Genomic DNA, 57,423 nt, shown 5'->3' on the forward strand with positions numbered 1-57,423 from the left:
AGCGCGGCCCGCGCTGTCGTGAGTCGATGGTGGCCCCGCGCGGCGGGCGGGGCATGAGCGCGGGTACTCAGTCGGGTAGCGGGGACGTGGGTACGCGGCCCCGGCGAGGGCGAACTCCCTCAGGGGCGTCGGGACATCAGGGTCGTGGCGGCCGGATGCGCGACGAGGTCGAGAGCGGGGACGGACGGCGAGCACTCCCGTGTCCCGGTCGCCGGTGCCCGGCTCGGTGCGACCGGTCGGTTCCAGGCACCCGATCGGTGTGCCGGACGGAGTTGCCCGGTCAGGTCCGCGCGCCACGGCCCCTGTGCGCGTGACGGGCTCCCGCAGCGCCTGCGCGGCGACCCCGCTCGCCCCGACCGCGGCGCGATTGTTAGCCTCGATCATGGCCCGTTTCCCCCTGCTCCGTCATGGACCGCGATGAGTACGCTCGCCGCCGCCTCCTCCTTCCCGCTCGGCGCCGGGACCACGCTCGCCGAACTCGCCGACGACCCGCATCCGCGCCTGGCGCGGCTCCGCGAGAGCGAACCCGTGTCCTGGCTGCCCGAGTTGGACGGCTGGCTGGTGACCCGGCGCGATCTCGCGCTCGACGTGATGCGGGACGCGACCACGTTCACGGTGGACGACCCCCGCTTCTCCACCGCCCAGGTCGTCGGCCCGAGCATGCTCTCCCTCGACGGGGAGCGGCACACCCGCCACCGCGAACCCTTCAACGCGCCCTTCCGTCCACGCGAAGTACGGGACGGCTTCGCCTCGTTCATCGAGCGGGAGACCGACCGGCTCGTCACCGGGCTGCGACCGGCCGGCGCCGGCGAACTGCGCCGCGCCTTCGCCGGCCCGCTGGCGGTCGCCGTCGTGACCCACGCACTCGGACTGACCGGCACCACCCCGACCACCGTGCTCTCCTGGTACGACGCCATCGTGCAGTCGGTCTCGGACATCACCGCGGGACACGCGGCGGGCGCCGCCGGCACGGCCGCCTACGCGGAGCTGCGCGCTGCCGTCGAGGCGACCGTCGCCGACCGGGACGCGGCCTCACTCCTCGTCTCGGCCGCCGGACAGCTCACCGTGCCCGAAGTCGCCTCCAACGCCGCCGTGTTGATGTTCGGCGGCATCGAGACCACCGAGGCGATGATCACCAACGCGCTGCTGCACCTGCTCCGGCACCCCGACCAACTCGCCCTCGTCCGCGCCGACATGGGCCTGCTCGACGGCGCGATCGAGGAATCGCTGCGCCTCGAACCCGGCGCGGCCGTCGTGGACCGCTACGCCACCCGTGACACCGTCCTCGGCCCGGCCACGATCCGCGAGGGCGACCTGGTCACGGTCTCCCTCACCGGCGCCAACCGCGACCCGGCGGTCTTCCCCGACCCCGACCGCTTCGACGTCCGCCGCGAGAACGCCCGCCTCCAACTCGCCTTCGCCCACGGCCCGCACTACTGCCTCGCCGCGCACCTCGCCCGCCTGGAGACCCGTATCGCCCTCCAGCACATGCTCGACCGCCTCCCGTCCCTGCGCCTCGACCCGGACCACCCGACGGCCCCGCACGGGCTGGTCTTCCGCAAGCCGCCGACGCTTCATGCGCGGTGGGACGCCGTGCTCTGACGGTTCGCCAAGATCCTTAAGTCGCGGCCCACTTGGCGCTCCACGACCTCCACCAGGCGCTCCAGTGCGTTCAGTACCCGGCCCCGGTCCTCGCCCAGGCCCGCCAACAGGTGTACTTCGGCGGCCAGTTGGCGGGGGAACAGCTCGTCCACGGCCTCGGCTCCGGCCGGGGTGATGGTCACCAGCGCGGCCCGCCGGTCGGCCGGGTTCGGGGTACGGGCGATGAAGCCGCGCTTCTCCAGCTTGTCCAGGGACTTGCTGACCCCCGCACGGGACAGACCCAGCCACTCGGAGAGCCGGCGGGCGATCACCGGTTCGGTGGCGTGGCGCAGGGGGATCAGCATGTCGACCTCGGGAGCGGTGAGCGGCCGGGAGAGGCTGCTGTCCGGTGAGGCCGTCCTGGGCGGCCCGCGCGGCCGGGCCGACGCTCGACTGGTTGCGGTCCCGGATCACCGGCACGCGGGCCCGGGTGTCGCTCGCGGACAGCCGGGGGAGGAAGCTGCTGGGCCGTGTGGGGGAGGCGTCCCTGGCCGGCCGTCTCGACGCCGTCTCCGACGCCCCCGGGTTCTGCTTCGCCTAACACGCGGTCGGCACCAACGCCATCGGCCTGGCACTGGTCGAACGGCGCCCCTCCCGTGTCCCGGGCGCGGAGCACTTCACCGAGCACACCCAGTGCGACGCCTGCGTGAGCGTGCTCATCCGCAACCCTCTCGACGGGCACCTGGAAGGAGTCATCGACTTCGCGTGCGACGTAGCCGCCGACACCGACGAGGGCGGGCGCGGTCTGTTCCTGGTGGCCCAGCTCGCCGACCGCTGGGGCACCCGCTACACCCCGCACGGCAAGGTCATCTGGGCCTCACAGCCCCTCTCTCCGTGAGCACTGCCCGGTCCGCGTGGCGGAAGTGCACCGGTGCTGGTCGGAGGTCGTGGAGGAAGCGGTTCCGTAAGGACACGGCAGGGTTCGGCGCGCGAAAGTCACCCCGCTAGCTGCTCTCCTTTTACCCGGAAGGCTCCTGACGTGAGCGCTCCTGTCCTGTGCCACATCCCCGTGCGCCGCCTCGCCGCGGTCCTGACCGCCTCGGCGTCGGCTCTCGCGCTCACCGCGTGCGGTGCCGTCGACGGCATCGGGGGAAGCGGCAGCTCCGCGTCGCCCGAGAAGGGCGACGACATCACGGTGGGGCTGCTCCTGCCCGACAAGGACACCGCGCGCTTCGAGGACTTCGACCACCCCGTCATCAAGAAGGAGGTCGCCACCCTCACCCACGGCAAGGGCAAGGTCGTCTACGCCAACGCCGAGGCGAGCCAGGACAAGCAGAGCCGGCAGTTCCAGCAGATGGTCGGGCAGAAGGTCGACGTCATCCTGGTGGACGCGCTGGACGCCAAGGCCATCGCCCCGGACGTCCAGAAGGCCAAGGACGCCGGCATCCCCGTCATCGCCTACGACCGGCTCGCCCAGGGCCCGATCGCCGCGTACGTCTCGCACGACAACGAACTCGTCGGCGAGGTCCAGGGCCGCGCCGTCCTCGAAGCGCTCGGCAGCAAGGCGGCGACCAGCAGGGTCGTCATGATGAACGGCGACCCCGCGGACACCAACTACGCACGATTCAAGGAGGGCGCCCTCGGCGAGCTGGAGGACAGGGTCCGGATAGCCGAGGAGTACGACACGGCCAAGTGGTCGCCGGCCGTCGCCGAGACGAACATGAAGAAGGCGATCAAGTCCCTCGGCCTCGACAACATCGCCGCCGTCTACGCGGCCAACGACGGTCTGGCGGGCGCCGTCATCCAGGCCCTCAAGGAGGCCGGCGCCACCAGGATCCCGCCGGTGACCGGCCAGGACGCCAACCTGGACGCGGTGCAGCGGATCGTCTCCGGCGAGCAGTACATGACCGCGTACAAGCCGTTCATCGAGGAGGCCACCCGCGCCGCGGAGATGGCGGTCTACAAGGTCCAGGGCCGCGACATCCAGTTCGACGCGCTGACCCGGGACACGGTCGACAGCCCCACCCAGAAGAAGATCCCCGCGATGCTGGTGCCGGTCGTCTCCCTTACCAAAGACAACATCAAGGACACGGTGATCGCGGACGGCGTCTACACCGTCAAGGAGATCTGCACCCCGAAGTACGCGACGGCCTGCGCCGCGATCGGCCTCCGAGGCTGAGCACCGTTCGCGCGACGCGGCACCTCTCGCCGCCTAGTAACTGTCGTAACTGGGCCTGCCGTTCGGCCGGTAGACGCCCACGACGGTGCCGCCCTTCGTCGTCGAGACACTGACCGGCTCCAGCGCGGTGGGAATGGCGCCGTCGGCGAACAGCCGCTTGCCGGTGCCGATGAGCACCGGGTGGATGGTCAGCCGGTACTCGTCGACGAGGCCGTGCCGCATCAGGGTCTGGGCGAGGTCGCCGCTGCCGACGACGTTGATCGGGCCCCCGTCGGACGCCTTCAACTCGCGTACGGCATCGACGGTGTCGCCCTCCAGCAGCGTGGAGTTCTGCCACTCGACGGACGTCAGGGTCCGGGACGCCACGTACTTGTGCATGCTGTTCATCCGCTCGGTGAACGGGTTGGCGGGGTCGGCGGTCGGCCAGTACGACGCGAAGATCTCGTAAGTCTTGCGGCCGAGCAGCATCGCGTCCGAGCCCTCGTACCAGCCGGCGATGGCCACCCCGACCTCGTCGTCGTCCACCGGTTTCTGCCAGCCGCCGTGCTCGAAGCCGCTCTCCGGGTCCTCGTCCGGACCGCCCGGCGCCTGCATGACGCCGTCCAGCGTCAGAAACGTGCACACGATGATCTCGCGCATGGTGCGCTCCTTTCGTCGACAGGTAGACCGCACGTCGGCGGAAAACTCATCGGTGGAGCCTCCGTGGCGCGCGCTGGGCATCGGCCGGGTCCTCCGGGACGTCCGCGCGCACGAATCCGCGGCTTCGTTCCACCTTCGCCACATGCAGCGTGTACGCCTGGTACCACTGGGCCCGCCCGCGATTCTGCGCGGCGCGATGCTCGACGTCGGTGCGCCACTCCTTGAGCGCGTCGGCATCGCGGAAGTAGCTGACGGTGATGCCCAGCCCGCCGGGAGTCTGCGCGTGGTCCATCCCCAGGTACCCGGGGACGTTCTTCACCGACTCCTCCAAGCGCGCACTGGTCTCGCCGTAGTCGCTCTGGTCCTGGGTGCGCACCGTGGTGAACACGGCCGCGTAGTAAGGGGGTTCATGGGCCGCGACGGGCACGACGGACGCTTCCGGGAGAGGCGGGGCGGGTCGCCGCGCGTCCACCTCCATCTCGATCTTCATCCGCGGGTCGGAGAGTCCGCACACCAGCATCGTCGCGGCGGGCCGGACGTCGCCGAAGCAGCGGCGCAGGACCGGCCGGCAGGGCTCGAAGTCCTCGCGGTCGGGCAGCAGGTAGCGCACGCGCACCACGTCGGCGAAGGTGCACCCCGCCTCGGCGAGCGCGGCCCCGATGTTGTGGAGGCACTGCTCGGCCTGCTCCACCACGTCGTCGGAGATCGTCATGGTGGCGTAGTCGAACCCGGTCGTCCCGGACACATGCACCCGGTCGCCGTCGACCACGGCACGGGCGTAGCCGATCCGCTCCTCGAAGGCCGAGCCGCCGAGGATCGCGCGTCGCTCTGTCATGCGGCGAACGCTAAGCGGCCGTCACCGATACGTCTAATACGGCCACGTGCATGGTCTGATATCTCTGCGCGTATGGAACGCCCCGAACTTCCCCTGCCGCAGCTGCACGCCTTCGTCGTGCTCGCGGAGGAACTCCACTTCGGTCACGCGGCCGCCCGCCTGGGCATCGCCCAGCCGCCGCTGAGCCAGCAGATTCGCCGCCTGGAGGACAAGGTCGGCCACGAGCTGTTCACCCGCGCCCCGGGGCATGTCGCCCTGACCCCGGCCGGCCGCGAACTGCTGCCCGCCGCCCGGCGTGCACTCACCGACCTCGCGGACGGACTGGCCGCGGCCCGGGCCGTCGGCAGTGGCCGGGCCGGCCGGCTGCGGATCGGCTTCGCCGCCTCCCTCGCTCTGACGGTCCTGCCCGGCCTGCTGCGCACCTTCCGCGACCGGTTCCCCGGCGTGCACCTGGACATCCACGAGATGACCACCGCTCCACAGCTCGCCGCCCTGCACGACAGGACCATCGACATCGGTCTGCTGCGCGAACCTCCCACCGACGAGACGGAGCTCGGCTTCCGTACGGTGCTCAGCGAGCCGTTCGTCGCCGTACTGCCGTCCACCCATCCGCTGGCCGCCCAACGGACCGTCCGGCTCGCGCAGTTGGCGGACTCGCCCTTCGTGCTGCTGCCCCGCAAGGTCGGCCCGACCCTGTACGACCAGATCGTCGGCCTGTGCACCGCGGCGGGGTTCGCACCGCGGATCATCCAGCACGCGGTGGAGTGGGGAACTGTCTGCGCTCTCGTGGAGACCGGACTGGGAGTCTCCCTGGCCCCGGAGAGCATCCGGCGCATCCGCCTCAAAGGCGTCGCGTTCCGCCGGATCGACCCCGGCACCGCCCGCAGCCGAGTGGCCGTCGCCTGGCGCAGGAACGACCGCAGTCCCCTGGTCGCACGCCTGCTGGCGACCGTCGGACAGGATCCAGCGGCGCTGGTCGTACGTCCCTCTCACGGTCCCGTAAGCCGGAGCCACTACACTCGCCTCCCCTGACCGCTCACGCGTGCGCGGTCGGCTCCCGCTGCCGCGGGCATTCATCCACCGGGGGAGATCGATGCGGGATCCAGAGCAATCCGGGCCGGACGCCGGCACGGCTTTCGAACGGCTCCTGTGCCGGGCGCTGGATTCCGGCCGGGTCAGGGAGGCGCTGGGCCGCTCCTGCGGGAAGCTCGACCGCGAGCGCCTGCGGACGCGCGCGCTCCGGGAGCGCGCCGCGATCGCCGAGGCTGCCGCCGCCGAGTACCGCGAGTACGTGGAGGCCGGCGGCCGGCAGGACGCCCGCGGGGACACCGGCGCACCGGCCCCGGCCGGGAAGCGGGGCGGTGGCTGGCTGATGGCCGCGCTCGCCTTCGTGGCCGTCGTCGCGGTCGCGTTGCTGGCGCTCGGGTTCGCGCTGCGGGCCTTTGTCGGGCGGCCCTACGTCGGCGACGGCGTGATGACGGCCGGACTGATCGTCGGCGCCGTGGCCGCCGGGGCGATCGTGGGCGACCTCGTCTGGTCGTGGAAGGCACCGGCCCACGACCGCCCGGGCGCGGACGACGAGTCGTCCGGTGAGGGAGCGGCCGAGGGCGGCTGGATACAGGAGGAGTGGGAACTCGCCCTGCTGGAATGGGGGTTGGTGCCGTTCCTGCTCGACTGCATCGAGGAGCCGGGACTGCTCGAACAGGACAACCGGCCCGCGCGCTGACGCCTACGGGCCGGTCGGCGCGTCAGGGGCTGGCGGCGCCGGGCGGGTTGGTCGCCGGGGTGTCCGCCGAGCTGTGGTCGGGGGAGAACAGCGCCACGCCGACCAGCAGCGCCCCGAGAAAGATCAGCACGGCGGCGACCGTGACCACCGTCCGCGATGTGCGCGAACCCCGCGAGGTCTGCGACCGGCGTCCGGCGGCGGGACGGACCCCCTCGCGCGGCCGGCGCCGCGTCCGGTGCGGCGGCTGGGTGTCGGCGGCGGAGGTCGGGAAGGCGTACGTGGTCACGGAGCCGGGAGCCGTGTTCGCTCTGGGCTGGCCGAGCGACTCCCGGTAGGCCGCACGTGGCACCGGCTCGGGCTGCGGCGCGGCTGCGGGGAGCGGCTCGGCGAGTCCTTTCCAGGCACCCGTGGCGAACCAGGTGGCCGCCTGACCCGCCGTGGGGCGGTCCTCGGGCCGCTTGGCGAGGAGCCCGAGCAGATAGTTCTCGAAGGCGGGCGGCAGTCCGACGCCCAGCTCCCGCGGTGGTACGGGGGCCGTGTCGAGGTGGTGATGGAGAACGGCGATGGCGCTGCCGGCGCGGAACGGCGGCTGTCCGACAAGGAGTTGGTAGAGCACACAGCCGAGCGAGTAGACGTCGGACGGCGGTCCGGCGGGCTGGCCGAGGGCACGCTCGGGGGCGATGTACAGACTCGTCCCGACGATCTGGCCGGTCGCGGTGAGCGCGCCACCGGGGTCGTTCATGAACTGCGCGATCCCGAAGTCGGCGATCTTCACGGACCCGTCGGCGTCGAGGAGCAGGTTGCCGGGCTTGATGTCCCGGTGCACGATGCCCTGTTCGTGCGCGGCGGCCATCCCGGCGGCGGAGTGGGCGGCGATGCGGGCCACCTGCTCGGCGGGCAAGGGTCCCGCCTGGGCGAGCACATGGGAGAGGCTGTCGCCCTGGACCAGTTCCATCACCAGGAACAGCCGGCCCTCCTGCTCGCCGAAGTCGAGGACGCCGACCACATGGGGATGGCTGAGCCGGCCCGCGGTCTGCGCCTCCAGACGGAAGCGGGCGGCGGCGGTGGGTTCGGAGTTCTGGGCGTGCAGGAGTTTGACGGCCACGGGTCTGCCGCCCACCTCGTCGTACGCCTGCCAGACCTCGCCCATCGCGCCGCGTCCGATGGCGACGTGCAGCCGGTACCGGCCCGCTATCAGCACCTGTTGTTTCATCCTCACGCAGTGAGACCGACTCGACCGCTGCGGCCCATGTCCCTTTGCGGGGACGGGTGTTGGTGGGGAGGCCGCGGCTTCCCTACCCTACTGGCGGGTCGAGGGTGTTCGCCCACGATCGGGGATCGGCGACCCGACCGGCCGGACCGGCCGGACCGGCCGGACCGGTCCGGCCGGACCGGTCCGGGTGTCAGTGGCGGCTGGCAGCATGCACTCCATGACCACAGCCACCGCGGCCGACTACGGCTGGATACGTTCGGCGACATCACCGTTCGGATATGCCCTGGAGAGCGGATACGTCCTGACTCTGGTGCGGGGAGTCTGTCCCGAGGAACTGCTCGCTCTGGCGGGAGCCGAGCCGACGGGCGGGTGCGAAGGGCTCGGTGAACTGATCGAAGGACATCAGGCGCTCCTCGAAGAACCCGACGACGGGAACGGCCCCTACGTCCTCGCGGGAGCCTGTGTCGTCCCGGGTGGGGAAGGCGACTGGACCCTCGCCCTGGCCCTCGGTGGGGATTGGTGGCCGCCCGGTTTCATGGAAACCCTTTCGGCCGGCACCCGTGCCGTCTCCCATTCGAGCAATGGCGGGAAGCCGATGCACTTCTTCCACTGGTACGAGAACGGGGAGTTGCGCACCGAGTTCGAATGGCCCCCGGTCAGGAGCGGCAGCACCCCGGACGAGCTCAACGACCTGATCTGCGAGGTGGGCCTGGGCCTCACGGACGAGGACGCGTCCCGTGTCGATCGCAAAGCCGCGGTGTTCGCACTGGCCGAGCGCCTCACCGGAGTCCGGGTGACCGCGGAACTGCTGGCACTGGCCGAATACCGGACGGCCGAAGTACCCGAGGAGCCCGCCGAGGAGTGGACGAGTATCACTGTCGACATCACGGATGCGTACGGCGTGCGGACCTATGCGCATATCGAAAATGATGGCTGATAAGGTCTGCGTTTATGAGCGGAAATATATATGTGGGAAATGCCGGCAAGGACGCACCACTGGACAGCGGATGGCTCCTCGGGCATTTCAAGGACGCCGACGACCCTCGTCACACCGCAGCCGTAGAGGTCAAGTGGGGAATCCATCCGCAGGGTGACGAACGGCTGGAATGGGTGAGGGGTGACGAGCGGACCGCTCTCCTGGTTCTCGTCGGCGGCCGGTTCCGGGTGGAATTCCCGGAGCGCAGCGTTCTTCTGGAGAAACAGGGGGATTACGTCGTGTGGGGTCCCGGAGTCGACCATTCCTGGTTCGCGGAAGAGGAATCCGTGTTGGTCACGGTTCGGTGGCCGTCCGTGTCCGGTTATGCGGTGGCACGGGAATAGCGAAGAGGGACGGCCGGTATCCGGTACCCGTCAGGCGGCGGGCTCGGGGGCCGGATTGCCGTAGGGGGCGTGGCGGTGGGGGGCTCCAGATGAAGGGGCCGTGGTTGGCGACGAGGGCGGCCGCGATTTCGGCGGCTCTGCGGTCGGCGCTGTCCAGGAGGTCGACGATGACCTTGCCGGTGTTGTACTCGTAGTCCTTCGCACACTGGTCGGGGGTGCAGGGGACGGGCCCGTTGAAGGGGTCCACGTGCGATGTGTTCACAACCGGCCGTCCTTCTGCTGATCGGTGATTCCGTGTGCCCCGTCTCAAGAGGGGGCTACTGGACGAGTTCCCAGTCCTGCGAGCCGTCGGTGAGCGCGGTCTGCAGGGTCAGCTGCGCTCCGGCGGTCGCTCCGGTCAGGTACAGGCTGGTGTTCTTGACGGACTGGAGCTTGTAGAAACCGTCACTGGTCCTGACGAGGTTCCAGCTGCCGGTGTTGCTGTTGTCGACCCACTGGCCGATCTTCTGGCCGGCCGTGGCGCTGCCGGTCCAGATGGCCGCCGCCCGGCCGCCCGCCTTGTTCAACAGGCTCACGCCGCCGTTCGGCTCGGTCGTCGTGTGCCAGTACTGGGTGTCGGCGTTGGCCGCCGAGCCCGGGGCCTCCAGCCGGACGTCGGGGACGTCCGCGTTGCCGATGTTCGCGTCGTTGGTCTTGTTGCCGGTCCCGATCACCTGGTCGGTCTTGCGGTTCACCAACTGGTAGTAGGCGCCGTCGGAGTGGCCGAGGTCGACCTCGGCAAACTTGAGGGTGGAGGTGCCCTGGTTGTTGAGGATCACGACACGGCCGGTGCTCGTGACGTACTGGAGGTTGCGGCTGTAGCCGGCCGCCGAGGTGGTCTGGTACTCCTTCCAGGTGCCGTCGCTGCGCCCGGTGTCGTTGACCCAGACGTTGCCGCTGCTCGCCGAGTTGTAGACCAGGCGTCCGCCGGGCTCCCTGATGAGGACCGGGCTGCCGCCCGTCGCGAGGGCGTGCGAGCCGGTGTCGACCGGCAGTGAGGTGACGGCCGTACCGGTGGCGGAGCCGAGGAAGAACTGCAGCGGGTTGTCGGCGACGACATATCGGGTGTTGGCACCTCCGCCCCAGTACTCGAAGGTCAGCATCCACTTGCCGTCCGCCGTGCGGACGACGTTCGCCATGCCGGGCCGGCCGCCGCCGATCTCCGTCTTGCCGCCGCCCATGTCCTGGTTCAGCCCGGCGATGTCGACGACGGTGGAGCTCCACGACGCGCTCGTGCCGTCCCAGGTCCGGTGCGCGAGGATCTGGCCGTGCGAGTCGGTCGCGCTGTCGTTGGCGGGGTCCGGGGTGGCGACGCCGGTGCTCGCGTTGAAGCCGGTGTAGTCGTTCTCGTCGGAGTAGTAGCAGACCAGCTGCCCCTTGTAGACCATCAGGTACGGCTCCCAGACGGGGTCCACCTGGTTGCCGGTGTTCGCCGCCGCGATGTTCTGGCCGATTGCGCCCGCGCTGCCGCCCTGCCAGCCGCCGGTCGCGATGACGTTGACGACCTTCCAGGTCGCGCCGTCGTCGGTGCTGGAGTACAGCGCGATCGCCACGTCCTTGCGGTCGCCGTCGTTCGTCGGCGTCCAGCTCGCGTCGGCCGCCTTGTGCTCCTGGTAGTAGTAGTCGTCGCCCGACACCACACTGGCGAGGAGGAGGGTGCCCTGCTTCAGGTTCCCGACGTCCTGGGGGAGCGTGTAGAGGTAAGGGTTGGTCCAGTTGCTCGTGTACTTCGCGTACTGGGGGTCGCTGGACAGGTACGCCGGAGCCTTGACCTCCGACAGCGCCTGCCAGGTCGTGCCGTGGTCGTCGCTCTTGTAGACCGGGAGGGTCTGTCCGTCGGCGCTGCCCGACGCCGTCACGACCGTCGACTTCTCGAAGGACGCGACGAGCCGGCCGCTCGGCAGCTCCGCCGACTTCGGATAGATCGCGCAGTTGCCCCGCCCCTTCAGACACGCCTCGCTGCCGAGCTGGTAGAGAGTGCCGCCCGTCGGGTTGTACGCCTGCGCACTGACCATGGGTATGGCAAGGATCGCGGATGTAGCAGCAAAGGTTCCCAGGGCTCGTCCAAGCCGTCTTCTCTGCATGGCCCCTCCTCAGGGGAGTCGGATCACGATCGGGTGGCTGTTCCGGGGGTCGGCCCGGTGTGGGCGGCGACGAGGACGCGTACGTCCCAGGCACCGAGGTCCAGGGCCGAGTCGGCGACGACCGCGTCGCCGGTCAGGGTGTCGGTGAGGTCCGCCGGGGCGGGGACGCTCGTGGGCGCCCAGCTCCAGTTGTGGACGATGTGGACACGGCGGCCGTCGGGCGCGGTCCCGGTGGTCGCGGTGACGGTCGGGGGAAGGTGCTGCCAGCCACTGGTCGCGGCCGGGGACAGCCACTCGGCCAGCGCCCGGGCGAGGTTGCGGTCCGGCGCCGTGCCGACGCAGGTGATCCGGCCCGCGCCGTGGCCGCGCGTGGTCACCGCGGGCCAGCGGCCGTAGTGCGGGTGCTCGTAGGCGGCGAGGACCTCGGCGTCCAGGGCCGTGAGGCCCTCGATCCACCGAGTGCCGGCGGCGTTCGCGGGGACCTCGAACGGGCCGCCGGGCACCGCGCGGACCGGCACGTCCTGGGTGAGGTTGCCGAACTCGTCGTACTGCACGCCCGCCGCCGCGACGAGCCGCCCGGGAGCCGGCTCGTGACGGGCCCGTGCCTCGTGGTCGGCGTAACCGGTGCGCGGGCCGAGGACCAGGTGGCCGCCGGCGTGGGCGTACGCCTCCAGCCAGTCGAGCGTGGAGTCGTCGACGACGTACAGCGCCGGGGCGACGAGCACGGGGTGGCGTCGAACGGCCTCCTCCGGTGTCATGCCGTCCCGCTCGCCGCGCGGATCGTGCAGCTGGCGGGCGTGCACGATGCGCACCTGTCGGCCCGCGTCGAAGGCGCCCCGGTAGAAGGGGTCGAAGAACCGGTGGTAGGCGGCGGCGTCCGGCCCGCCCTCGGCGTTCGCGAGCGGCGGGTACTTCTGCATCAGCCACTTGCTCGGCATCGAGTAGACCATCGTGATGTCCGCGTCCGGTTCGAGACCGGCGACGAGTGCGCCCGCGGCGCTGAACTCCGAGCCCAGCCGGGCGATTTCGGCATACGTACGGCCCGGCTGGCCGCTGTGCGGAAGGACTCCGCCCCAGTAGGTCTCCGCGCCGAAGCGCAGGGTCTGCCACTGCCAGTACTCGATCATCCGCGCCCCGCGCGCGACATGCGCCCAGGCGGCCTGGCGCCACTGGCCGTCGTAGCCGGGCCGGTTGTCCCATGCGAAGCCGATGCTCTGGGCGTTGGTCTCGGTGACGAGGAACGGCTCCTGGCGCGAGGAGAACATCCAGTCGGCGGTCTGGTACATCGACCAGACCCCGGTGGTCTTCCACTGCTGCTCGTGGCCGTCGGGGGTGGGGTCGGGAAGGAGGAGGCCGTCCTGCATGTCGTAGTACGGGTTGCCGGACGCGATGTCGAGGCGGTCCGACAGCTCGTCGTCCTCGACTCCCTGGCGGGTGTACGAGATGCAGGTGGTGACGAACTGGCCGGGCTGCGCGTACTCGCGGACCAGGTCGGCCTGCCAGCCGATGAACTCGGTGACCTGGCGCGCCTGGAACTCCCGCCAGGCGACGTCGTATTGGGGCTGTTCGTTGCCGTCCGGGGTCCACAGGTCGGCCCAGGTGGACAGGCGGTGGGACCAATAGACCAGTCCCCACTCGCGGTTGAGGGTCTCGACGTCCCCGTACTTCTCCCGCAGATGGTCCACGAAGCGCTGGAAGACACCGTTGTTGTGGAGGAGGTGCAGGCCCGGCTCGTTGTCCACCTGCCAGCCGATGACCGCCGGGTGGTCGGCGTACCGGGCCGCCATCCTGCGGATGAGCCGCTCCGCGTGGAAGCGGAACGCGGGGTGGGTGAAGTCGATCTCCTGGCGGGCGCCCCAGCCGAGCCGCTGCCCGGTGGCGTACTCGGCGGTGATCTCGGGGTAAAGGCGGACCAGCCACTGGGGGGCGGCGTAGGTCGGGGTGCCGAGGACGACGGAGATGCCCCGCTCGTGGGCGCCGTCCAACACCGGTTGCAGCCAGTCGAGTTCGAACCGGCCGTTCTCCGGTTCCCAGGTCGACCAGACGGACTCGCCGACCCGGATCACGGTGAAGTGCGCCTCGGCCATCAGGTCCAGGTCGGTCTTGAGCTGTTCGTCGGGCCGGGTGGTGGAGCCGTAGGCGGGCGTGTACTCGTGGTAGTACGCGGCACCGAACAGGACACGGGCAGGCAGAGCCGCCATGGGGGGAAACCTCCGGGGAAACGGGAAGTGGTACGAGGGACGCGGACGCGCTACTGCTTGACGCCGCCGGACGCCAGGCCGCTCTGCCAGTACCGCTGGAGCATCAGGAACGCCACGACGAGCGGGACGATCGAGATCAGGGAGCCGGTCACCACCAGCGCGAGCATGTCGCTGCTGGAGCCCGCCCCGCCGTTCTGGGCCTGCGCCGCCCAGGAGGAGAGGCCGACGGTGATGGGATACAGATTCGGGTCGTTGAGCATGATCAGCGGCAGGAAGTAGTTGTTCCAGGTCGCCACCAGCGTGAACAGCAGGACGGTCACCAGTCCGGGGCCGAGCAGCCGCAGGACGATGCGGAAGAAGATCCGCGCCTCGCCGGCGCCGTCGATCCGGGCGGCCTCCAGGATGCTGTCGGGCACGGCGTCCTCGGCGTACACCCGCATCAGGTAGAGGCCGAACGGGTTGACCAGGGACGGCAGGATGACGGCCCAAGGGGTGTTCACCAGGCCCGCCTTGGCGAACAGGAGATAGGTCGGGATCGCCAGCGCGGTGGCCGGGACCATCACGGCGCCCACGACGAGGTTGAACGCCACCCGGTCCCCGCGGAAGCGGAACTTGGCGAACCCGTACCCGCCGGCCGCCGCGAGCAGTGCGGCGCCGACCGAGCTGACACCCGCGTACATGACCGTGTTGAGCAGCCAGTGCACGAAGACGCCGTCGTCCTGGGTGAAGGTGGCCCTGACGTTCGTCAGCAGCTGCGGGGCGTGCGAGAACCACAGGCCGAAGGTGTTGAAGAGGTCCTGCGTGCTCTTGGTCGAGGCGACCAGCAGCCACAGCAGCGGCAGCAGGAAGTACGCCAGGACGGCCAGCATGGCGATCGTCAGCGGGGTGCTGTGGCGCTTCCTGCGCCGCTTGCCCGAGGTGGCCGGGGCCCGCTTCGCGGGCGGAGCGAGTTGGGCCGTGGGAAGGGTGGTCGTCATGATGTCCTCCTGCGGTTGGCGGTGAGCAGGACGGCGTAGGAGACGATCACGATGACGAGGCCGAGGAGGAAGGACACCGTGGCCGCGTAGTTGACCTGCTGTCCGGTGAACGCGAGCGTGTAGGCGTAGAGGTTGGCGGTGTAGGAACTGCTGATCACGTCCGGGGCGATGCTCATCAACAGCTTCGGTTCGTTGAAGAGCTGGAAGCTGCCGATCACCGAGAACAGCAGGGTGAGCATCAACGCGGGCCGCAGGGCGGGCAGTTTGATGGACCAGGCGATACGCCAGGCACCCGCGCCGTCCATCGCGGCGGCCTCGTACAGCTCCTCGGGGATGGTGCGCAGCGCGGCGTACAGGATGATCATGTTGTAGCCGACGAACTCCCAGGTCACGATGTTCGACAGGCTCCCGAGCATCCAGCCGTCGCTGAGGAAGGCCGGGGCGGGCAGGTGAAGATGGTGGCTCAGCTGGGCGAACGGGCCGAAGTCCGGTCCGTACAGATAGCCCCACATCAGGGCGGCGACCACGCTCGGCACGGCGTACGGGACGAAGATGCCGAGCCGGATCACCTTGGCGAACCGCAGCAGTCCGCTGTCGAGCGCGAGCGCGAACAGCAGCGCCAGCAGCAGCATCAGCGGGACCTGGATCACGAAGAACAGGGCGACGCGTACGACACCGTGGATGAGCTGGGGGTCGCCCAGGGCCCGGACGTAGTTGTCGAGACCGACGAACGCCGTTCCGCCGATGAGGCGTTCCTGGAAAAGGCTGAGGTAGGCGGCGTAGCCGAGCGGGGCGAGGAAGAGCAGCAGGAACAGCGCCATGAAGGGTGCGACGAACAGTGGCCCTGCCGACCGGCGGCGGCGCGCGCCGCCGCGCCGGCCCTTGGGGGAGGCCGCGGTTGGGGCAGTCATCATCGGGCCTTTCTGAGGGGTGGGGTGTGCCGGGGACCGGGTCCCGCGCCGCCGCGCGGGACCCGGTATGCCGTCAGGCCGAGTGGACCGTGAAGCCCTGGGTCTTGGCGTACGTGGTCAGCCGCGACTGCCAACTGCCCAGCGCGCGCACGGTGTTCGTCTTGTCCGCGAGGGACTTGCCGACGGTCTCCGTCCAGTCGGTCGCCGCCTGGTCGAGGAACGGGGGCCACTGGAAGGAGGAGTTGACCGTGGAGCTGACGTCGGCGAAGACCTGGTTGACCTTCTGGCCGCCGTAGAAGGCCGGCGCGTCCGACACGAAGTCGGCCTCCGTGAGCAGGGCCTTGGTGGCCGGGAAGAAGAACTGCTCGGTGGCGAACATCTTGGCGCTGGCCGGGTCGGTGTTGAGGAACTGCGCGAACACCGCCGCCTGGATGGGGTTCTTGGTGGAGCGGATGACCGCGGTGGTCGAGCCGCCCCAGTTGCCGGAGCTGGGCTTGCTCGCGTCCCACTGCGGGAGCGGGGCCGCGCGCCACTTGCCGGCGGTGGCCTTGGCGGAGCCCGAGAGGAAGACCGGGCCCCAGGCGGCGGTCAGCCAGGTCGCGTACTTGCCCTTGTTGAGGGCCGCGTACCAGGAGTCGGTGAAGTCCGGCTCCACGCCGATGACTCCCTCCTTGGCCAGGCCGCCCCAGTACGCGCCGAGCTTCTGCGAGACGGCGTCGTCCACACCGATGGTGATGTCGCTCTTGCCGGACAGCGCGTAGGGCTTGGCGCCCGCCTGCCACAACAGGCCATGCCAGGCGGCGACTTGGTTGGCGGCGAGGTTGGTGAGGTAGACGTCCGGGTCGGCCTTGTGCAACTTGCGGGCAGCGGCGGCGAACTCGTCCCAGGTGGTGGGGACTTCGATGCCGTGCTTGTCGAAGATGTCCTTGCGGTACAGCATGCCCATCGGGCCGGTGTCCTGCGGGATCGCCCAGATCTGGCCGCCGCTGCCGGTGACCTGGCCCCAAGTCCAGTCCACGAACGTCGACTTGAGGGCCGAGGCGCCGTAGGGGCGCAGGTCCAGGAGGCTGTCGGTGATGGTGAAGGTCGGGATGGCCTGGTATTCGATCTGCACCATGTCCGGGGCGCCGCTGTTCGCCTTGAGCGCGGTGCGCAGCTTGGTGTACTGCGGGGTGCCCTGACCGGCGTTGACGACCTTGATCTTGACGGCCGGGTACTTCTTCTCGAAGAGCGCGACCTCCTTGTCGATGTTCGGGACCCAGGTCCAGAACGTCAGCTCGGTCGGCGTCTTCATGGCCTTGTCGATGTCGGCCTGGCTGACCGGCTTGCTGGAGGCGGTCGAGCCGCCGGAGCCGCTGCCGCCGCAGGCGGTGAGGGTGACGCCGAGCGACAGGGCCCCGGTCGTGGCGAGGAAGCCCCGACGGCTCATCGGGAAGGGGCCGGGCGTGGACGAAGAGGTGTTTCTGGGCATGGTGGACTCCCGCCGGTGGCGAAGGTGACGGCACGCCTGGCAAGGGCGTGCGGAGGCGTGATGGAGGAGGGCGCGGACGCGCCGGCCGAGGAGCGGACGCCGACGGGGTCGGGCACGCGTCCTCGTGGACCGGGCCGACGACATCTCCGGATGCGGAGAGGGCGGTCGTGGCCGAGGAAGAGGGTGGTGAACCGGCGACGGAGACGGTGGGGGCGAGGCGGCTCGCCGTCTGCCGGCTTCAGGAACGGCCTTGCCTGGCAAGGGCGTTCGGAGGGACGGGGCGTGACCGGGACCTGCGGCTCGTCCTCTGGTCACGCACCGGCCGTGCGCTCGTGCTGTCCGGGCTGACCGGCGTCGTCACTGGTGGGTGGCCGGGCCTCCGTTCGGCGACGGAGTGTGGTGCGCGTGCCCGCGGGAACGGGTGGCGGTATGTCTGCCGCGGGCCGGGGTTCTCCGGCCGGGCGGAGGCGCGGTCGAGGTACGGACGATGAGGTCGACCGGCGGGGGGCTCGACGGCAAGGGCGCCGCGTTCGGGTTCTCGATGGCGTGCACCAGACGCTTGAGCCCTTCCTGCGCCACGACGTCGAACGGCTGGCGCACCGTGGTCAGCGGAGGAGTCACATAGGCGGCGACCGGGATGTCGTCGAAGCCCACGACACTGACGTCCTCGGGCACCCGCAGCCCGGCCTCCGTCAGTGCGCGGATCAGTCCGATCGCCATGTCGTCGTTGGCGGCGAACACCGCCGTGACATCACCGTCCTCGGCCAGTTCGCGTCCCGCCCGGTACCCGGACGCGGCCGACCAGTCGCCCTCGACGGGCGGCGGTACGGCCCTGCCGTGCGCGGTCAGGGTGGCCCGCCAGCCGTCGAGACGGTCTCGCGCGGCGTACCAGCGTTGCGGGCCCGCGAGGTGATGGACCGTCATATGACCGAGTTCCAGGAGGTGTTCGGTCGCGGTGTGGGCCATCAGGTCGGCGCCGTCACCCGCGGTCAGCACGAGGGGTGCGGAGACCGGGGAGGGCGCACCGAGGACGAGGATCGGAACGTGCAGACGAGGGGCGGCACTTCCGTCGTCACCGGGGATGCCCTCCTCCTCGATCGGTTCGGAGATGACGATGCCGTCCACGCCCTGATCGAGGAGCGAGTCCACGGCACCGGCCATGCCCGCCGGGTCGCCTTCCATCGTGTTGACCACGCGCAGCGCGTAGCCGGTGTCCCGGACGACCCGCTCGACCCCCATGAGCAGCGAGGCCGGACCGTACAGGGCCGTCCCCAGCGTCACGACGCCGATCGAGCGGGTGCGTCCGGAGGCCAGGGCCCGGGCGGCGTTGTTGCGCCGGTAACCGAGTTCCTCGGCGGCTTCGAGGACGCGTCGGCGGACGTCGGCGGAGACGTACTGCTCGTCGTTGAAGACCCGCGACACCGTCTTCTGCGAGACCCCGGCCAGGCGCGCGACGTCCACGCTGCGCGGGGCCGCGGTGTTCCCGCTCCGCGCTGTCCCTCGCGTCATGGTGTCTCCTGATGGCCGGTTCCGCCTCTGGCTGCGCAGTCATGTCTGCGCTGTCATGTCTACGCAGTCATAAGGCTGTCGTCAAGAGTCCGGAACGCATCCGTAACCTCGCGCCCGGCGTTCGCACGGCGCGGGCCGTCCGGGTAAGGGGCTCGGTAAGGGAACATCATCCAACCCTCACCTCGCTTCCTGAGTTCGCCAACTGCCGCCCCCGTACTACCGGTTGCCAACTCCGAGAAAGGGGAACGCAGTGTCCTTCGCGAAGATCACGCTGGCCAAGAAGGCCAAGAAGAAGGAGTGCGCCAAGGAGGCGCACCACAAGCACCACGGGAAGAAGCACCACCGCAAGCACAAGAAGCACGGCAAGTGACGGCTGTGCCGGGGTCCGCCCGTCCGCCTGACATGGACCCCGGCACGCCTTGGGACTGGACGGCGGCCGAGGAACACCGCCCGTCGTCCCGGATGCGGCACGCCCGCGTCTCCCCGCTCGCCGCCTTCCACGCCTTCTGGCCGCTGGTCCGCGGCAACCGCGTCGCCGTCCTCTTCTCGGCCCTGCTCCTCATCGCCTCCTCCGCCGCCGACGCCGTCGCGATCGCCATCGCGGGCCGCCTCACCGACGACGTCCTCGCCCCCGGCGACCTCGACGCCTTCTGGGGCCCGGCCACGCTCTGGCTCGGCCTCGCCGTCGCGGGCGCGGCTGCCTCAGCCGCGGGCAGCTACCTCTCCGGCTGGACCAGCGAACACTTCCTCCTGGGCCTGCGCGACCACGTCTTCGAGCACCTCCAGCGCATCCCGCCGGACACCCTCGACCGCTACGGCACCGGCGACCTCGTCACCCGCCTCACCGGCGACATCGAGGTCGTCGAGACCCTGGTCGCCTCCGCCCCCGTCGAGCTGATCACCTCCGCCGCGGGCGCCCTCGTCTTCGCCGCCGCCGCGTTCCGCACCAGCTGGCAGCTGGCGCTCATCACCCTCGGCGCCGCCCCGCTGATCTGGCTCGGCGCCCGCGTCTTCGGCACCCTGATGCGCACCGCCACCCGCGCGGAACGCGACAGCAACGGACGCCTCGCCTCCCTCCTGGAGGAGAGCCTCGCCAACATGCCCCTCGTGCAGGCCTACGGCCGTCAGCGCGCGGAGAGCGGCAAGGTGCACCGCGAGGGACGCACCTGGATGCGGGCCGGACTCCGCCAGATCCGGCTGTCCTCCGTGTACGGCCCCCTCGGCGAACTCCTGGAAACCCTCAGCGTGTTGGCGGTGATCGGCGCCGGGGCGTGGCAGATCTCCGAACACCACCTCACCGTGGGCGGCCTGCTCTCCTTCGCCGCCTTCCTCAGCTACCTCCACCCGAGACTGCAGGAACTCGGCGAACTCCTGGTCGGCGCCTCCACGGCCACGGCTGCCTGCGAGCGCCTGATAGAGGTCCTGCGCACCACCCCCGAACCCACCTCCCGCCCCGACGTCCGGCCACTCCCCGAACCCGTACGCGGCGCCGTCACCTTCCAGGGCGTCGGCTTCTCCTACCCCGGCGCGCCGGGCCCCGTACTCCACCACGTCCAACTGGACATCCCCCCGGGCCTGTTGGTCGCCGTCACCGGCCCCAGTGGCGCCGGCAAATCCACCCTCGGCAAACTCCTGCTCCGCTTCCACGAACCCACCCGGGGCCGCATCCTCCTCGACGGCCGGGACATCGCCGAACTCCCGGTGGACGAGGTGCGCCGCCACATCACCCTGCTCCCGCAGGACAGCATGCTCTTCGACGACACGGTCCGCGCCAACATCGTCTACGGCCGCCCCGACGCCACCGACAGCGAGATGCTCACCGCCGCTGTCGCCGCCGACGCACACGGATTCGTCAGCGCGCTGCCCGAGGGCTACGACACCCCGGTCGGCAAGCACGGCAACAACCTCTCCGGCGGCCAGCGCCGCAGGATCGCCCTGGCCCGCGCCATGCTGCGCACCGGACCCGTACTCGTCCTCGACGAACCCACGACCGGCCTCGACGACGAGGCGACCGCCCGGATCCTGCCACCCCTCCGCCACCTCACCGCCGGCCGCACGACCTTCCTCATCACCCACGACCACCGCCTGGCCGCCCTGGCCGACGCCGTCCTCCACCTCACCGACACCACAGCCGTACTGACGACACCCGGACAGATCGCGACGGAGGCGGCCTGAACGCGTCACCCTACGGGTTCGTCGACGCGGGCAGGTCCAGCGCGCGGCCGAGGGCCCGGACGACGGGGACGGCATATCCCGACAGGTGCAACGGGGACCACGTGGCGGCCAGTTGGAGGAAGTCGGCCAGATCGCGTTCCGCTCCGGCGAGCAGGCCCCGCAACTCGGCGACGGGCAGCTCGATCACGGGACTGCCGTGATCCTCGGCGTCGACGGTCAGCCGCACGACCTCGCCGTGTCCGTGATCCGCAGGCCGCCGGAGGCGAAGAGGCCGTCCATCGTGAGCAGTCCGTGCAGGAAGGTACCGAGCGGGTCGGTGTCGCTCCCGGGCGCGGCGGTGTTGCCGTCGGCGATGTGCATCACGCGAAGCCGTCACCGGCGCGCGTTTCCAGGACCGGCTGTAGAACGATCACCCGAGTAGCCTGCGGCACCCCTGCTCGTGCCCGCCCCGCGCCGATCTCGATCTCGTTGCGGATCCCGGTCCATGACGGCAACTCCCTTGTGTTCACGGCAAGATCCGGATCACCCCGGTCAATGACCGTGTCACCGGCTGTCGTACCTCAGGAGACATCCATGCCGAAACTCGAAGTCGACGGCGCGGTACTCGTGTACGACGACGAAGGCCCCCGCGACGGAGCCGACGTGCCGCTGGTGTTCATTCACGGGTGGACGGCCGACCGGCACCGGTGGGACGACCAGTTCGCGCACTTCTCGGCCGAACGGCGGGTCGTACGGCTCGACTTGCGGGGGCACGGCGAGAGCACGGGGGCGGGGTCGCGGACCGTCGACGCGTTGGCCGCGGACGTCGTCGCACTGCTCGACCACCTGGAGGTCGAGCGGTTCGTGCCGGTCGGGCACTCCATGGGCGGGATGATCGCGCAGACCCTGGCCCTCGCCCATCCCGAGCGGGTCGAGCGGATGGTGCTGGTCGACTCGATCAGCCGCATGACGTACAGCTGGGCGCGCGGTGTGCTGCTGGCGGTGTCCACGCTGCTGCCGTTCAGGCTGTTCGTCGCCGTCAACATCCAGCGCGCCTTCGCGCCCGGTTACCCCAAGGACAGGATCCGCCAGTACATCGAGGCCTCCGCCGCCACGCCCCGCGAGGTCGTCATGACCTGCTACGGAGCCATGCGCGCCTTCGACGTCCTGGACCGGGTCCACGAGATCACCGCGCCCACGCTCGTCGTGCACGGCTACCACGACATCCAGTTGCCGCTGTCGCAGATGCTGCGGATGGCGAACGCCTACCCGGACGCGGTCGTCCGGATCGTCGACGCCGGTCATGAACTCCCCCTGGAGAAACCGGCCGAACTCACCGCGCTTCTCGGCAAGTTCGTGACCGCGCCGACGGGCTGAGGAACCAGAACTCAGGCCGGCCGTACCAGTCCCGCGTCGTACGCGAAGATCACCGCCTGGACCCGGTCCCGTGCGCCGATCTTCGCGAGGATGCGGCTGACGTGGGACTTGACGGTGGACTCGGCGAGGCAGAGGCGTTCGGCGATCTCGGTGTTGCTCCAGCCCGAGGCCATGACGGTGAGGACCTCGCGCTCGCGGTCGGTGAGGGTGTCGAGGCGGCGGTCCTGCTCGGGGGTGCGGCCCGGCATCCGGTCGCCGAAGGCGTCGATGAGCTTGCGGGTCAGGCCGGGGGAGATGACCGCGTCGCCGGCGGCCACCGCCCGGATGCCCGCGACCAGTTCCTCGGGCAGCGCGTCCTTGAGGAGGAACCCGCTGGCCCCGGCGCGCAGCGCGGCGTACGCGTACTCGTCGAGGTCGAAGGTGGTCAGGACGAGGACGCGGGAGCGGCCCCCGGACTGCACGATCCGGCGGGTGGCCTCGATGCCGTCCATGCCGGGCATCCGTACGTCCATCAGGACCACGTCGGGGCGGAGTTCGGCCGTCAGCCGGACCGCCTCGACGCCGTGCGTGGCCTCGCCGACGGTGCTCAGGTCGGGGTACTGCTCGATGAGCATGCTGAAGCCGAGGCGCTGAAGTGCCTGGTCGTCGACGATGAGGACGGTGGTCATGCGGGGTGCTTCTCCATGAGGTCGGGGGCGGTCGAGGTGGGCAGGAGGAGGGCGCGGACGGTCCAGCCGCCAAGGGAGTTGGGGCCAGCGGCGACCTGACCGCCGTAGAGCGAGGCCCGTTCGCGCATGCCGACCAGGCCCTTGCCCTGCTCGTCGGTGGTGGGGGTCGGATGCGGGCCGGCGTCCTCGACGGTGACGTGCACGGCCTCGGGGCCGGCCGCGACCGTGACCTCGACGGTCGTGTCCGGTGCCGCGTGCTTGAGCGTGTTGGTGAGGGCCTCCTGCACGATGCGGTAGACGGCGAGCTGAAGTCCCTGGGGGAGACCGGTGAGTTCGCCCTTGAGACGCAGGGTGGCGGCGGGGCCCGCGGCCCGGACCCGCTCCATCAGCGGTCCGAGGTCGGACAGTCCGGGCTGGGGCGCGAACGGGGTGTCGTCGGGTTCGTCCTCGTGGATGACGGCGAGCAGTCTGCGCAGTTCGGCCAGGGCGCCGCGCCCGCTCTCCGCGATGATCCGCAAAGTGTCCGCGCCCCGCTTGGGTTTGCTCTCGGCGAGTCCCGCGGCGCCGCCCGCGAGGCCGACGATCACGGCGAGGGTGTGGCCGAGGATGTCGTGCATCTCCCTTGCCACCCGGGCGCGTTCGCCTGCGGCGGCCAGCCGGGCTCGCTGGTCGCGCTCCACCTCGAGACGGACGGCGTGCTCCTTCAGGGCCTCGATATAGGCGTTCACGAGTTTCCCGGCCAGGCCGAGCGCGGCCATCGACAGGACGGCGACCGTGGCGAGGAACGCCAGCAGCGGAGTGCTGGCCGCGTCGTGCGCCAGCCCGGCGTTGCCGAAGAAGAGGATCGACACGTACGTCGTCGCGAGGTTGTACGTGACGGCGAGCACGAGCTGACTGGGAGGCCCGAAGCGCCCCAGGTTGATCAGCGCCACCAACTGCCCGGCACTGGCGCCCGAGTCCTCCCCGAGGAACCGCGTCAGCAGGGAGGCGGAGGCGAGGACGACGAACACCAGGCCCGGCCGACGCTCGCGCCACAGCAACGGCACGGTGAGCCCGGCCGTGAGCACCAGCATCGCCAGGAAGTAGAGCCCGGAGCGGTCGGCCGCGCGGAGCAGCGCCGGAACGCCGGCGAGGACGTAGACGGCAGGAATGCTCCACCGCCTGACCCGCGGATGGGCCGTGTCGGCCTGCCGCACCCGGCCCAGCCAGGTGAGCAGCCCGACGACCGCGCGGTACTCGGAGTCGCCCAGCCGGGCCCCTCCCATCAGGCTCTCGGGCATGAGGGACCGGGCCGTCATCGGTGGTGAGGTCACGGGATACACCCTCCATGGTGCAGGCGGGCCGCCCGCCGGTCCCGGGGGGAGGGGACCGGCGGGCGGGGACGGTGCGGCCGGGGCGGGCCCGGACCGGCGTCCTGGTGTGGATCGTACGGCGGCGGTCTCAGCGCTTCCCGGTGGCGACGGGCGATCCGGGTGCCCGGTCCGGGCTGCCGGAGCCGGTCTCCGGGGTCTCGGCCAGCAGATGGCGAAGGCGCTCGCCCTCGACGTCCACGTTGGGCAGGATCCGGTCGAGCCAGCCGGGCAGTGCCCAGGCGCGGCGGCCGAGCAGGGTCATGACCGCCGGTACGAGCGTCATACGGACGACGAACGCGTCGAAGAGGACGGCGGAGGCGAGGCCCAGGCCGATCGACTTGACCAGCGCCACGTCGTCCAGCAGGAAGCCGGCGAACACCGAGATCATGATGACCGCGGCGGCCGTGACCACCCGGGCCCCGTGCCGGAAGCCCGCGATCACGGCCTCGGTGGGCTCGGCCCCGTGGACGTACTCCTCACGCATCCGGGTCACCAGGAACACCTCGTAGTCCATGGCGAGTCCGAACACCACGCCGATCATGAAGATCGGCAGCACGCTCACGATCGGCGAGGTCCCGTCGACGCCGAACAGGTCGGCCAGCCAGCCCCACTGGAACACCGCGACCACCACACCGAGCGTGGCGACCACGCTGAGCAGGAAGCCGAGTGCGGCCTTGAGCGGGACCAGGATCGAGCGGAACACCAGGAGCAGCAGGACCAGGGCCAGGCCGACGACCACACCGAGGTAGGGGATCAGGGCGCCGCTGAGCTTCTTGGACACGTCGATGTTCAGCGCGGTCGTGCCGGTCACCATCAGCTCGGAGCCGGTGTCGGACTTCAGCGCCGGGCCCCGGTCGCGGATCCGGGAGACCAGGTCGACGGTGTCCTGACTGCTGGGGGAGCTCTTCGGGACGACGGAGATCAGGGCCACGTCGCCGCTCTGGTTGAACACCGCGGGGCGCACGGCGGCGACGTCGGACAGCTTGCCCAGTTCGGTGACCGTGTCCTGTGCGGCCGTCTTGGCGTCGCTGCTGCCGCGGCCGTCGACGACGACCGTGAGCGGGCCGTTGTAGCCGTCCCCGAAGCCCTTGGTGATGGTGTCGTAGGCGATGCGCTCGCTGGTGCCGGGCGCGGACATGCTGTCGTCGGGCAGGGACAGCCGCATCGACAGGGCGGGTATGGCGAGGATGCCGAGCCCGACGACCGAGACGAGCAGCATCTTCACCGGGTTACGGGTCACGAACCGGGCCCAGCGCACGCCCGTCGTCTCGCCCTGGCCGCGCTCCTGGAGAGCGCGCATCCGGCGGCTGGTGAACCGGCCGCTCATGATCCGCATCCCGGCGAAGCCCAGCATCGCGGGCAGCAGGGTCAGCGCGATCAGTACGGCGACGACGACCGAGAAGGCGGCGCCCAGGCCCATGGAGGTCAGCATGCTGATGCCGATGATGCTCAGGCCGACCAGGGCGATGACGACGGTGAGCCCTGCGAACACCACCGCGGAACCGGCGGTGCCCAGCGCGCGGCCCGCCGCCTCCTCCGGTTCGTGGCCGTCGCGGATCTCGCTGCGGTAGCGGGAGACGATGAACAGGGCGTAGTCGATGGCCACCGCCAGGCCCAGCATCAGCGCCAGGGTGGTGGCGGTCGAGCTGAGGTCCACGAAGGCGCTCACGACCGTGATGGTGGCGACCGCCGCCCCGACCCCGAAGATCGCGGTCAGTAGCGGCAGGCCGGCCGCGAGCATCGACCCGAACGTGATGACCAGCGCCACGGCGGCGACCAGCAGACCGATCAGCTCGGTCGCGCCCCCGCCCGCCTTCTCCTGTACGGCGTTGCCGCCCAGGCTGACCGCGAGCCCCGCCTTCTCGCCCTTGTCGGCCACGGAGTGCAGCGCGTCGCGGGCCGCGTCGGTGACATCGGCCTGGGCGACCTTGTAGGTGACCTGGGCGTAGGTGATGGTGCCGGACTTGCTGATCAGACCGCTCTGGTACGGATCGCTGACGTTCGCGACCTGGGGGGCCTTCTTGAGGTCGGCGATCAGCGACTCGACCTCGGTCTTGTTGGCGCCGGACTTCAGCTGCTGTCCGTCGGGCGCCTCGAACACCACGCGGGCGGTGGCGCCGGCGGCCGAGGCCTGCGGGAACTCCTTGCCCAGCAGGTCGATCGCCTTCTGCGACTGCGTGCCGGGCAGGGTGAAGCTGTCGGACGTCTTGGACGACACGCTCGCCGCACCGATACCGACGGCCGCCAGGACGGCGATCCACAGCATCAGGACGAGCCGCCGGCGCCGGAACGAGAACCGGCCCAGTCGGTAGAGGAAGGTGGCCACGGAGTACTCCCACCAGGTTCGAGAGAAAGAGGTTCGAAAGGAATGCGCGAGAAGAGGAGGGCCTGCGCGACCCACGACTTCACGCTAGGAGCGCCACTCCTCGCCTCCGCAGCACCGGGGAAGTGAAAACGGCCGGGGTGACTAGTACCGGGGTACTAGACCCTCTCCACCCTCCAGTCGAGGTGGGCGGCCCTCCGGTCCGGGCGGGCGCCGTGATCCGCCCCACACGATCCGGGACAAGAGCCGGTTATGGTGACCAGGCAAATCGAACAGGGACAGAACCGGCGGAGGACACCGTGTCGGACGAAGGGCGTCGCATCGCCGGGCGCTACCGGCTGGCCGAGCAGATCGGCCGCGGCGGCATGGGCACCGTCTGGCGTGCCGACGACGAGGTCCTCGGCCGCCAGGTCGCGATCAAAAGGCTCCACGCGCGGCCGGAACTCTCCGCCGACGAACTCGCCACCCTCTACGAGCGCACCCGCCGCGAGGCCCGCAGCGCCGCCCGCATCCAGCATCCGAACGTCATCGTCGTCCATGACGTCGTCGACGACGACGGCCGCCCCTGCATCGTCATGGAGTACGTCCCCGGCCCCACGCTCGCCGATCTCCTCAAGGACGGCCGGACCCTCCCGCACGAGGAGGCCGCCCGGATCGGCCTGGACACGGTCGCCGCCCTGCGCGCGGCCCACGCCGCCGGTGTACTGCACCGGGACGTCAAGCCCGGCAACGTCCTGCTCGGCACCGGCGACCGCACCGTCCTCACCGACTTCGGCATCGCCATGACGGACGGGGCGTCGACCCTGACCAAGACCGGCGAGATGGTCGGCTCCATCCACTACATGGCCCCGGAGCGGATCCGCGGCCTCACCCCCGGCACCGCCTCCGACCTGTGGGCCCTGGGCGCCACCCTCTACCAGGCCGTCGAGGGCCGCCCGCCGTTCCGCCGGGCCACCGCGATGGAGACCGCCTACGCCATCGCCGTGGACCCCCTCGAACCCATGAAGCAGGCCGGACCCCTGGAGCCGCTGATCGAGGCCCTCCTCGTCAAGGAGCCCGACGAGCGGCCTACGGCACAACAGACCGAGCGTGCTCTACAGACCGCGTGGTGGGGAGAGTCGACGGCCGAACTGCCGCCGCCCGCCCCCGAGTTGACGACCGTGGAGCCGACGGGGGACTCGGGTCGCGGGCGCCGCCGGGGCCGCAAGGGGCTCATCGCGGGGGTGCTCGCCCTCGCGGTGGCGGCCACGGCGTTCGCGCTGCACGGGACGTCGACCTCGGCGCCCGGGCACGCGACGACCCGGCCGACCACCACGACCTCCGCGTCCCCCGTCCCGGACGGCTACCACCTCGTCCGGGACCGGCAACTCGGTGTCTCCTTCCCGGTGCCGGACGACTGGAAGGCCGGCAAGCGGTCGGCGGAGAGCGTCACCTACACCGACGGGACGGGCCTGGCCGGGCTCACCATCGGTGTCGTGGACCCGGCGGGCCCCAACCCGAGCACGCACTTCGCCGACATCGAGGCCAACACCAAGGTCAACTACCCCACTTATCGCCGACTCCGCATGCAGCAGACCACCTTCCGCGAACAGCCCGCCGCCATCTGGGAGTTCACCTTCCAGGGCCGGGTCCGGGTGTTCCGCGCCATCGAGCTCGGCTTCGGCAGGGAGGGGGACCGCGAGTACGACATCTACCTCTCGGCCCCGGACGCGAAGTGGGACACCTACCGTCCGGTCTTCGACAAGGTCAGGGACGGCTTCGTGACCAGCGCGGCGTAACCGCGCGAGACGCCGCGCACCGGTCTTGCCTCCACGGCCCGCGCCCCGTTACCTTGCGGCAAAGTTACAGGCCAGCTACGCGATGCGGTCCGGCGCATCGGTGTTCGGCGAGCGGAACGGGCATCGGGTGACAGGTCGCGGCAAGGGACAACTGGAGGCGCAGTACGGCCTCCTCACGAGCATCGCCGCCGAGGCGGGCGTCTCGCTCAGCACGGTGTCCAAGGTGGTGCACCGGCGCCGGGACGTCGGCGCCCGGACGCGCGAGCGGGTGGAGGAACTCCTCGCGCGGCACGGCTTCGTCCGGCCCTGGGAGCGGGACCCCGCGACACCCCGGCAGATCATCGCGGTCTTCCGCGACCTGTCCGGGCCGTACACCCTGGAGGTGGTCCGCGGCATCGTGGACGCCGCCGGAGAGCTCGGCATCGACGTGGTCACCGGCACGACGAGCCGCCGCTCGATCTCCGGGTGGCTTGAGGAATGCGTCGCGCTCGGCGCGGCCGGGATCGTCATCGTGATCTCGATGCTGTCCGAGGAGGACCAGCGCCGCATCGTCGAACAACGCCTCCCCGTGGTCCTGATCGACCCGCTCAGCGCGCCCTCCGAGGACATCCCCAGCATCGGCGTCACCAACTGGAGCGGCGCCCGCGACGCCGTACAGCACCTGCTGGACCTCGGACACACCCGGATCGGCATGGTCGCCGGCCGCTCCCACTCGCTGGCCGGGGCGGCCCGCGTGCACGGCTACCGGGCCGCGCTGGAGGAGGCCGGGATCGCCTACGACCCGGCGATCGTCCGCTCCACCGACTTCGACTACGCCGAGGCGCTCGCCACCGGCGCCCAGATCCTGGACGCCGACGATCCGCCCACAGCCGTCTTCGCGGCCAGCGACGCCCAGGCGCTCGGCGTGCTGGAGGCGGCCCGGCAACACGGGCTCGCCGTTCCGGACGACCTCGCGGTGATGTCCTTCGACGACACGCTCGTCGCCGCGATGGCCTGCCCGCCGCTGAGCGCCGTACGCCAGCCCTTCGAGGAACTCGGCCGCGAGGCGACCCGGGTGCTCCTCGAACTCGCCCAGGGCCGGCCGCCCGTGTCCCCGCGCATAGAGCTGGCGACGGAACTCGTACTGCGGACTTCGACATCCGTGCGGAGACGGGTCAATACCACGTAACTCCCCATTCCGCGAAACACTTTCGAAACGCGGCGGTGACATCGCCATGTCCGCTGCGAATACTGGCTTCCTGCCCGGACCCCCTCCCGGTGAAAGGAAAGCCGTTGACAAGATCCTGGGTGCGAAAGGCTTTCGCGTGGGCGACAGCCTTCGGCACAGGCGTGGCATTCGCCGTCGCCTCCACGACAAGCGCGTCGGCCTATCAGCCGAGTCCCGCCAATTTGTATACGGCGACCAACACCGCCGCCTGCAACAAGAGTCCGTGCGTGCTCTATCCGAAGTCGGCCCAGTTGCCGGACGGCCGGATCGTGGCCACCTTCGAGAACGACCAGACCGCCCCGGTGGGCCAGACGCTCCCCGTCTACAAGAGCGACGACAGCGGCACGACGTGGGCGAAACTGTCCGACGTCCAAGCGCCCGCCTATCTCTCCAGCGACTCCAAATACGCGAAATACACGAGCAATTGGACCAACCCGTATCTCTACGTTCTCCCGCAGAACGTCGGCAGCCTGAGCGCGGGCACCCTGCTGCTCGCGAGCATCGTCTCCGGCGACGACTACTACTACCAGGAGCAGAAGGCCGCCAACTCCAGCTGGACGCCCACCAGCGACGGCGACCGCAAGGACGTGGCGCTCGCCCTGTACTCCAGCACGGACGACGGCGCGACCTGGACCATCCAGAACATCATCGCCGCCGGCGGCTGGCAGGGCGGCAGCGCGGGCAGTATCGGCCGGGTCTCCACGGCGAACACCTCCGCCCAGGTCGACCCCGTCTGGGAACCCCATCTCCTCGCCCACAACGGCCGGCTCATCGCCTACTACTCCGACGAGGACGACTACACCGGCTACGACACCACCACCGGTGCGCCGACCCTCGACCCGGCCAACGACACGGCGACGGACTCCGGCGGCCAGGTCCTCGTCCACCGCACCTGGGACGGCTCCAGCTCAACCGCCTGGAGTTCCCCGGTCGTTGACGTCCCCGGCTCCACGGTGACCATGACCGGCGGCAAGACGGAGATCGGCGGCGGCCGACCCGGCATGACGACCATCGCCCCGACGACCGACGGCAAGTGGCTGCTGACGTACGAGTACTGGGGCGGCGGTACGAACGTCCGCTACCGCATCTCCGACGACCCGACGAAGTTCTTCTCCGCCACGGACAACCCGATCACCTCACTGCCCGTCCCCTCGGGCGGAGCCACTCTCGCCACCGGCGGCAGCCCGGTCCTCCTCCCCATGCCGGACGGCCGGATCGTCTACAACGCGGCGGGCAGCGGAGACGTCTGGGTCAACGAGTCCGGGCTCAGCACGGGTACGTGGAAGGAGTACAAGACGTCGATCGCGGCCGGCTACAGCCGCACGCTCCAGTACGTCGACGGCACCGGACGCGTGCTCATACTCCAGGCGTCCTGGAGCGGCACCAGCGTCGGCCCCGTCAAGTACGCCGAGGTCGACCTCGGCCGCTCCGACGGCGCCTACTACAGCCTCGTCAACTGGCTCACCGGGCAGGTGCTCAGCCCCGCGTCGGGAAAGACCCAGGACGCCAACCTCACCGGGAACACCCCCGACCTGATCCTGAGCGCCGCCAACTCCACCGACGCCACGCAGCGTTGGCACCTCACCGCCAAGGGCAGCAACATCACGCTGCTCAACAAGGCCGGGGGCCGCTCGGTCGCCATTTGGACCGGTACAGCGACGGCGGGGCAGAAGCTGGCCCAGTGGGTCGACGACGGAGCCACCGACAAACAGTGGACCCAGGTCGCGTCCTCGACCAGCGGCTACTACAAGCTTCGCTCAGTCCTCAACACCAGCCTCTACATGACCGGTTCGACCGCCGGCGGCTCCGTCACCGTCGCGGCGGCGACCACCGACGGCTCCCAGGACTGGCAACTGGTCCAGGACCCGCTGCCCACGGCATCCACCTTCACCCTGAAGGGCACCAACTCCGGCCGCTGCCTCGACGTCCCGAACGGCGCGACGGGCGTCCAGGTCCAGATCTACGACTGCTCCGGCAACGCCAACCAGACCATCACGCAGACCACCGCCGGCGAACTCCGCGTCAACGGCAACTGCCTGGCCGCGAACGGCGACGGCACCACCGCGGGCACCACGCTCATCCTCTGGGCCTGCAACGGGAAGTCCAGCCAGAAGTGGGCGTTCCGGGTGGACGGCACCATCGTCAACCGCTCCAACGGCCTGGTCATCGACGTGACCAACTGGGGGACGGCCAACGGCTCGAAGGTCGAGCTCTGGACCGGTCTCGGCAACGCCACCCAGCAGTGGACGCGTAGCTAGCCCCGGAAAGAGGAGCGGCGCCACCGTCGACACGGTGGCGCCGCTCCTTTTGGACATCCCCGCTACTCGCGCTCGACGCTCACCGGCACCGCGTGCTGCCGCAGCACCGTCGCATCCCGTTCCTCGCCCACGAGTCGGACCGTCTCCCGCACCGGAGTGTCCAGGCTGGAGGAGCCGATCCGGAGCAGGATCTCGCCGGGCTCGACGATGCGCCGCCCCACCAGACCGGTGAAGGCCAGCCGGTCGGTGTGGACGTGGAAATGGACCGTCGCCGCCTCGCCCGGTTCAAGGACCACCTTGGTGAAGCCGAGCAGGGACCGCACCGGCCGGGTCACCTGGGCGACCGGGTCGATCGCGTACAGCTGGACCGTCTCGGCCCCCGCGACCGCCCCCGTGTTCCGCACCTGCGCGCTGACCGTGAACTCGCCGTCCACCGGCACCAGTTCGCGGTCCACGCCCAGCCCGTCGATCTCGAAGCCCGTGTACGACAGACCGTGTCCGAAGGGGAACGCCGGTGTCGGGTCGAGGTTGGAGAGCCAGCTCTGCCGGTCGCCGAGCGGCGCGTGGAGGTAGGTGTAGGGCTGGCCGCCGGGTGTGGTCGGGATCTGCACGGGCAGCTTGCCGCTGAAGTTCGCCTTCCCCGCCAGGAGTTGGGCCACCGCACGGCCGCCCTCCTCGCCCGGCAGGAAGACCTGCACCATGGCCGCCGCGGTGGACGCGAACCGGCCCACCGCGTACGGGCGGCCACTGCTGACGACCAGGACGACCGGCCGCCCGGTCGCCAGCACCGCCTCCACCAGCTCCTCCTGCACGCCCGGCAGCCGCAGATCCTCCACGTCACAGCCCTCGCCGGAGGTGCCGATCCCGAACATGCCCGCCTTGTCACCAACGACCAGCACGGCCAGGTCGGCCCCGGCGGCCGCCTCCGCAGCGGCGGCGATACCGGAGCGGTCCGTCTCCCGGATCGGGCAGCCCGGCTCGAACTGCCAGTCCACGGAAGAGAGTTCGGCCGCCAAGGCGTGGCGCAGGGAGATCGCTTCGACACCGTTGCCAAGGTCGTCGCGCTCGGCGAGGACATGGTTGGGGAAGCTGTAGCAGCCGAACATCGTGCGCACGTCGTCGGCACACGGGCCGATCAGCGCGACGCGGCCGGTCGCGGGGAGGGGCAGGGTTCCGTCGTTGGACAGCAGGACGGCACTCGACTGGGCCACGGCGTGTGCGAGTTGACGACTTGTCGGCTTGTCGAGATCCAGTTCACCCGCGACCAGGGCGGGCGGACGCGGGTCCCAGTCCGCGTCGAGCAGTCCGAGGCCGACCTTCTGGCGCAGTACCCGGCGTACTGCCCGGTCGACCAACTCCTCGCCGACCAGGCCCTGTTCGACGGCGTGCACGAGTGTGTCGCCGAAACCGCGCTGGTCGGGCAGTTCGACGTCCAGTCCGGCGGTCAGGGCGAGCGCGCCGGCCTCCGGCAGACCGGCCGCCACCCGGTGGTCGTTGACCAGGAAGGGCAGGGACCAGTAGTCGGAGACGACGGTTCCCCCGAAACCCCAGGCGTCGCGCAGGACTTCGGTCAGCAGCCGGCGGCTCGCGGCCGGTGCCTCGCCGTCGATCTCGGCGTACGAGTTCATCACCGACCGCACGCCCGCGGCGACGAGCCGTTCGAAGGGCGGCAGGATGACGTCGAAGAGCTCACGGCGGCCGATCCCCACGGGGGCGTGGTTGCGGCCGCCCATCGAGGCGGAGTACCCGGCGAAGTGCTTGAGGGTCGCGTACACCCCGGCGCTCTGCAGCCCGGTGACATACGCCTCGGCCAACTCGCCGACCAGGTAGGGGTCTTCGCCGTAGGTCTCCTCGCAGCGGCCCCAGCGGTAGTCGCGGACGACGTCGACGACGGGGGAGAGGCCCTGGTGGACTCCCGCCTCGGCCATGTCGGAACCGATCGCCTCGCCCACCCTGCGGATCAGCGCCGGGTCGAAGGTGGCCGCCATGCCGAGCGAGGTGGGGTAGACGGTGGCGCCGTAGGCGGTGAAGCCGGTCAGGCACTCGTCGTGGGCCATGGCCGGGATGCCGAACCTGCTCTGCGCGACCACCTGCCGCTGGTGCCCGGCCAGCAGGCGGGCGTGCTCCAACGCGGGCCGGGGCAGGGTGCCGTAGGGCCGGGTGAGCTGGCCCAGGCCGTGCCGGGCCGTCTGGTCGAGGTCGCCGACGCGGCCGAAGTGGTTGCTGCCCGGGGCCACTTCGGGGCCGTCGGCCTCGATGTCCTCCCAGGTGCTGCTCAACTGCGCGACCTTCTCCGGCAGGGTGAGCCGGGCGAGCAGCGCCTCGACGCGTTCGGCGGCGGGCAGGGCGGGGTCCGTCCAGGGGCGGTCGCTCTCCTCCTGGGGGAGGCCGCCGTGGTCGGGCATGGTGGTCGTCATTCACGACTCCTCGGTGTTGCGCGGGCACGCCGACGGGGCCGGGCGCGGGGCCCGGCCGTCGTGGCGCGTGAACTGCCCGGTAGTGGGGGCTACTTGGAGAAACCGGCGGTGAGGCCGGCGACGAGCTGGCGGCGGGCCAGGATGAACAGGGCCAGCATCGGCAGGGTGGAGAGCACCACCGCGGCCATCGTGGCCGGTACGTCGATGCCGAACTGGCCCTTGAACAGGGTCAGCGCCAGAGGCAGCACGGCCTTGTCGCCGCTCTGGGTGAGGATGAGGGGGAAGAGGAAGCCGTTCCAGACCTGGAGACCGTCGTAGACGGCGACCGTCATCAGCGCCGGGCGGGCCAGGGGTGCTGCGAGCGACCAGAGCATCCGCCAGTCGCCCGCGCCGTCGACGATCATCGCCTCGAACAGCGAACGCGGCACGTCCCGCAGGAAGCTGACGAGGATCATCACGGTGATCGGCAGCGCGAACGCCACCGAGGGTAGGACGATCGCGAGCAGGCTGTCGTAGAGATGCATCCGGATGATCAGCAGGTACACCGGGATGATCACCGCCTGGAGCGGGATCGCCAGGCCCAGCAGGAACACGCGGAACGACACCCGGGAGAAGCGGCTGCCCGCGTTGCGGACGATCGAGAACGCGGCCATCAGGGCGACGGCCACAGCGATGACGACCGTGCCCGCGGTGACGACCACGCTGTTGAGGAGATAGGTGGTGAAGTCGCCGTCCAGGACGGTGCGGTAGCTGTCCAGCGTCGGGTGGCTGGGCAGCGCCAAGGGGCTGTCCGAGGTGAAGTCCGCCTTGCTGCGCAGGCTGGTGACGACCAGCCAGTAGATCGGGACGACGACGATCGCCGTCCAGAAGAGGGCGGCACCACTGGTGAGGGCGCGGCGCAGGATCCCCGGAACGGGGTTCTTCCGGACGGGGCGGGGCGTCGCGGCCCGGTGGTTTGGAACGGTCCACCGTTCGGTGTCGGCGGTACGGGTCTTGGTCACGGTGGTGCTCACATGCCCTCCTGCTGGCTGTCCATCCGGGTGAAGCCGGACAGGCGGGTGGTCAGCAGCGACAGGCCGAGGCCGAAGACCACGAGAAGGGTGGCCACCGCGCTGGCCCGGCCCATGTCGTGGGCCTGGAAACCGGTGATGTACATGGAGAGGGGAAGGACGCGGGTCGCGGTGCCGGGCCCGCCGGTGCCGCCCGACAGGACGAAGATCAGGTCGAAGTAGGTCAGCGAGCCCACCAGCATCAGCGTGCTCGACGTGACCAGCGTGTACTTCAGCTGCGGCAGCGTGATGTGCAGGAACCGGGTCACCGGCCCGGCACCGTCGAGTGCGGCGGCCTCGTACAGGGCGGTCGGGATCTGCCGTATCCCGGCCTGGTAGAGCAGGGCGTGGAACGGTACAAACTGCCAGGCGATCACGAAGATCACCGTGTACAGGGCGAGTTCGGGCGAGCCGAGCAGCGGCTTGGCCAGCCAGTGCAGGCCGGGAGTGGAACCGATGCCGAACGACGGGTCGAGCAGCGCCTGCCAGGTCAGGCCGATCGCCACCGCGGACAGCAGCAGCGGCAGGAAGAACAGCACCGCGAACAGCGCGCGCAGCCAGCCCTTGGGCGCCTGGAACAGGCCGAGTGCCAGGGCGATCGGCGTCTGCACCAGCCAGCTGACCACCATCACCTTGACGGTGAGCCACAGCGACTGCCAGGTGGCGCTGTCGGTGAGGACGGACGTCCAGTTGGTGAGGCCCGCCCAACTGATCGAACCGAGACCGTCCCAGCGGGCGACGCTGAGCGCCGCCACGCCGACCAGGGGGACGAGACCGAAGAGACCGAAGAGGAGCAGGGCCGGAGCGGCCATGAGGAGGCCGCTCCCTCCTCTCCGTCGTACGGGGGTGGTGGTGATCGTCACGACCCCGCCTTGCTCATGTTCACCCCGAAGTCGGCCGGCGAGATCTGCCGCAGGAACGACTTGTCGGTGTTCGTCAGCAGCGGGTCGGCCTGGTCGGACGGCAGCGCCTGGTCCCACGAGAGCTGGAAGCTCGGGGCCTTGTCCACCAGGTCGTAGACGAAGGTCAGCCACGCCTTGTCGGAGGCCGACGGCACCGCGGCCAGCTTGGAGTCCAGGCCCTTGACCGGCGGGACGCTGCCCGCGGCGAGGTAGGCGTCGACCTGGGAGCCGTTCAGTATGTAGTCCTTCAGGTAGGTCAGGGCGTCCGACTTGTGCTTGGACGACTTGTTCAGCGACAGGAAGTTCGACGGGTTGCCGACGATGTTCGCGGGGCTGCCGGCGCCGCCCGTCAGGGCCGGGAACGCGGTGTAGCCGAGCTCGCCCTTCTTCAGGAAGTCGGGCGCGGCCTTGGCGATGTTGGCGTACTCCCAGGTGCCCATCACCTCCATCGCGGCCTTGCCCGTGTAGAGCAGCGCGGTCGAGGCGCCCTGGTCGTAGCTGACGGAGGACGCGTTGTCGCCGAAGGCGCCGGCCTTCGCCAGGTCCTGGAGCTTCTGGTTGGCCTTGGCGACCGACGGGTCCTTCCAGGCGGCGGCGTCACCGGAGGCGATCTTCGAGAAGACGCGCGAGCCGCCGGTCCGGTCGAGCAGGTACTCCAGGTACATCAGCGTCGGCCACTTGGAGTTCGCCGCGAGCGACAGCGGGGTCACGCCCTTGCCCTTGAGCTTCTTCACGGCCGCGAGGAGGTCGTCGTAGGTCTTCGGCGGCCGGACGCCCGCGTCGGACAGCACCTTCTTGTTGTAGTAGAGGACGACCGGGGCGAGGCCGTTGACGGGCACGCCGTAGACCTTGCCGTCGAAGGTCGCGCTCTGCATCACGCTGTCGGTGTACCGGTCCGAGCCCACGTCCGTGGCGTTCAGGACGTCGACCTTGTCGGCCTTGACGTAGTCGTTCAGGGCGCCGCCGCCCCAGCTGAAGAAGAGGTCCGGGGCCTGGTTCGCGCCGAAGGCCACGCGCAGCTTCTGCTTGTAGTCGTCGTTGGCGAACAGCCGCAGGGTGATCTTCGCGTCGGGGTGGTCCTTGTTGTAGGCGTCCACCGACTGCTTGAGGATCGTCTGGTCGTTGAGCGCCCACATCGTCAGGCCCTTCGACGACGAGGAGGTGGACGGTCCCGAGGACCCGCAGGCGGCCAGGCCCGCCGCGGCGGCCAGGGTGACCGTGACCGCCACGGCGCGTCGAATTCTCGGGCTTCCGAGATGTCCGGTGACCGGGATTCCCCGCATGGTGTGCCTCTCTTCTTTCGGCGTGCCGTAAGTGCGCAGGACAGAGGCGGAAACGGCTACCGGCCCGAAAGGCTTTCGGATGCCCGACCGCGGCTCGCCTGCCTGCTGGCCGGGACACTGACACGGAATTCACACCCAGGACAAGGACGGGAAATTCCTCGGTTACGAAAGACTTTCGCACGATGCTCGGCACGGCGGTCCTACGGTGCCCGTACGTCCGATGGCCTGGAGTCGCCGTCCGGGAAGCATCGCTTCCGCGGCTCACCGGAACTCTTGCCGTGGCAGGACCTGTGGGCGTGGAGCACTCCGCGTTCCCCGCCCGGCACCCGCTGGGCCAACTGGTGCGGCCAGGCAGACCAGTTGAACTTCCCGACCGGGTTCAGGCCGTGGGGCTGATGAGGCACCGCATCCTGGCCGTCGGTCACAGGGCGGTGCTCGCGGACGGTCTGCGTAGGCCGTACGGGCGGCGCGGCCACGAAGTTCCTCTCCCCTGCGAGGTACGGACCGACCCCTCGCCGCTCCATCCGATCGCACCCCACCACGGGTCGCTACCGCCCGAACGCCCGCGCGGGTGTTGGGATGGGAGCGGCAGAAAGGGGCCGCGGTGGACGGCGACGACGAGGTAACCGGGTCGGAGCAGGGCTCGGCGGATCGGTTCGTGCTCGCGCGCCGGGCCGTTTCCGCGATCGGGTCGACGCTCGACGAGCGCAGGACCGCGGCGGAGTGCGCGAGGTTCCTCGTCGACGAGCTGTGCGAGGCCGCGGCCGTCGACCTGTTCGCCCAGGACGAGGCGCGCCCGGCACCGCACGGCATGCTGCATCCGATGGCGGCCGAGGGCCGCAAGGAACTCCTGGACAGCCTGCGCAGCGCGCCGCGCGAGGACGTCATGGTCCGCGCCCTGGACGCCGGCCACCCGATCACCACCTCCTTCACCACCAACGACCACGGCGTCCTGGCCGCCCTGTCCGTACCGCTCACCGCCTGGGGCAAGGCCTACGGCGCGCTCCTCGCGATCCGCGCCGGACGGAGCTTCGGCGACGACGAGGCCGCCGCCGTGCACTACGCGGCCCGGCTCACCGCCGCCCATCTGCACCACGCCGTCGAACACCACCGACTGCGCACCACCGCCCTCAACCTGCAACAAGTGCTGCTCACCGAGCCCAGCCGCCCCCACCCCAACATCGAGATGGCCACCCGCTACCTCCCCGCGGGCAGCGGCACCCTCGTCGGCGGCGACTGGTTCGAGGCCGTACGACTGCACTACGGCCGCACCCTCCTCGTCATCGGCGACGTCATGGGACACGGCTTGGACGCGGCCGTCGACATGAACGCCTACCGCTCGATGCTGCGCTACGTCGCCTCCACCGACCTGCCGCCCCACCGCATCCTGCGCCAGATGGACACCGCCATGTCCGAGGAGCACAACCGCCGCCCCGCGACCTGTCTGCTCGCCCTCCTCGACCCGGACCGCGGCACCGCCGCCTTCGCGAGCGCCGGCCATCTGCCGCCCGCCGTCTTCCACCGTGACGGCGCCGGTGAACTGATCCCCGTCCCCGTCGGCCCGCCCCTCGGCACGGGCTCGGCCGACTACGACATGACCACGCTCACCCTCACCCCCGACGACACCCTGGTCATGTTCACCGACGGCCTGGTCGAACGGCGCGGCGAGGACATCGACGTCTCCCTGTCCCGCCTGTCCCGGCTGCGCCTCCACCCCGGCCAGGGCGTCTCCCGCCTCCTCGACGACATCGTGCTGCGCCTCCACGTCCAGGAGGCCGAGGACGACGTCGCCGCGATCGCCGCGCGGCTGCGCCCCAGAGGTTCGGTTCCCGGATAACTTCGCAAACGGGAAACGAGTACGGCGGTCGATGACCCCGACCGGGTCGGATCATGCTCCGGCCAGCCGTCCCCCAAGGTTCGGCAACACCCCGGCAACGCCCGGGTGTTGCCGGTCACGGCTTGGCCAACCCCTTTCCGCTCGTTGGCCGCAAATTCACCGCACGTCCCTGATGCCCCATACCCGCACGGGCGGAGAGTGATCCGAGGTCTGGTCCACGGGATCCCTCGAAGCTCTTCAAGAAGGGGCAATCATGGCCGAGTTGACACGTCGCAGACTCCTGGGTTCCGCCGCCGGCGCACTGGGCGGTGCCGCGGCTCTCTCCCTCCTCCCGCCGAGCGTCCAGAAGGCCGTCGCCGCCGAGCCGCCGAAGAACGGCTCGCTGCGGGACATCGAACACGTCGTCATGCTGATGCAGGAGAACCGGTCGTTCGACCACTACTTCGGCACGCTGTCCGGCGTTCGCGGATTCGCCGATCCGCACGCTCGCAAACTCGACACCGGCCGCAGCGTTTTCTACCAGCCGGACGCGGTGAACCCGAAGGGCTACCTCCTCCCGTTCCACCTCGACACCCACACCTCCAGCGCCCAGGCCATCCCGTCCACCAGCCACGCCTGGTCGGTGCAGCACCAGGCCTGGAACAACGGCAAGATGGACCAGTGGCTGCCCGCCCACCGCGCGGCCGACGGCGTCAACGGCCCCTATGTGATGGGCTATTACACGCGCGAGGACATCCCGTTCCAGTTCGCGCTCGCCGAGACCTTCACCATCTGCGACAACTACTTCTGCTCGGTGTTCGGGCCCACCTGGCCCAACCGCCTGATGTGGATGACCGGTTCGATCGACCCCGGCGGTACCCAGGGCGGCCCGATCATCAGCAACGTCGCGCCCACGCCCTACCGCTGGACGACGTACGCCGAACGCCTCCAGAACGCCGGCGTGAGCTGGAAGGTGTACCAGGAGGAGGACGACTACGGCACCAACATGCTGGAGCAGTTCGCGTCCTTCAAGAACGCGCAGCCGGGCTCCGACCTGTACGAGCGGGGCGTACGGCCGCAGGCGCACGGCACGTTCGAGGACGACGCGCGCAACGACCGTCTCCCGACGGTGTCGTGGATCTGCCCCACGAGCTACCAGTCCGAGCACCCGGACTACCTCCCGGCGGCGGGCGCCGACTACGTGGCGTCGAAGATCGAGGCCATCGCGTCCAACCCGAAGGTGTGGCGGAAGACCGCGTTCATCCTCAACTACGACGAGAACGACGGCCTGTTCGACCACGTCGTGCCGCCGACACCGCCTGCGGGCACGAAGGACGAGTTCATCCAGGGCCTGCCCATCGGCGGTGGCTTCCGTGTCCCCGCCATCATCATCTCGCCCTGGACCGTGGGCGGTTGGGTCGCTTCGGAGGCCTTCGACCACACCTCGGCGCTTCAGTTCCTGGAGCGGTTCACCGGCGTCGAGGAACCGAACGTCTCCGACTGGCGCCGTGAGACCTTCGGCGACCTCACCACCGCGTTCCGCTTCCGCGACGCCCGCCCGCGCTCGCCCCAGCTGCCCGACGACACGGCGGAGCAACTGGAGAAGGCGAAGGAGGAAGTGGCAACGTTGCCGAAGCCGACGCTGCCGGGCGCGGACCAGACCTTCCCGCACCAGGAACGGGGCCGCCGCCCGCACGTCTGACCCGGACCACCGTCACGGGGCCCTGGCCGGGCGACACCGGCCGGGGCCGCCCGCGCGGCGAGGATGGTCTGCTCGCCGTAGCCGCGTAGCCGCGTAGCCGCGTAGCCGCGTAGCCGCGTAGCCGCGTAGCCGTAGCCGTAGCCGTAGTCGAACGGCGGCATGTGGGCCGGAGGGGTCTGGCCTGGACCGTTCCAGCGGGTGGCTTTGCCCGGTGTCGCCTGGCCGGGGCTGCCTGCGCGGCTGAGTCGGTCTGCTCGGCGCAGCCGCAGCCGAACACCAGCACGCGGACCGGTGGCGTCTGACCTGGACCGTTCCAACGCCCGGCCTCGCCCGGTGTCACCCGGCCAGCGCCGCCCGCGCGGCCGACAGCGCCTGCTCGGCATAACCGCGTCCGAAGAGCACCACATGCACCAGCAGCGGAAACAGCTGATGCAGCGCGACGCGGTCGGTCCAGCCAGGGGTGAGCGGCGCGGCCTCGTTGTAGCCGGTCAGCACGTCCGACAGGTATGGGCAGCCGAAGAGGCGCAGCATCGCCAGGTCGGTCTCCCGGTGTCCGCCGTGTGCGGCCGGGTCGATCAGCCGGACGTGTCCGTCGGCGCCCCACAGCACATTGCCGTTCCACAGATCGCCGTGGAGGCGGGCGGGCGGCTCGGCGGGACCGGCGAGTTCGGGCAGCCGTTCGCAGACCCGCTCCACCACCGCGGCCTCGGCGTGCTCCAGGGTGCCTGTGTCGACCGCGCTGCGAAGGTAGGGCAACACCCGTTGCCCGGCATACCAGTTGGGCCAGTCAGCGGCGGGAACGTTGCGCATCGGGGCGAGCCCGATGTACGCCTCCGTCGGCCCGCCGGGCGGCGGCGCGCCGAAGGCCGGTGCCCCGGAGGCGTGCAGGGCGGCCAGCTCCCGGCCGAACCGGACTGCCGCCCGCGCACTCGGCGTCCCGGTGCGGACGCGATCGGTGACCAGCCACCGCTCGTCCAGCCCACGCACGGTGGGCACCTGGACCGTACCGGCGTCCCCCAGCCAGCGCAGTCCCGCCGCCTCGGCCCGCACCGCGCCGGGGGCCGCATCGCCCTTGACGATCACCAACTGCCCACTGTCGAGCGTGACTTCGGTGACCGCCCCGGACAACGGACGCTCACCGGTCACCGCGCACCCGGTGAGCCGGGCCGCCGCCGCGCTCGGGGTCTCGCGCTCGATCACGGGGACAGCGTAGGACCGGTCCAGGAGCTCCCGACGCACAGGCCGGACTCGCGCAGGACCCGGTCGACCGTCTCCTCCAGCGGGCTCGTCGCCGGGACCACCGTCTCGACGCCGCCGGGGAGTACGTCCAACGGCCGGTACCACTCCCGGAGTTGGTGCTCGCTCACCTCGTCCGCGATGGGCTTCGTCGCGTGCCGGGCCAGGGTCTCCTCGAACGGCACGTCGAGGTAGTAGCAGTGCGTACGGCCCGGATGGTCGGCGAGTAGCCCGGCCAGCATCTCGCCGTAGTGGGAGACATAGAGCAGGCCCTCCAGCACGGTGTGGAAACCGTGCGCCAGCGCGTGCCGGACGGTCAGGTCGATCAGGCCGATGTTCGCGCCGCCGGGGACATCGCGCTCGCGCAGCACCTCACGGCGAAGGACGTCCTGCCGTACCAGTGCGATACCGCGCCCGTACCGCTCGCGCAGCGCGGTGGCCACCGTGCTCTTGCCGGAGGCGCTGTTGCCGCGCAGCACGATCAGCCGGGTGGGGGAGGAGGTCGGCGTGGTCACCGGGGCACCCTACTGGTCGTGTGCCGCCCAGTAACCGAGTGGGCACAATGCGTCCCCCGGGGCCCGCTCGCTCTGCTTATATCGTGAGAAAATGGTGTGACAGCGGTGATTGGTGGCAGGGCCATGACGGACGCGACGATCGACTACGCGGCGGTGTTCCAGGGGCTGCCCGGCATGGTGGCGCTGCTGACCCCCGACCTGGTGTACGCCGACGCCAACGAGGAGTACCTGCGGATGTCCGACCGCACCCGCGAGCAGGTCGTCGGCCGTTTCCTCTTCGACGTCTTCCCCGACAACCCGAACGACCCCGCCGCCACCGGCATGCGCAACCTGGAGACCTCACTGCGCCGCGTCGTCGCCACCGGCGAACGCGACGCCATGGCCCTCCAGCGCTACGACGTCGAGTCCGTGTCCTGCCCCGGGCAGTGGGAGGAGCGCTACTGGAGCCCGGTCAACGCACCGCTCCTCGACCTGGACGGCAAGGTCGTCCTGCTGGTCCACCGCGTCGAGGAGGTCACCGAGCTGATCCGGGCCCGCGGCCGTTCCGGGGGCGGTCGCACCCGGGTGCTGGAGGCCGAGCTGTACACCCGCGCCCGCGAACTGCAGGAACTCAACGAACGCCTGCGCGGCGCCCACGCCCGCGAACGCGAGGTCGCCCTCGCCCTCCAGGAGGCGATGCTGCCCACCCGCCGGCAGGGCGCGAGCCACCAGATCGCCGTACGCTACCGGCCCGCCGTCGGCTCCCTGAACGTGTGCGGGGACTGGTACGACGTCGTCGACCTGGTCGGCGGCAACCGCATCGGCGTGTCCGTCGGGGACGTCGTCGGCCACGGCCTGGCCGCCGCCGGCGTCATGGGCCAGCTGCGCAGCGCCCTCACCGCCACCTCCCTGGTCGCGGACGGCCCCGCCCAGGCCCTCGACGTCCTCGGCCGCTACGCCAACGTCGTCGACGGCGCCGAATCCGCCACCGTGGTCACGACCTTCGTCGACTTCGACGACCAGACCATCACCTACAGCAGCGCCGGACACCCACCGCCCGTCCTGGTCCGTCCCGACGGCAGCGTGGAATTCCTGGACCGGGCCACCGACCCGCCCCTCGATGCCCGCCCCGACCCGACGCCCAGACCGCAGGCCGCCACCGCGTTCTCACCCGGCACCACCCTGGCCCTCTACACCGACGGCCTGATCGAACGCCGCCACGAGGACATCGACCGAGGCCTGATCCGCCTCGCCGACTCCCTCGTCCGCCACCGCGACACCGACCCCGAAGCCCTCGCCGACGCCGTACTCCTCGAACTCCTGCCGCACGGCGGGGCCACCGACGACACGGCCCTGATCATCGTCCGACTGTGATCGGCGGCAGGGCAATCGCGGTCATACGACGATGCAGGTCAGCGCCGCCCACAGCAGCGGCGAGTGCTCGATACGGCCGTCCGCGCGCCAGCGGTCGAGCTGCTCGCGCTGCCACCGGCCGAGCCGGTGCACCGGGTCCTCGTGCTCGTGCGCCGCGTCGACCGCGACGATCGCCTCCGACAACGGGCGTACGGACTCCGGCAGTTGGGCCAGCCGGTGGAAGGCGAAGCTGGTCGGCAGCACCCAGCGGGTCGCGGTGACCAACTCGGCGCCGTTGTGCAGCATCGCCGTCGCCGGCCCGAACGACTCGGCGAACCGCAGATCGCCGCCGCTCTCACAGCCGATGAGCGCGACCCGGGCCGGCGCCGGCCAGATCCGCGCGCCCGGCTTGCCGTCCGCGCGCAGCGGCAGCGTACCCAGCAGCAGGTCCTTGGCCGACAGCGGCCGGTGCGTGCGCAGCGGCTCGGTCAGACCGACCGTCTCCGCGTTGCACGACAGATGCAGCGTGCCGTCCTCGCTCTGCCCGCCCTCGACCGGCGCCCCGCTGACGTGCCCGACGTACAGCAGCCTGCGGGCGCCCTTGCGGAGCGCGCCGCTCAGCCAGTCCCGGTCCAGGTCGGTACGGCGGAACGCCTCCGCCGGGGTGGCGACGGACGGTACGACGGCGCCCGCGTCGAGATGGCGCCGGACCAGCGACAGCAACTCGGGGTCGGAGCCGGGCGGCCCCAGCACCGAGCCGAGCGGGGAGTCGGCGCGGAAGCCGGGGACGCGGGGGTCGAGGACGAGGACGACGGGGTCCGTGTCCGCGCTCTTCGATGTCGCTGCGGCCGACGGATCTCGTGGGCGCAGTGACGCGGGTGCCGTGGTCACCACGTCCGCCAGGTCGATGAGCCGGACATCGTCGTCGTCCACGGCGAGCAGCTCCCAGGGGATCTGGGCGACCCGGGGCGAGGGCTGGATCCGTACCAGCGGACGGCCCGCGCGCTCCGACACCTGGCGTATCTGCGCCGTCAGCCCCTCCGGCCACAGGGCCTCGGCCAGCGTGCGCGCGAGCCGGTGCTCGCTGTCGTGGTCGGCCAGCGCGCCCGTGAACGCCCGCCGCATGCCCTCCGCCGCGTCGCCCGCGCCCGGCAGGGCATCGGCGAGTGCGCGGACCGCCCGGTCGACCTCGTCGCCGAGGCCGTGACCCGTGCCGAAGCCCCGGGCTCCGCCGGCCCAGGTCCAGGTCATGAACAGATCACCGGCGTCGGCCAGCCGGATCTGGACCACCGGGCGGCTCGTCATGTCGTCGGTGATCCAGAACGGCACCTCCTCCTCGTGCACGATCCGCCGCCGGTAACGGAACTCGGCCGCCGCGATGTACTCCTGGAGCGCGACACGTCCCGGGCCCGCCTGCGCCGACATCCGCACCTTCGGCGGCGGCGAGACCCGCAGCCCGGCGGAGGCGGCGGCCTCGGCGGCCACTCCGCCGAGTGTCATCGTGCCGTTCGCGTGCCCGTCATCGTCGCTCGCGTCGTGCCAGTACGTTTTCATGGCCGCGTTCGGGAAGACGGAAGCGCGCTCCTCGGCACGAGCAGCCGGGGCGGTGTCCGTGCTCGGATTCAGGGCCAACGTCGCGCCCGCACAACGGTGTTCGGCCAGTTCGAAGAGCAGTCCCTGGTCCTGCCGGCGCATCACCAGCCGGAACACCAGCTCTATGGCATCCTCGGCGAGCCGCAGCCACTCACTGCGCGCGTGGGAGGTGGCGAAGTCGTAGCGCGCCGCCTCCAGGGCCAGTGCGGCGGGCAGCGCGAAGGAGAGCGCGTTGTCGATGGACTCCCGCTCCCGGTCGCCGTGGTCGGTCCGGTTCAGGTTGTCCTCAAGGGTGCGCGCGAGCATGAGGTCGACCTGAGCGCACCGCTCGTACACCTCCCGTTCCTGGTACACGTCCCGCGCTTCCTGGGCCAGCCGCTTCATCTCGTCGATGTCGCCCCGGGCGTAGGCGTGTTGGGCCCCCAGCAGCATGCTGTCGGCGGCGGCGATCGAGGCACCGAGCCGCTCGAACCGTTCCAGGCTCGCCGCCAACAGGCCATCCGCGCCGGCGTCGTCGCCGCGCCGGCCGGCGAGGAAGGCGCGCGCCTGTTCGCAGACTGCGAGGTCGCCGAACCACCCCTGCCGCTCGAAGAACGCGGACGCCTCCGCGAACAGCCGCTCGGCCAGGTCGAGTTCGCCCCGGCGCATCGCGGCGTACGCCCGGTGCGCCAGCAGTGTCTGCTGCTCACCAGTGTCCCCCAGCAGCCGGAAGCGCCCCTCGGCGCGCACGAAATGGTCCTCGGCCGCGTCGAAGCGCCCGGTCGAGGAGCAGATCAGACCGAGGGCGACCAGCAGGCGTGGGATGGTCTCCACCGCCGTCTCCGGAGTGGTCGCGAGCAGCGCCGACGCCTGTTCCTCGGCGGCTCCCCACGCGCCCCTGTCCATCAGCAAGTGCACGCGGTTCAGACCGAGTTCGGCGGTGCGCAGCCCGTCGGGGTCGTCGAACTCGGGCAGTTTGAGCGCCGCCTCGTCGAGGCAGGCCAGCGCCTCGTCCAGGTGCCCGGTCCTGCGCAGCAGATCGGCCCTGGCGATCAGCGTCCGCAGCACCAGCTCCAGCCACAGCTGACGTCCGCGCGGTCCCATCGGCGCCGACGCGATGCCGTCGAGCAGGGCGTGGGACCGGTCCACGGCATCCCGCGCCGCCACCAGGTCCGTGGCGGCGAGCCGGACGCTCGCGATGTTCGCCAGCAGGTGCGCGCGCAGGAACCGTACGTCGGGGGAGTCCTCCAGGGACTCGGCCAGCGTGAGCAACTCCTCGTAGACGGCGACCGCGCCGGCGGCATCGGCGTTGAGGTGATGGCCCTCGGCCCGGGCCAGACCGCTGTCGAACGGTTCGCCGTAGAGCGGCGTCACCGCGCCGACGCCGTCTGCCGTGTCGTTGTCTTCCTGGTCCGGCATCCGTCAGTAGTCCTCATCGGTGGTGGCTGCGGCGATCTCGGCGAGGAACGGTCCAGAGGAACCGCCTGGCGGCAGCGCGTCGTTCACGACGGGCTGTGCCGCCGCCGCGAGGCGCCGCCGGACCAGCGCGCGGATCGCGTCGCGTTCGGCACTGGTGTCCGGACCCGGTCCGGGGTCGAAGCCGGGCAGCAGCACACCGAGTTCGACGCGCGGCCGGCTCTCGCCGGGCGGCAGGTCCAGGTCCGCGCGGCCGGTCCACATGTCGTCCCGCCTGGCGAGGGCGACTCGTGTGTGCGGGCCGTCGTTCACCCGGACCTCCGCCGCGAGGGGTGCACCGGTCGCGGGTGCCGCACTGTGCGCGACGACGTCGACCTCGATCTGTCGTCGCGCGCCGAGCGCGCGGGCGGTCCAGGACACCGCGGTCTCGGAGGCGTCGACGAGCCCGGGCGGGTAGCGGCGCCAGTCGTTGGTTCCTGGGCCCCGGGCGATCAACCGGCCCCCGGCGACGTGCTGTTCACCCGCCGCGAGGGCGTAGTCGCCGGACCGGGCGAACAGGGAGCCGGGGTCCGGCGGAGCGGTGGCCGCCGGGTTGGACCGGTCCAGGAGTGAGCGCAGTCGGCGCAGTTCAGGGCCGTCCAGACCGGCGCCGTCCGCTGCGTCGTCGATCAGCCGCAGCACGCGTTCCAACTGATGTGCTGTACCCGTCGATGCGGTGCGCCACCACCGGATCAGCTGGTCGAGGGCGGCTAGATGGTCCTCGATCAACTCGGCCGCGCAGTCGTCGGGTTGGTCACCGAGGTCGCCAAGGTCACCGAAGGCGCCACCACTTCCGTCGAACAGCTGCTGGCACTGATGGGTCAGTGCCGCCAACTCCAGTCCGAGTACGTCGGGTTGGAGCTCCGGTATGCCGTCCAGGTGCGAGGCGGGCCACCAGCGGGCCGCCCAGTGTGCGAATGCGAGCCGGGCGGCGTCGGCCGCGAGCGTGGTCGGGTCCACCGGTACGCGTGCTCCGGACGGCTGCTCGCCCGTCGCGCAAGCGTGCACGGCGGACGCGACGCGCTCGCCGTAGACCGCCCACAGCCACTGCTGCGCCCGCGCCACGTCGTGGATCTCGGCCGTCGGCGGTCCCGGGTCCCCGAGGACGGGCCAGGTCAGCACCGCTCCGGCGACGTCGAGCACCGCCAGGGTGAAGTCGGGACCGGCACCGCCGGCGGCGACCCGGATGACGCCGTCGTCGTCGCGCGTGACGCGGACATCCACGGGAGGCCGCGCCATCACGTACTCCTCGACTCGGCGGCTTCGGCCACGGCCACGGTGGGTGGAGGTGCCGTAGGCGTCGAGAGCGCGCGCAGCGCCGACCGGACCCTGGCCCGGTGGTCCATCATCACCGAGCGGGCGACCCCGTCGAGCACCGCCCAGGCCGCCGCCGCGTCCACCAGCGGCGCGTCGCGGACGTCCCGTCCGTGCAGTCGCACCCACAAGCGCCGCATGTAGGCGGCCCACGGCGCACGAAGGTCCTGGGCGAGGGCGTCCAGCACGCCGCCGTCCGGATCGGGGCGGGGCGAGACGGTCATCCGGCGGGCGCGCAGGACCGAGGCCTCCCGTCGCCAACGGTTGTTGACCGCCCGGTGCGCCGAGGTCCGGCCCGGCGCGGATTCCCCGGTGCCCAGCGGGTCCAGGCCGACCGCGAGCCGCCCGCCGAGTGCGACGGCGACGCGCAGGCTCTCGTCGTACAGACCGAGCGGAGCGCAGCTACGGCCGACCTCGCGCCGGACGAGTTCCAGGACCGTCGGCAGTTCCTCGCGCCGGGACGAGGACTGGAGCACGACGAAGAGCCGCTCGAAGAGCGTGCGGTCCAGCGGTGCGGGAAGGGTGGCGGTCGAGGCGCCTCGGCCGACCTGCGGACGCGGCGGCAACTGCCGTTCCGTCAGCCCCAGATGGACCGGTACGTCCAAGCGGCCCCAGACCCCGCTGGTGCCCGCCCACATGGCGCGGCCGAGCAACTCACCGTCTGTCGCCTCGACCATGCCCCCGTACTCCGGTGAGTCCCGGGGCCCGTCCGCCCCGCCGCAGGCTTCGAGCACCTCGGCCGCCCGCGCGACCACTGCGGTTGCACCAGAGGCCGTAGCAGGTTGGCGGCTTTCCCACGCCAGATCCAACTCCTTCTCGATACGGGCGTGTTGGGTGTCGTCGGCCAGATGACGCTTGAGCGCGTCCACCGTACGGCCGCCGTCCGCCTCGGCCACATCCTCGACGACTGCCCTGGCCAACGCACCCGCACCGCCGTCCGCACCTGCGGCGGGTGCTCCGTGCTCGGCGGCGAGTTCGAAGCACCGCTGGAAATACAGGTCCTGCGGATTGCCCGCCACCACGCCCAGCGCCCGGCGGGTCCGCTTGAGGAGGGTGAACCACTGCGCCGTCGCGAGCAGCCGCCCACCGGACTCCCGTATCAGCGCGTCGAGTTGGGCGGCCGGTTCCGGCCCGAGGAAGTCGGCGGCGAGTTCGGGGTGCAGAGCGGGCCGGACGACCAACGGCAGCAGGATCAGCTTGACGGTCCGGGTCAGGGGGGCGCCGCCGGGGCCGCTCAGCGCTTCGAGACCCGGTCCAAGAGCGCGCCAGGAGCCGTCGATGACCATGGCGCGCGGACGGCGCGCATCGGTCGACTGGCTCGGAAGCGGCATGTCAGGAGGGTACGTCGTCCCGGATCGGGCGGTCGAACCTGGGATCGGTAGGCGAACGGGAGCACCTAGCGTCCACAGGGACAGCGGGAACCACGGGACCCCACCCGATCAGAAGGAGGAACCGTCATGGGACTCTTCGGACGTCGCAAGAGCCGCGCCGAGCGGGCCGCGGAGATCGCGGCGCAGGTGGCCGGAGGCAAGGGCTTCTACGGCCGTGCCACGCGCGCCTTCCTCGGCAAGGAGGACTACGCCCGGGTCCAGGACTCGATGGGGGCCTACAACTCCGGCCTCGGTGTACAGCAGTTGCTCGCGGCGGGAGCGCCGACCACGTCCGCCGTCGTGCTCTCGATCGGCGACACCGGCCAACTCATCAACCACGATCCGGTCGTCGACCTGGTCCTCCAGCCGTCCGGCGGCACCGAGCGGATCACCCTGCGCGCCATCGTCTCCAAGCTGCGGATCCCCCGCACCGGCGACGAGGTGCTGCTGGTCGCCGACCCCGCTCGACCGGGCGCCTTCCTCTACGCCGGGGACGGTACGACTCCGTGACGCCGACCCTGCCGTACGACGCGCCGGTGACCGAGTCCGCGCTGCTCTCCTTCGACGGCCGGGTGCTGGAGGTGTTCGGCTACGCCGACGCGGCCCGGTACCACGTCTGGGAGGAGCCCCGGCTCGAGTTCCGCACCGGCCGGCTCGGCCGGCTGACGATCATCACCAAGTCGGGCCGGAAGCACTCCGTCCTCTACGACGAGGCCTTCCTCTCCGGCCTGCGCGTCCTGGCGGACCTGTTGGAGCGGAGTCGGTCCCGGGCGACGGAGAGCTGACATGGCCGACGACGGGGGCGCCGCCGATCCGGTGCGGATGTCCCTGGTCGACCGGGTGGGCCGGTGGGACGCCGCGACCCTGTACTTCAGCGCCGCGACACTGTGTCTGTGCGGCCCGGTCGTGCTGGGCTTCGCGGTCTTCAGCGGCGTCGAACTCCTGCTCATGGGCGTCGTGTTCACGGTGATCTTCCTTCCCGTGGGCCTCGGGCTCTGGTTCCACACGAACCTCGAAAGAGAGCACAACCGGCGGCTCGACGCCATAGGGGTCCCGGCGACCGCGGAGATCCTCGACCTGACCGACTTCGAGTGGAACGGCGAGGAGTCCGGCGTCCTGGTCGAGCTGCGGATCAGTGGGCCGGGGCTGCGGACGTTCGAGACGACCTGGAAACGCACGCACCACCCCGCCCTGCGCGTGGGCCTCCGGTGCAAGGCGGCGGTCGACCCGGCCGGCGGACGGTTCCGGGTCGAGTTGTGAGCGTCTTCGGCGAAGCCGGTCCGCGGATTTTCAGTGAAACGAGTCCACAGAGAACAGGAACGGAGTACAGGCCATGCGTAGCCGCGCCGGAGTGTTCATCGGCAATCTGCTGTTCGCCGCGCTCTGCTGTTGTACGGGCCCGATCTTCCTGGCCATCGGTTACTCCGCCTGGGACGAGGACCCCGGCTGGGGCTGGCCGGCCGCCGTGGCGGCGGCCGGGGCGGCCATCACGCTCACGATTCCCGTCTCCGCGATCAGCTCGACGCGGAAGGAGTTTCCAGGGATCACGCGAAGGGACCGAATGAAGGCCGGGGGCTTCCCGTACCGGGACGACACCTTCGTGCTGTTCGCGCCCCGGTCCCAACAGGGCTCGCCGCAGGCGAGGTTGATGCGGGCGGACGTACTGGGGGCATCCTTGGACCGGTACAACCCGGACGGCGAGTCGACGTTCACCACCCACGTGGGCAACTACACCCCCGACGAGTTCACACCGCTGATCGGACTGAGACTGCGGGTGTACGACACCGAAGACACCGGCGGAACCGGCGGAACTGGAGACTTCGAGGTCACTGGCGAGTGGCGGGTGCCGTCCATGTGCCTCTCGGCGATCACCGCGGGCCGTCTGGTCGTCCTCGTCGAACCGGCCGCTCCGGGGGCACGGCGAGCGGTCACGCCCGACTGGCCGCGCAGCGCCCTGCTCTCGGGTACGAGAACCGCCCGGCTGATCGATCTCGAAGGCCGTGCAACCGAGTTGACCAGGCGCCCGGGCCGCCAACTCCAGCAGATGCGGATCTCACGGGAGGCCGGAGGCGTCGTCATGACCGGCGACACGATCGACCTACGGACGCTCGACCCGTACACGGCTGCGCGCTACGCCGCTCTTGCCGACCGGTACCGTGACCGCCCCGAGGACCAGGCGCCGGTGAGCGAACCGGGCGAGGAAGCGCGCTGGCTGGCCGACCAACTCCCGGGTGAAAAAGGCGAGTTCGGAACGGTCGGCCGCCGTTGGTCGCGGCGCGGTGGGGTGTTGGTGCGCGCCCGCTTCCTGGAAATGCGCGGTACGACCACCTTCCAGGACCACGGCCCGGTCCTCGACACGGTCCTGCGCATTCAACCGGCGGACGGCACAGCCCCGTTCGACGCCGCCCGGCGGCTGACGGTCCCGATGGACTATCTGACGGTCCTCCACCGGACCAAGGAGGTCGTCCTTCTCGTCAGCCCGAACGGCCGCTCGTACGTGGTCGACTGGGCCCGCACCAGCCTTCTCGCGGGTGTCACCACGGCCAGGGTCATCGCCCCGGACGGCCGGGAACTCCCCGTGGCAGGACGCCCCGAACTCATCTGGGCGCTGATGAACCTGCTGGCGTCCCAAGGCCTTTCGGTCACGAAGCCCGTCCTGGACCTCCGCAAGAGCCGCTTTCGTACGGTGGAGGGCATGGTGAGACGGGTGGTCCAAGAACACGCAGACCCCCGCACCTGTGCATGATGTGCGCTGTGGATGGTGCGAACGACGACAGCGGACAACGACCGACCAGGACGGGCCGGCCGCCCGCGACCTCGCGGGCCGTCCTCGAACGGGTGGGCTTCGAACTGTTCGCGCGGCGCGGCTTCGACCGTACGACCGTCGAGGACATCGCCGCCGCCGCAGGCATCGGCCGCCGCACCTTCTTCCGCTACTTCGCCTCCAAGAACGACCTGGTGTGGGGCGACTTCGCGGCCGAACTGGTCAAGCTCGACGCCCTGTTGGCGGCCACTGACCCGGCCGCCCCGCTGATGGACGCGCTGCGCGGCGCGGTCGTGGAGTTCAACCGCTTCGACCCGGCGGTCGTGCCCTGGCACCGGCAGCGCATGGCGCTCATCCTGCGGGTGCCGACGCTCCAGGCCGACTCGACCGTGCGGTACGCGTCGTGGCGGACACTCGTCACGGAGTTCGCCGCCCGACGCACCGGCCGCGCACCCTCGGACCTGCTGCCCCGGCTGATCGGCCACACCGTCCTCGCCGCCTGCATCGCCGCCTACGAACACTGGCTCACCGACGAACAGGCAAGCCTGGCCAACCTGTTGGACCAGGGCCTGCGGCAACTCGCGGCCGGCTTCGAGGGTACGGCTCCGGTCCTGGCCTGACCCGTCTCACGGCAGGTCGCGCCGCATGGCGTCGGCGACGAGTTCGCCGATGAGGACGGCGGTGGCCGCCGGACCGCGCAGGGGTGGAGTCGGCAAAATCGATGTGTCCGCGACGCGCAGGCCCACGACACCGTGCACCCGGCCGTAGTGGTCTACGGCCGCCCCGGGATCGCCGGTCGGGCCCATGGGAACCGTGCCGCAGGTGTGCTGCGAGGTACCGAGCCGCGCCTCGATCCACCGGTCGAGCAGCTCGTCGTCCGCCAGCACCTCCGGCCCCGGCTCCATGAGCCCGCGCGACACCTCCGCGAACGCCTCGGTGGTGACCAACGCGGCCGTGACACGGGTCACTTCACGCAGCCGCCGCCGGTCCTCGCCGGTCTCCAGATAGCCGTAGTCGATATGTGGGGGAGTGGCCGCGTCGGCGGACAGCGTGCGCAGTCGGCCGGCGAGCCGGGGCGTCTGGACGGACGCCAGGAACGCGAGGGGCGCGCCGGGGACGGTCACGGAACCACCGGTCAGGCCCGCCATCGGCACGAGGGACTGGAGGATTTCCAGGTCACCGCCCGGATGGTCGCCGTCCGACGCGGACAGGTGGAGGCACCCGCCCAGCCAGGAGCCGACGGGCGCGGGCAGTGGCGTCCTGGGCAGCCACTCCAGCACCAGTTGCGGATGGTCGCCGAACCGGGCTCCTACAGCAGGCGAGTTGACGGTCACAGGAATCCCGAGGCGCGCCAACTCTTCCTCCGGACCGACGCCCGATAGATGCAGAAGCCGCGCGGAGCCGAAAGCCCCCGCGCACAGCACGACTTCACCGCACTCCACCGTCGTACGACGCCCGTCGCACTCGACTACGACACCAGTCGCCCGGCCCCGTTCAACGACCACTTGGATCACCGAACTGCCGCCCACTACCGTCAGGTTGGGGCGTTCGAGGGCGCCCGGCAGATAACTGGCACCGGTGTTGACCCGTATCCCGTCCACGGCGTTGGACGGCACCGGCCCGAACCCGGGTATGTCCTGAGCGTTCTTGTCGGGCTCCTCGGGATAGCCCAACTCCCGTGCGGCGGAACGGAATGCGAGGGTAGCGGGGTGGCCCAGGTCCGTACGCCGGATCCGTACCGGACCCTCGGCGCCGTGCGACTCGTCCGCGCCGTGGTCGAGATCGGTCTCCAGGGAGCGCAGCAGCGGCAGCACCCGCTCGTACGACCAGGCAGCGCCTCCCGCCGCCGACCATCGCTCGAAGTCCTCGCGCCGGGCCCGCACGAAGTACCCGCCGTTGACGGTGGTCGACCCGCCGAGAACACGCCCCCGTACGACTGTGTAGGGCCGCCGCGGTGTGAGGTGGACGGCGTACGGCTGGACGGCGGGATGTCCGGGCTGCGCGCCCGGGACGAGTCGCGCGTCGAGCAACTCATGTGCGAAGCCTGGGCGTTGGCGCGGCACGGGACCTGCCTCCAGCACCAGCACACTGCGGTCGGAGTCCTCGCTGAGCCGTGCGGCGAGTGGAGCTCCGCTGCCGCCCGCCCCTACGACGACGACGTCCGGGCGGCTCAACCGGGCCTCGGTGCCGGTGTAGACCGACCGGTCGAAAGAATCATGGTGGCTTCCTCTTCACTTTCGGCACCGGGTGCCATTACTGTCGACCGCGCAGCCGCCCGTATGCCGAGCCGTATGCCCCGCCGGATGCCCAGGGAGATTCGCATGAACGAGCTCCACGCCGTACCGACCGTCCCGGCCAGCGAGAGCAGGGCCGAAGAACCCGTCACGGAACAGCAGTTGATCGAGGCCGACGACCTCATCGAGGAGATCTCCATCGACGGCATGTGCGGTGTCTACTAAGCCGCCCGCATGACCGCGCCGACCCTCGACCGCGCCCTCGGCCTGCATCCCCAAGTGTCGGTACGCCCGGAACCGTTCGGTGCGCTGCTCTACCACTTCGGGACCCGCAGGCTGACGTTCCTCAAGGACCGCAGACTCCTGGCCGTCGTCGAGTCCCTCGCCGACGCCCCCACGGCCCGCGCCGCCTGCCTCGCGGCCGGTGTGCCGGAGGCCGAACTGCCGCGCTACGACAGGGCGTTGGCAGCCCTCGCCGAGTCCTCGATGCTCGTCGAAAGGACCCCATGACCGTCACCGCCGCCGGACCACGGCTGGTCGACCTCTTCGAATCCGGACTCGACGCACCGATCTGCCTCACCTGGGAACTGACCTACACCTGCAACCTGGCCTGCACGCACTGCCTCTCCAGCTCCGGCCGCCGAGATCCGCGCGAGCTGTCCACCGCCGAAGCCAAGGCGGTCATCGACGAGTTGGAGGCCATGCAGGTCTTCTACGTCAACATCGGCGGCGGAGAGCCCACCGTCCGCGCCGACTTCTGGGAACTCCTCGACTACGCCACCGCCCACCACGTCGGCGTGAAGTTCTCCACCAACGGCGTCCGCATCACCCCCGAAGCCGCCCGCAGGCTCGCCGCCAACGACTACGTCGACGTACAGATCTCCCTCGACGGCGCGACCGCGGACGTCAACGACGCGGTACGCGGCCCGGGTTCGTACGCCACGGCGATCAAGGCCATGGAGCACCTCTCCGCCGCCGGCATGCGCAACTTCAAGCTCTCCGTCGTCTGCACCCGCCACAACATCCCCCAACTCGACGAGTTCAAGGCCCTCGCCGACCACTACGGCGCCCAACTCCGCCTGACCCGCTTGCGCCCTTCCGGCCGCGGAGCCGACGTCTGGGACGACCTGCACCCGACCGCCGCCCAGCAACGCGAGCTGTACGACTGGCTGTTGGCGCACGGAGAGAAGGTCCTCACGGGCGACTCCTTCTTCCATCTCTCCGCCTACGGCGAGCCGCTGCCCGGCCTCAACCTGTGCGGCGCCGGACGCGTGGTCTGCCTGATCGACCCGGTGGGCGACGTCTACGCCTGCCCGTTCGCCATCCACGACGAGTTCCTCGCGGGCAACGTCCGAGCGCCCGGAGGCTTCACCGAGGTGTGGCGCGGCTCCGAACTCTTCGCGCGGCTGCGCACCCCGCAGCACGGCGGGGCCTGCGCGTCCTGCGCGTTCTACGACACCTGCAAGGGCGGCTGCATGGCAGCCAAGTTCTTCACCGGCCTGCCCCTGGACGGCCCCGACCCCGAGTGCGTGCAGGGCTACGGCGAACAGCAACTCGCCCAGCGCGCCAAGGACGGTGCGGACCTCCCCAAGCCGTCCGGCGACCACTCCCGACGGCGGCCCGTCGACCTGATCCTCACTCGACGCCGGAATTTGGAACGGTCCCCGGTCAGCGACTGCGCCGAGGACCCCTTGGCCGGCCTGCGCCTCACCTAGGACCTCAAGAGAAGAGAACACGTCATGGGCAGGAACCCCTGGTTCGAGACGGTCGCCGAGGCGCAGCGCCGGGCGAAGAAGCGGCTGCCGAGCACGGTCTACGGCGCGCTCGTCGCGGGCTCGGAGCGCGGCCGCACGATCGACGACAACACGGCGGCCTTCGCCGAACTGGGCTTTGCGCCCAGGGTGGTTGGCCACCGTGCGGAGCGAGATCTGTCCACGACCGTGCTCGGGGTGCCCAGCTCCTTCCCGGTGCTGATTTCGCCGACCGGGGTGCAGGCGGTGGACCCCGAGGGTGAGGTCGCCGTGGCCCGGGCGGCGGCGAGCCGGGGTGTCGTCATGGGGCTGAGTTCCTTTGCCAGCAAGGCGGTTGAGGAGGTCGCCGCCGCGCAGCCGGACCTCTTCTACCAGCTGTACTGGAGCGGCTCCCGCGCGACGATGGTGCAGCGCATGGACCGGGCCAGGGCAGCCGGTGCCAAGGCGCTCATCGTCACCCTCGACTGGTCCTTCTCCCACGGCCGGGACTGGGGGAGCCCGTCCATCCCGGACAAGCTCGACCTGAAGACCATGCTGAAGTTCGCCCCCGATGTGCTTCCGCACCCGGGCTGGTTGCTCAGGTTCGCCAAGTCCCGCCGCCTGCCCGATCTTTCGGTCCCCAATTTGCGGCCCCCGGGCGGCGAGGCCCCGACCTTCTTCGGCGCCTACGGAGAGTGGATGCAGACCACACCCCCGACCTGGGAGGACGTGGCATGGCTGCGCACGGAGTGGGGCGGGCCCTTCCTGCTCAAGGGAGTTACCCGCGTCGACGACGCCAAGCGAGCCGTCGACGCCGGAGTCTCCGCGCTCTCCGTCTCCAACCACGGCGGCAACAACCTCGACACCACCCCCGCCACGATCCGGGTCCTCCCCGCCATCGCGGACGCGGTCGGCGACCAGATCGAAGTC

At 70.8% G+C, this 57,423-nt stretch carries 49 protein-coding genes and 3 pseudogenes (1 of these 52 only partly in view); 25 read left to right on the plus strand and 27 right to left on the minus strand.

The genetic code is table 11. The features are described 5' to 3' along the window. Positions 1-417 precede the first annotated feature (417 nt). Positions 418-1,602: a cytochrome P450 gene (locus ACQHII_RS44815; protein ID WP_427924674.1), complete on the plus strand. Its 1,185-nt coding sequence runs from the start codon at positions 418-420 to the stop codon at positions 1,600-1,602. On the opposite strand, the pseudogene ACQHII_RS44820 reads toward ACQHII_RS44815, so the two are convergent. Then, a pseudogene (locus ACQHII_RS44820) lies at positions 1,575-1,955 on the minus strand (MarR family winged helix-turn-helix transcriptional regulator); the annotation flags it as partial. The gene ACQHII_RS44815 and the pseudogene ACQHII_RS44820 sit on opposite strands and share 28 nt — an antisense overlap. 35 nt (positions 1,956-1,990) lie before the next feature. On the opposite strand from ACQHII_RS44820, the gene ACQHII_RS44825 reads away from it, so the two are divergent. From ACQHII_RS44825 to ACQHII_RS44835, 3 genes and pseudogenes are all read left to right on the plus strand, one after another. Then, positions 1,991-2,182: a hypothetical protein gene (locus ACQHII_RS44825; protein ID WP_427924675.1), complete on the plus strand. Its 192-nt coding sequence runs from the start codon at positions 1,991-1,993 to the stop codon at positions 2,180-2,182. A 174-nt stretch (positions 2,183-2,356) separates the two neighbouring features. Beyond that, positions 2,357-2,479 (plus strand): annotated as a pseudogene (locus ACQHII_RS44830) (ATP-binding protein); the annotation flags it as partial. Positions 2,480-2,650: 171 nt separating this feature from the next. Further along, complete coding sequence (locus ACQHII_RS44835; RefSeq protein WP_427925544.1) at positions 2,651-3,760, plus strand: sugar ABC transporter substrate-binding protein; 1,110 nt, start codon at positions 2,651-2,653, stop codon at positions 3,758-3,760. 33 nt (positions 3,761-3,793) lie between these two features. Here the strand turns inward: ACQHII_RS44835 and ACQHII_RS44840 are convergent, their stop codons facing one another. From ACQHII_RS44840 to ACQHII_RS44850, 3 genes and pseudogenes are all read right to left on the minus strand, one after another. Continuing rightward, complete coding sequence (locus tag ACQHII_RS44840) at positions 3,794-4,399, minus strand: dihydrofolate reductase family protein (RefSeq protein ID WP_427924676.1); 606 nt, start codon at positions 4,397-4,399, stop codon at positions 3,794-3,796. A gap of 46 nt (positions 4,400-4,445) precedes the next feature. Continuing rightward, the gene (locus tag ACQHII_RS44845; RefSeq protein ID WP_427925545.1) at positions 4,446-4,877 is read right to left on the minus strand and encodes an antibiotic biosynthesis monooxygenase family protein; all 432 of its coding nucleotides are present in this window, start codon (positions 4,875-4,877) and stop codon (positions 4,446-4,448) included. Further along, positions 4,875-5,234: pseudogene (locus tag ACQHII_RS44850) on the minus strand (RidA family protein); the annotation flags it as partial. The pseudogene ACQHII_RS44850 and the gene ACQHII_RS44845, both read right to left, overlap by 3 nt. 72 nt (positions 5,235-5,306) lie before the next feature. On the opposite strand from ACQHII_RS44850, the gene ACQHII_RS44855 reads away from it, so the two are divergent. Beyond that, positions 5,307-6,266: a LysR family transcriptional regulator gene (locus ACQHII_RS44855; protein ID WP_427924677.1), complete on the plus strand. Its 960-nt coding sequence runs from the start codon at positions 5,307-5,309 to the stop codon at positions 6,264-6,266. Positions 6,267-6,327: 61 nt separating this feature from the next. Further along, positions 6,328-6,960 (plus strand): hypothetical protein, encoded by a 633-nt coding sequence (locus tag ACQHII_RS44860; RefSeq protein ID WP_427924678.1) that lies wholly within the window; start codon positions 6,328-6,330, stop codon positions 6,958-6,960. Between the two features lie 22 nt (positions 6,961-6,982). On the opposite strand, the gene ACQHII_RS44865 is transcribed toward ACQHII_RS44860, so the two are convergent. Further along, positions 6,983-8,173 (minus strand): serine/threonine-protein kinase, encoded by a 1,191-nt coding sequence (locus ACQHII_RS44865; RefSeq protein ID WP_427924679.1) that lies wholly within the window; start codon positions 8,171-8,173, stop codon positions 6,983-6,985. Between the two features lie 217 nt (positions 8,174-8,390). Here ACQHII_RS44865 and ACQHII_RS44870 point away from each other — a divergent pair, with 217 nt between their 5' ends. Then, positions 8,391-9,110: a DUF6461 domain-containing protein gene (locus ACQHII_RS44870; protein WP_427924680.1), complete on the plus strand. Its 720-nt coding sequence runs from the start codon at positions 8,391-8,393 to the stop codon at positions 9,108-9,110. A gap of 14 nt (positions 9,111-9,124) precedes the next feature. Next, entirely contained in the window at positions 9,125-9,493 is a 369-nt protein-coding gene (locus ACQHII_RS44875) for a signal peptidase I (RefSeq protein WP_427924681.1), read from the plus strand. Here ACQHII_RS44875 and ACQHII_RS44880 read toward each other — a convergent pair. From ACQHII_RS44880 to ACQHII_RS44910, 7 genes are all read right to left on the minus strand, one after another. Then, a complete protein-coding gene (locus ACQHII_RS44880; protein ID WP_427925570.1) occupies positions 9,444-9,755 on the minus strand; it encodes a hypothetical protein in 312 nt (103 codons plus the stop codon). The genes ACQHII_RS44875 and ACQHII_RS44880 overlap by 50 nt on opposite strands. 55 nt (positions 9,756-9,810) lie before the next feature. Further along, positions 9,811-11,616 carry an RICIN domain-containing protein gene (locus ACQHII_RS44885; protein ID WP_427924682.1) on the minus strand — a complete coding sequence of 602 codons (1,806 nt, stop codon included), beginning with the start codon at positions 11,614-11,616 and terminating at the stop codon, positions 9,811-9,813. Between the two features lie 23 nt (positions 11,617-11,639). After that, on the minus strand, positions 11,640-13,817 hold the full coding sequence (locus tag ACQHII_RS44890; protein WP_427924683.1) for a beta-galactosidase: 2,178 nt from the start codon (positions 13,815-13,817) through the stop codon (positions 11,640-11,642). A 50-nt stretch (positions 13,818-13,867) separates the two neighbouring features. After that, positions 13,868-14,794 (minus strand): carbohydrate ABC transporter permease, encoded by a 927-nt coding sequence (locus ACQHII_RS44895; protein ID WP_427924684.1) that lies wholly within the window; start codon positions 14,792-14,794, stop codon positions 13,868-13,870. Beyond that, complete coding sequence (locus ACQHII_RS44900; RefSeq protein ID WP_427924685.1) at positions 14,791-15,708, minus strand: carbohydrate ABC transporter permease; 918 nt, start codon at positions 15,706-15,708, stop codon at positions 14,791-14,793. The genes ACQHII_RS44895 and ACQHII_RS44900 overlap by 4 nt, the downstream gene beginning before the upstream one ends. Before the next feature lie 70 nt (positions 15,709-15,778). Continuing rightward, positions 15,779-17,176, minus strand: a complete 1,398-nt coding sequence (locus tag ACQHII_RS44905; RefSeq protein WP_427924686.1) for an ABC transporter substrate-binding protein — start codon at positions 17,174-17,176, stop codon at positions 15,779-15,781. 357 nt (positions 17,177-17,533) lie between these two features. Further along, entirely contained in the window at positions 17,534-18,685 is a 1,152-nt protein-coding gene (locus ACQHII_RS44910) for a LacI family DNA-binding transcriptional regulator (RefSeq protein ID WP_427924687.1), read from the minus strand. Between the two features lie 366 nt (positions 18,686-19,051). Between ACQHII_RS44910 and ACQHII_RS44915 the strand changes: the two genes are divergently transcribed. Then, complete coding sequence (locus tag ACQHII_RS44915) at positions 19,052-20,860, plus strand: ABC transporter ATP-binding protein (protein ID WP_427924688.1); 1,809 nt, start codon at positions 19,052-19,054, stop codon at positions 20,858-20,860. A 10-nt stretch (positions 20,861-20,870) separates the two neighbouring features. On the opposite strand, the gene ACQHII_RS44920 is transcribed toward ACQHII_RS44915, so the two are convergent. Both ACQHII_RS44920 and ACQHII_RS44925 read right to left on the minus strand, forming a co-directional pair. Beyond that, positions 20,871-21,086 (minus strand): hypothetical protein, encoded by a 216-nt coding sequence (locus tag ACQHII_RS44920; protein ID WP_427924689.1) that lies wholly within the window; start codon positions 21,084-21,086, stop codon positions 20,871-20,873. Next, the gene (locus tag ACQHII_RS44925) at positions 21,077-21,223 is read right to left on the minus strand and encodes a hypothetical protein (protein ID WP_427924690.1); all 147 of its coding nucleotides are present in this window, start codon (positions 21,221-21,223) and stop codon (positions 21,077-21,079) included. Before ACQHII_RS44925 ends, ACQHII_RS44920 begins: the two co-directional genes overlap by 10 nt. Positions 21,224-21,433: 210 nt before the next feature. On the opposite strand from ACQHII_RS44925, the gene ACQHII_RS44930 reads away from it, so the two are divergent. After that, the gene (locus ACQHII_RS44930; protein ID WP_427924691.1) at positions 21,434-22,216 is read left to right on the plus strand and encodes an alpha/beta fold hydrolase; all 783 of its coding nucleotides are present in this window, start codon (positions 21,434-21,436) and stop codon (positions 22,214-22,216) included. An 11-nt stretch (positions 22,217-22,227) separates the two neighbouring features. Here the strand turns inward: ACQHII_RS44930 and ACQHII_RS44935 are convergent, their stop codons facing one another. The 3 genes from ACQHII_RS44935 to ACQHII_RS44945 all read right to left on the minus strand — a co-directional run bounded on the left by ACQHII_RS44935 (position 22,228) and on the right by ACQHII_RS44945 (position 26,562). Beyond that, positions 22,228-22,884 carry a response regulator gene (locus ACQHII_RS44935; RefSeq protein WP_019068012.1) on the minus strand — a complete coding sequence of 219 codons (657 nt, stop codon included), beginning with the start codon at positions 22,882-22,884 and terminating at the stop codon, positions 22,228-22,230. After that, on the minus strand, positions 22,881-24,197 hold the full coding sequence (locus ACQHII_RS44940) for a sensor histidine kinase (protein WP_427924692.1): 1,317 nt from the start codon (positions 24,195-24,197) through the stop codon (positions 22,881-22,883). The genes ACQHII_RS44935 and ACQHII_RS44940 overlap by 4 nt, the downstream gene beginning before the upstream one ends. Positions 24,198-24,324: 127 nt before the next feature. Continuing rightward, positions 24,325-26,562 carry an MMPL family transporter gene (locus ACQHII_RS44945; RefSeq protein WP_427924693.1) on the minus strand — a complete coding sequence of 746 codons (2,238 nt, stop codon included), beginning with the start codon at positions 26,560-26,562 and terminating at the stop codon, positions 24,325-24,327. Between the two features lie 296 nt (positions 26,563-26,858). On the opposite strand from ACQHII_RS44945, the gene ACQHII_RS44950 reads away from it, so the two are divergent. From ACQHII_RS44950 to ACQHII_RS44960, 3 genes are all read left to right on the plus strand, one after another. Further along, the gene (locus ACQHII_RS44950) at positions 26,859-28,337 is read left to right on the plus strand and encodes a serine/threonine-protein kinase (protein WP_427924694.1); all 1,479 of its coding nucleotides are present in this window, start codon (positions 26,859-26,861) and stop codon (positions 28,335-28,337) included. A 127-nt stretch (positions 28,338-28,464) separates the two neighbouring features. After that, positions 28,465-29,505, plus strand: coding sequence for a LacI family DNA-binding transcriptional regulator (locus tag ACQHII_RS44955; protein ID WP_427924695.1), 1,041 nt, complete (start codon positions 28,465-28,467; stop codon positions 29,503-29,505). A gap of 119 nt (positions 29,506-29,624) precedes the next feature. Then, a complete protein-coding gene (locus ACQHII_RS44960) occupies positions 29,625-31,802 on the plus strand; it encodes an RICIN domain-containing protein (protein WP_427924696.1) in 2,178 nt (725 codons plus the stop codon). A 62-nt stretch (positions 31,803-31,864) separates the two neighbouring features. On the opposite strand, the gene ACQHII_RS44965 is transcribed toward ACQHII_RS44960, so the two are convergent. The 4 genes from ACQHII_RS44965 to ACQHII_RS44980 form a co-directional block, all read right to left on the minus strand. Further along, the gene (locus ACQHII_RS44965; protein ID WP_427924697.1) at positions 31,865-34,219 is read right to left on the minus strand and encodes a glycoside hydrolase family 3 N-terminal domain-containing protein; all 2,355 of its coding nucleotides are present in this window, start codon (positions 34,217-34,219) and stop codon (positions 31,865-31,867) included. A gap of 89 nt (positions 34,220-34,308) precedes the next feature. Then, a complete protein-coding gene (locus tag ACQHII_RS44970; RefSeq protein ID WP_427924698.1) occupies positions 34,309-35,232 on the minus strand; it encodes a carbohydrate ABC transporter permease in 924 nt (307 codons plus the stop codon). Next, positions 35,229-36,080 (minus strand): carbohydrate ABC transporter permease, encoded by an 852-nt coding sequence (locus ACQHII_RS44975; RefSeq protein WP_427925546.1) that lies wholly within the window; start codon positions 36,078-36,080, stop codon positions 35,229-35,231. The genes ACQHII_RS44970 and ACQHII_RS44975 overlap by 4 nt, the downstream gene beginning before the upstream one ends. 47 nt (positions 36,081-36,127) lie before the next feature. Next, positions 36,128-37,399, minus strand: a complete 1,272-nt coding sequence (locus tag ACQHII_RS44980) for an extracellular solute-binding protein (protein WP_427924699.1) — start codon at positions 37,397-37,399, stop codon at positions 36,128-36,130. 658 nt (positions 37,400-38,057) lie between these two features. On the opposite strand from ACQHII_RS44980, the gene ACQHII_RS44985 reads away from it, so the two are divergent. Together ACQHII_RS44985 and ACQHII_RS44990 are read left to right on the plus strand one after the other, a co-directional pair. Beyond that, positions 38,058-39,290, plus strand: a complete 1,233-nt coding sequence (locus ACQHII_RS44985) for a PP2C family protein-serine/threonine phosphatase (protein WP_427924700.1) — start codon at positions 38,058-38,060, stop codon at positions 39,288-39,290. 253 nt (positions 39,291-39,543) lie between these two features. Beyond that, positions 39,544-40,971 (plus strand): alkaline phosphatase family protein, encoded by a 1,428-nt coding sequence (locus tag ACQHII_RS44990; RefSeq protein WP_427924701.1) that lies wholly within the window; start codon positions 39,544-39,546, stop codon positions 40,969-40,971. 336 nt (positions 40,972-41,307) lie between these two features. Here ACQHII_RS44990 and ACQHII_RS44995 read toward each other — a convergent pair whose 3' ends face one another. Together ACQHII_RS44995 and ACQHII_RS45000 are read right to left on the minus strand one after the other, a co-directional pair. Further along, complete coding sequence (locus tag ACQHII_RS44995) at positions 41,308-42,171, minus strand: fructosamine kinase family protein (RefSeq protein WP_427924702.1); 864 nt, start codon at positions 42,169-42,171, stop codon at positions 41,308-41,310. Further along, a complete protein-coding gene (locus ACQHII_RS45000; protein ID WP_427924703.1) occupies positions 42,168-42,722 on the minus strand; it encodes an AAA family ATPase in 555 nt (184 codons plus the stop codon). The genes ACQHII_RS44995 and ACQHII_RS45000 overlap by 4 nt, the downstream gene beginning before the upstream one ends. Positions 42,723-42,845: 123 nt before the next feature. Between ACQHII_RS45000 and ACQHII_RS45005 the strand changes: the two genes are divergently transcribed. Then, positions 42,846-44,075, plus strand: a complete 1,230-nt coding sequence (locus tag ACQHII_RS45005; RefSeq protein WP_427924704.1) for a PP2C family protein-serine/threonine phosphatase — start codon at positions 42,846-42,848, stop codon at positions 44,073-44,075. Positions 44,076-44,096: 21 nt separating this feature from the next. On the opposite strand, the gene ACQHII_RS45010 is transcribed toward ACQHII_RS45005, so the two are convergent. The 3 genes from ACQHII_RS45010 to ACQHII_RS45020 are packed head-to-tail and all read right to left on the minus strand — an operon-like array spanning position 44,097 to position 49,726. Then, positions 44,097-47,045 carry a hypothetical protein gene (locus ACQHII_RS45010; RefSeq protein WP_427924705.1) on the minus strand — a complete coding sequence of 983 codons (2,949 nt, stop codon included), beginning with the start codon at positions 47,043-47,045 and terminating at the stop codon, positions 44,097-44,099. 3 nt (positions 47,046-47,048) lie between these two features. Continuing rightward, complete coding sequence (locus ACQHII_RS45015; protein WP_427924706.1) at positions 47,049-48,320, minus strand: hypothetical protein; 1,272 nt, start codon at positions 48,318-48,320, stop codon at positions 47,049-47,051. Further along, positions 48,320-49,726, minus strand: a complete 1,407-nt coding sequence (locus tag ACQHII_RS45020; RefSeq protein ID WP_427924707.1) for a hypothetical protein — start codon at positions 49,724-49,726, stop codon at positions 48,320-48,322. The genes ACQHII_RS45015 and ACQHII_RS45020 overlap by 1 nt, the downstream gene beginning before the upstream one ends. A gap of 126 nt (positions 49,727-49,852) precedes the next feature. Between ACQHII_RS45020 and ACQHII_RS45025 the strand changes: the two genes are divergently transcribed. From ACQHII_RS45025 to mftR, 5 genes are all read left to right on the plus strand, one after another. Then, positions 49,853-50,275: a hypothetical protein gene (locus tag ACQHII_RS45025; protein ID WP_427924708.1), complete on the plus strand. Its 423-nt coding sequence runs from the start codon at positions 49,853-49,855 to the stop codon at positions 50,273-50,275. Next, positions 50,272-50,550 carry a hypothetical protein gene (locus ACQHII_RS45030; protein ID WP_427924709.1) on the plus strand — a complete coding sequence of 93 codons (279 nt, stop codon included), beginning with the start codon at positions 50,272-50,274 and terminating at the stop codon, positions 50,548-50,550. The genes ACQHII_RS45025 and ACQHII_RS45030 overlap by 4 nt, the downstream gene beginning before the upstream one ends. Before the next feature lies 1 nt (position 50,551). After that, positions 50,552-51,025: a hypothetical protein gene (locus ACQHII_RS45035; protein ID WP_427924710.1), complete on the plus strand. Its 474-nt coding sequence runs from the start codon at positions 50,552-50,554 to the stop codon at positions 51,023-51,025. Positions 51,026-51,098: 73 nt separating this feature from the next. Then, on the plus strand, positions 51,099-52,511 hold the full coding sequence (locus ACQHII_RS45040; protein ID WP_427924711.1) for a hypothetical protein: 1,413 nt from the start codon (positions 51,099-51,101) through the stop codon (positions 52,509-52,511). Positions 52,512-52,519: 8 nt separating this feature from the next. Further along, positions 52,520-53,149, plus strand: coding sequence for a mycofactocin system transcriptional regulator (gene mftR / locus ACQHII_RS45045; protein ID WP_427924712.1), 630 nt, complete (start codon positions 52,520-52,522; stop codon positions 53,147-53,149). A 6-nt stretch (positions 53,150-53,155) separates the two neighbouring features. Here mftR and mftG read toward each other — a convergent pair whose 3' ends face one another. Then, entirely contained in the window at positions 53,156-54,703 is a 1,548-nt protein-coding gene (gene mftG, locus ACQHII_RS45050) for a mycofactocin dehydrogenase MftG (RefSeq protein ID WP_427924713.1), read from the minus strand. 147 nt (positions 54,704-54,850) lie between these two features. On the opposite strand from mftG, the gene mftA reads away from it, so the two are divergent. The 4 genes in view from mftA to mftD are tightly spaced (at most 24 nt apart) and all read left to right on the plus strand, a layout consistent with a single transcriptional unit that may run on beyond the window. After that, positions 54,851-54,988, plus strand: a complete 138-nt coding sequence (mftA, locus tag ACQHII_RS45055; RefSeq protein WP_427924714.1) for a mycofactocin precursor MftA — start codon at positions 54,851-54,853, stop codon at positions 54,986-54,988. A 9-nt stretch (positions 54,989-54,997) separates the two neighbouring features. Beyond that, a complete protein-coding gene (gene mftB, locus ACQHII_RS45060; protein WP_427924715.1) occupies positions 54,998-55,273 on the plus strand; it encodes a mycofactocin biosynthesis chaperone MftB in 276 nt (91 codons plus the stop codon). Next, positions 55,270-56,478, plus strand: a complete 1,209-nt coding sequence (mftC, locus tag ACQHII_RS45065) for a mycofactocin radical SAM maturase (RefSeq protein WP_427924716.1) — start codon at positions 55,270-55,272, stop codon at positions 56,476-56,478. The genes mftB and mftC overlap by 4 nt, the downstream gene beginning before the upstream one ends. A 24-nt stretch (positions 56,479-56,502) precedes the next feature. Next, positions 56,503-57,423, plus strand: partial view of a pre-mycofactocin synthase MftD gene (gene mftD, locus ACQHII_RS45070; RefSeq protein ID WP_427924717.1) — the 5' portion only. 294 nt of this gene lie beyond the right edge of the window; the window shows 921 of its 1,215 coding nt (coding positions 1-921); it begins with the start codon at positions 56,503-56,505; the stop codon falls past the right edge of the window.

Origin of the sequence: Streptomyces sp. cg40, assembly GCF_050320165.1 — a bacterium.
GTDB lineage: Bacteria > Actinomycetota > Actinomycetes > Streptomycetales > Streptomycetaceae > Streptomyces > Streptomyces hokutonensis.

What these genes read in the sequence shown, in the direction of transcription:
- ACQHII_RS44815 (WP_427924674.1), top strand. Translation starts at nt 418, where the DNA reads ATGAGTACGCTCGCCGCCGCCTCCTCCTTCCCGCTCGGCGCCGGGACC.
- ACQHII_RS44840 (WP_427924676.1), bottom strand. Translation starts at nt 4,399, where the DNA reads ATGCGCGAGATCATCGTGTGCACGTTTCTGACGCTGGACGGCGTCATG.
- ACQHII_RS44845 (WP_427925545.1), bottom strand. Translation starts at nt 4,877, where the DNA reads ATGGAGGTGGACGCGCGGCGACCCGCCCCGCCTCTCCCGGAAGCGTCC.
- ACQHII_RS44855 (WP_427924677.1), top strand. Translation starts at nt 5,307, where the DNA reads ATGGAACGCCCCGAACTTCCCCTGCCGCAGCTGCACGCCTTCGTCGTG.
- ACQHII_RS44860 (WP_427924678.1), top strand. Translation starts at nt 6,328, where the DNA reads ATGCGGGATCCAGAGCAATCCGGGCCGGACGCCGGCACGGCTTTCGAA.
- ACQHII_RS44865 (WP_427924679.1), bottom strand. Translation starts at nt 8,173, where the DNA reads ATGAAACAACAGGTGCTGATAGCGGGCCGGTACCGGCTGCACGTCGCC.
- ACQHII_RS44870 (WP_427924680.1), top strand. Translation starts at nt 8,391, where the DNA reads ATGACCACAGCCACCGCGGCCGACTACGGCTGGATACGTTCGGCGACA.
- ACQHII_RS44875 (WP_427924681.1), top strand. Translation starts at nt 9,125, where the DNA reads ATGAGCGGAAATATATATGTGGGAAATGCCGGCAAGGACGCACCACTG.
- ACQHII_RS44885 (WP_427924682.1), bottom strand. Translation starts at nt 11,616, where the DNA reads ATGCAGAGAAGACGGCTTGGACGAGCCCTGGGAACCTTTGCTGCTACA.
- ACQHII_RS44890 (WP_427924683.1), bottom strand. Translation starts at nt 13,817, where the DNA reads ATGGCGGCTCTGCCTGCCCGTGTCCTGTTCGGTGCCGCGTACTACCAC.
- ACQHII_RS44895 (WP_427924684.1), bottom strand. Translation starts at nt 14,794, where the DNA reads ATGACGACCACCCTTCCCACGGCCCAACTCGCTCCGCCCGCGAAGCGG.
- ACQHII_RS44900 (WP_427924685.1), bottom strand. Translation starts at nt 15,708, where the DNA reads ATGATGACTGCCCCAACCGCGGCCTCCCCCAAGGGCCGGCGCGGCGGC.
- ACQHII_RS44905 (WP_427924686.1), bottom strand. Translation starts at nt 17,176, where the DNA reads ATGCCCAGAAACACCTCTTCGTCCACGCCCGGCCCCTTCCCGATGAGC.
- ACQHII_RS44910 (WP_427924687.1), bottom strand. Translation starts at nt 18,685, where the DNA reads ATGACGCGAGGGACAGCGCGGAGCGGGAACACCGCGGCCCCGCGCAGC.
- ACQHII_RS44930 (WP_427924691.1), top strand. Translation starts at nt 21,434, where the DNA reads ATGCCGAAACTCGAAGTCGACGGCGCGGTACTCGTGTACGACGACGAA.
- ACQHII_RS44935 (WP_019068012.1), bottom strand. Translation starts at nt 22,884, where the DNA reads ATGACCACCGTCCTCATCGTCGACGACCAGGCACTTCAGCGCCTCGGC.
- ACQHII_RS44965 (WP_427924697.1), bottom strand. Translation starts at nt 34,219, where the DNA reads ATGACGACCACCATGCCCGACCACGGCGGCCTCCCCCAGGAGGAGAGC.
- ACQHII_RS44975 (WP_427925546.1), bottom strand. Translation starts at nt 36,080, where the DNA reads ATGGCCGCTCCGGCCCTGCTCCTCTTCGGTCTCTTCGGTCTCGTCCCC.
- ACQHII_RS44990 (WP_427924701.1), top strand. Translation starts at nt 39,544, where the DNA reads ATGGCCGAGTTGACACGTCGCAGACTCCTGGGTTCCGCCGCCGGCGCA.
- ACQHII_RS45005 (WP_427924704.1), top strand. Translation starts at nt 42,846, where the DNA reads ATGACGGACGCGACGATCGACTACGCGGCGGTGTTCCAGGGGCTGCCC.
- ACQHII_RS45010 (WP_427924705.1), bottom strand. Translation starts at nt 47,045, where the DNA reads ATGCCGGACCAGGAAGACAACGACACGGCAGACGGCGTCGGCGCGGTG.
- ACQHII_RS45015 (WP_427924706.1), bottom strand. Translation starts at nt 48,320, where the DNA reads ATGGCGCGGCCTCCCGTGGATGTCCGCGTCACGCGCGACGACGACGGC.
- ACQHII_RS45020 (WP_427924707.1), bottom strand. Translation starts at nt 49,726, where the DNA reads ATGCCGCTTCCGAGCCAGTCGACCGATGCGCGCCGTCCGCGCGCCATG.
- ACQHII_RS45025 (WP_427924708.1), top strand. Translation starts at nt 49,853, where the DNA reads ATGGGACTCTTCGGACGTCGCAAGAGCCGCGCCGAGCGGGCCGCGGAG.
- ACQHII_RS45035 (WP_427924710.1), top strand. Translation starts at nt 50,552, where the DNA reads ATGGCCGACGACGGGGGCGCCGCCGATCCGGTGCGGATGTCCCTGGTC.
- ACQHII_RS45040 (WP_427924711.1), top strand. Translation starts at nt 51,099, where the DNA reads ATGCGTAGCCGCGCCGGAGTGTTCATCGGCAATCTGCTGTTCGCCGCG.
- mftA (WP_427924714.1), top strand. Translation starts at nt 54,851, where the DNA reads ATGAACGAGCTCCACGCCGTACCGACCGTCCCGGCCAGCGAGAGCAGG.
- mftB (WP_427924715.1), top strand. Translation starts at nt 54,998, where the DNA reads ATGACCGCGCCGACCCTCGACCGCGCCCTCGGCCTGCATCCCCAAGTG.
- mftC (WP_427924716.1), top strand. Translation starts at nt 55,270, where the DNA reads ATGACCGTCACCGCCGCCGGACCACGGCTGGTCGACCTCTTCGAATCC.